At 67.8% G+C, this 55,116-nt stretch carries 59 protein-coding genes, 1 tRNA gene, 1 other RNA gene and 1 pseudogene (1 of these 62 only partly in view); 26 read left to right on the forward strand and 36 right to left on the reverse strand.

The window, feature by feature from the left end; all coding sequences use genetic code 11:
* From AWC14_RS29335 to AWC14_RS00810, 3 genes are all read right to left on the reverse strand, one after another.
* The coding region (locus AWC14_RS29335; protein WP_249026295.1) for a hypothetical protein at positions 1–72 on the reverse strand (72 nt) is incomplete at its 3' end.
* A gap of 78 nt (positions 73–150) precedes the next feature.
* Positions 151–1,962: a molybdopterin-dependent oxidoreductase gene (locus tag AWC14_RS00805; protein WP_081968040.1), complete on the reverse strand. Its 1,812-nt coding sequence runs from the start codon at positions 1,960–1,962 to the stop codon at positions 151–153.
* 50 nt (positions 1,963–2,012) lie between these two features.
* Positions 2,013–2,408 carry an anti-sigma factor antagonist gene (locus AWC14_RS00810; RefSeq protein ID WP_057003348.1) on the reverse strand — a complete coding sequence of 132 codons (396 nt, stop codon included), beginning with the start codon at positions 2,406–2,408 and terminating at the stop codon, positions 2,013–2,015.
* Between the two features lie 292 nt (positions 2,409–2,700).
* Here AWC14_RS00810 and AWC14_RS00815 point away from each other — a divergent pair, with 292 nt between their 5' ends.
* Positions 2,701–3,570, forward strand: coding sequence for a LysR family transcriptional regulator (locus AWC14_RS00815; RefSeq protein WP_085240916.1), 870 nt, complete (start codon positions 2,701–2,703; stop codon positions 3,568–3,570).
* 110 nt (positions 3,571–3,680) lie between these two features.
* Positions 3,681–4,637, forward strand: a complete 957-nt coding sequence (locus AWC14_RS00820; RefSeq protein ID WP_045376177.1) for an iron-containing redox enzyme family protein — start codon at positions 3,681–3,683, stop codon at positions 4,635–4,637.
* On the opposite strand, the gene AWC14_RS00825 is transcribed toward AWC14_RS00820, so the two are convergent.
* The 7 genes from AWC14_RS00825 to AWC14_RS00855 all read right to left on the reverse strand — a co-directional run bounded on the left by AWC14_RS00825 (position 4,620) and on the right by AWC14_RS00855 (position 9,702).
* A complete protein-coding gene (locus tag AWC14_RS00825) occupies positions 4,620–4,811 on the reverse strand; it encodes a CDGSH iron-sulfur domain-containing protein (RefSeq protein ID WP_045375927.1) in 192 nt (63 codons plus the stop codon). The genes AWC14_RS00820 and AWC14_RS00825 overlap by 18 nt on opposite strands.
* Entirely contained in the window at positions 4,808–5,503 is a 696-nt protein-coding gene (locus tag AWC14_RS00830; RefSeq protein ID WP_268811697.1) for a HemK2/MTQ2 family protein methyltransferase, read from the reverse strand. The genes AWC14_RS00825 and AWC14_RS00830 overlap by 4 nt, the downstream gene beginning before the upstream one ends.
* A gap of 85 nt (positions 5,504–5,588) precedes the next feature.
* The gene (locus AWC14_RS00835; protein WP_045375930.1) at positions 5,589–6,149 is read right to left on the reverse strand and encodes a type 1 glutamine amidotransferase domain-containing protein; all 561 of its coding nucleotides are present in this window, start codon (positions 6,147–6,149) and stop codon (positions 5,589–5,591) included.
* A 12-nt stretch (positions 6,150–6,161) separates the two neighbouring features.
* Positions 6,162–7,331 carry a zinc-dependent alcohol dehydrogenase gene (locus AWC14_RS00840; RefSeq protein WP_045375933.1) on the reverse strand — a complete coding sequence of 390 codons (1,170 nt, stop codon included), beginning with the start codon at positions 7,329–7,331 and terminating at the stop codon, positions 6,162–6,164.
* Entirely contained in the window at positions 7,328–8,149 is an 822-nt protein-coding gene (locus AWC14_RS00845) for an SRPBCC family protein (protein ID WP_045375936.1), read from the reverse strand. The genes AWC14_RS00840 and AWC14_RS00845 overlap by 4 nt, the downstream gene beginning before the upstream one ends.
* Positions 8,142–9,146 carry an LLM class F420-dependent oxidoreductase gene (locus tag AWC14_RS00850; RefSeq protein WP_045375938.1) on the reverse strand — a complete coding sequence of 335 codons (1,005 nt, stop codon included), beginning with the start codon at positions 9,144–9,146 and terminating at the stop codon, positions 8,142–8,144. Before AWC14_RS00850 ends, AWC14_RS00845 begins: the two co-directional genes overlap by 8 nt.
* 91 nt (positions 9,147–9,237) lie before the next feature.
* Positions 9,238–9,702, reverse strand: coding sequence for a GatB/YqeY domain-containing protein (locus AWC14_RS00855; protein ID WP_045375941.1), 465 nt, complete (start codon positions 9,700–9,702; stop codon positions 9,238–9,240).
* Positions 9,703–9,790: 88 nt separating this feature from the next.
* Between AWC14_RS00855 and AWC14_RS00860 the strand changes: the two genes are divergently transcribed.
* The 5 genes from AWC14_RS00860 to AWC14_RS00880 are packed head-to-tail and all read left to right on the forward strand — an operon-like array spanning position 9,791 to position 15,026.
* A complete protein-coding gene (locus AWC14_RS00860) occupies positions 9,791–11,035 on the forward strand; it encodes a DUF7847 domain-containing protein (RefSeq protein WP_142281487.1) in 1,245 nt (414 codons plus the stop codon).
* Positions 11,036–11,048: 13 nt separating this feature from the next.
* On the forward strand, positions 11,049–11,654 hold the full coding sequence (locus AWC14_RS00865) for a DUF4129 domain-containing protein (protein ID WP_045375944.1): 606 nt from the start codon (positions 11,049–11,051) through the stop codon (positions 11,652–11,654).
* Positions 11,651–12,760, forward strand: a complete 1,110-nt coding sequence (locus tag AWC14_RS00870) for a DUF4350 domain-containing protein (protein ID WP_045375947.1) — start codon at positions 11,651–11,653, stop codon at positions 12,758–12,760. Before AWC14_RS00865 ends, AWC14_RS00870 begins: the two co-directional genes overlap by 4 nt.
* On the forward strand, positions 12,757–13,704 hold the full coding sequence (locus AWC14_RS00875) for an AAA family ATPase (protein WP_045375949.1): 948 nt from the start codon (positions 12,757–12,759) through the stop codon (positions 13,702–13,704). The genes AWC14_RS00870 and AWC14_RS00875 overlap by 4 nt, the downstream gene beginning before the upstream one ends.
* Complete coding sequence (locus AWC14_RS00880) at positions 13,704–15,026, forward strand: DUF58 domain-containing protein (protein ID WP_045375950.1); 1,323 nt, start codon at positions 13,704–13,706, stop codon at positions 15,024–15,026. Before AWC14_RS00875 ends, AWC14_RS00880 begins: the two co-directional genes overlap by 1 nt.
* Positions 15,027–15,056: 30 nt before the next feature.
* On the opposite strand, the gene AWC14_RS00885 is transcribed toward AWC14_RS00880, so the two are convergent.
* Positions 15,057–16,049 carry a stage II sporulation protein M gene (locus AWC14_RS00885; protein ID WP_045375952.1) on the reverse strand — a complete coding sequence of 331 codons (993 nt, stop codon included), beginning with the start codon at positions 16,047–16,049 and terminating at the stop codon, positions 15,057–15,059.
* Between the two features lie 78 nt (positions 16,050–16,127).
* Between AWC14_RS00885 and AWC14_RS00890 the strand changes: the two genes are divergently transcribed.
* Positions 16,128–16,952: an RDD family protein gene (locus AWC14_RS00890; protein ID WP_045375955.1), complete on the forward strand. Its 825-nt coding sequence runs from the start codon at positions 16,128–16,130 to the stop codon at positions 16,950–16,952.
* Between the two features lies 1 nt (position 16,953).
* Here the strand turns inward: AWC14_RS00890 and AWC14_RS00895 are convergent, their stop codons facing one another.
* On the reverse strand, positions 16,954–17,328 hold the full coding sequence (locus tag AWC14_RS00895) for a hypothetical protein (RefSeq protein WP_045375958.1): 375 nt from the start codon (positions 17,326–17,328) through the stop codon (positions 16,954–16,956).
* A 79-nt stretch (positions 17,329–17,407) separates the two neighbouring features.
* On the opposite strand from AWC14_RS00895, the gene AWC14_RS00900 reads away from it, so the two are divergent.
* Both AWC14_RS00900 and AWC14_RS00905 read left to right on the forward strand, forming a co-directional pair.
* Positions 17,408–18,631: an MFS transporter gene (locus AWC14_RS00900; protein WP_045375960.1), complete on the forward strand. Its 1,224-nt coding sequence runs from the start codon at positions 17,408–17,410 to the stop codon at positions 18,629–18,631.
* A 66-nt stretch (positions 18,632–18,697) separates the two neighbouring features.
* On the forward strand, positions 18,698–19,408 hold the full coding sequence (locus AWC14_RS00905; protein ID WP_045375963.1) for a PadR family transcriptional regulator: 711 nt from the start codon (positions 18,698–18,700) through the stop codon (positions 19,406–19,408).
* Between the two features lie 81 nt (positions 19,409–19,489).
* On the opposite strand, the gene glpK is transcribed toward AWC14_RS00905, so the two are convergent.
* A complete protein-coding gene (glpK, locus tag AWC14_RS00910) occupies positions 19,490–21,019 on the reverse strand; it encodes a glycerol kinase GlpK (protein WP_142281488.1) in 1,530 nt (509 codons plus the stop codon).
* On the opposite strand from glpK, the gene AWC14_RS00915 reads away from it, so the two are divergent.
* Complete coding sequence (locus AWC14_RS00915; RefSeq protein ID WP_045375966.1) at positions 21,009–21,788, forward strand: class I SAM-dependent methyltransferase; 780 nt, start codon at positions 21,009–21,011, stop codon at positions 21,786–21,788. The two genes, glpK and AWC14_RS00915, sit on opposite strands and share 11 nt — an antisense overlap.
* Here the strand turns inward: AWC14_RS00915 and AWC14_RS00920 are convergent.
* Entirely contained in the window at positions 21,785–22,222 is a 438-nt protein-coding gene (locus AWC14_RS00920) for a type II toxin-antitoxin system VapC family toxin (protein WP_045375969.1), read from the reverse strand. The genes AWC14_RS00915 and AWC14_RS00920 overlap by 4 nt on opposite strands.
* Complete coding sequence (locus AWC14_RS00925) at positions 22,219–22,443, reverse strand: hypothetical protein (RefSeq protein ID WP_045375973.1); 225 nt, start codon at positions 22,441–22,443, stop codon at positions 22,219–22,221. The genes AWC14_RS00920 and AWC14_RS00925 overlap by 4 nt, the downstream gene beginning before the upstream one ends.
* A 63-nt stretch (positions 22,444–22,506) precedes the next feature.
* Between AWC14_RS00925 and AWC14_RS27860 the strand changes: the two genes are divergently transcribed.
* The 6 genes and pseudogenes from AWC14_RS27860 (at position 22,507) to AWC14_RS00950 (ending at position 28,510) form a co-directional block, all read left to right on the forward strand.
* Positions 22,507–22,665: an antitoxin MazE-like protein gene (locus tag AWC14_RS27860; RefSeq protein ID WP_142281489.1), complete on the forward strand. Its 159-nt coding sequence runs from the start codon at positions 22,507–22,509 to the stop codon at positions 22,663–22,665.
* Between the two features lie 58 nt (positions 22,666–22,723).
* On the forward strand, positions 22,724–24,193 hold the full coding sequence (locus AWC14_RS00930; RefSeq protein WP_057003346.1) for a glutamate-cysteine ligase family protein: 1,470 nt from the start codon (positions 22,724–22,726) through the stop codon (positions 24,191–24,193).
* Between the two features lie 59 nt (positions 24,194–24,252).
* Positions 24,253–26,850: a helix-turn-helix transcriptional regulator gene (locus tag AWC14_RS00935; protein WP_045375976.1), complete on the forward strand. Its 2,598-nt coding sequence runs from the start codon at positions 24,253–24,255 to the stop codon at positions 26,848–26,850.
* Positions 26,851–27,075: 225 nt separating this feature from the next.
* Positions 27,076–27,756, forward strand: a pseudogene (locus AWC14_RS00940) (class I SAM-dependent methyltransferase).
* Between the two features lie 134 nt (positions 27,757–27,890).
* The gene (locus tag AWC14_RS00945; RefSeq protein ID WP_045375978.1) at positions 27,891–28,118 is read left to right on the forward strand and encodes a type II toxin-antitoxin system VapB family antitoxin; all 228 of its coding nucleotides are present in this window, start codon (positions 27,891–27,893) and stop codon (positions 28,116–28,118) included.
* Positions 28,109–28,510 (forward strand): PIN domain-containing protein, encoded by a 402-nt coding sequence (locus AWC14_RS00950; protein WP_057003344.1) that lies wholly within the window; start codon positions 28,109–28,111, stop codon positions 28,508–28,510. The genes AWC14_RS00945 and AWC14_RS00950 overlap by 10 nt, the downstream gene beginning before the upstream one ends.
* Here the strand turns inward: AWC14_RS00950 and egtE are convergent.
* The 12 genes from egtE to AWC14_RS01005 form a co-directional block, all read right to left on the reverse strand.
* Positions 28,488–29,738 (reverse strand): ergothioneine biosynthesis PLP-dependent enzyme EgtE, encoded by a 1,251-nt coding sequence (gene egtE, locus AWC14_RS00955; protein WP_142281490.1) that lies wholly within the window; start codon positions 29,736–29,738, stop codon positions 28,488–28,490. The genes AWC14_RS00950 and egtE overlap by 23 nt on opposite strands.
* Entirely contained in the window at positions 29,624–30,589 is a 966-nt protein-coding gene (gene egtD / locus AWC14_RS00960) for an L-histidine N(alpha)-methyltransferase (protein ID WP_045375983.1), read from the reverse strand. Before egtD ends, egtE begins: the two co-directional genes overlap by 115 nt.
* Complete coding sequence (gene egtC / locus AWC14_RS00965) at positions 30,586–31,278, reverse strand: ergothioneine biosynthesis protein EgtC (protein WP_045375985.1); 693 nt, start codon at positions 31,276–31,278, stop codon at positions 30,586–30,588. Before egtC ends, egtD begins: the two co-directional genes overlap by 4 nt.
* Positions 31,278–32,555: an ergothioneine biosynthesis protein EgtB gene (gene egtB, locus AWC14_RS00970; protein ID WP_045375987.1), complete on the reverse strand. Its 1,278-nt coding sequence runs from the start codon at positions 32,553–32,555 to the stop codon at positions 31,278–31,280. Before egtB ends, egtC begins: the two co-directional genes overlap by 1 nt.
* Positions 32,552–33,829 (reverse strand): ergothioneine biosynthesis glutamate--cysteine ligase EgtA, encoded by a 1,278-nt coding sequence (egtA, locus tag AWC14_RS00975; RefSeq protein ID WP_045375990.1) that lies wholly within the window; start codon positions 33,827–33,829, stop codon positions 32,552–32,554. The genes egtB and egtA overlap by 4 nt, the downstream gene beginning before the upstream one ends.
* Before the next feature lie 123 nt (positions 33,830–33,952).
* The gene (locus AWC14_RS27865) at positions 33,953–34,594 is read right to left on the reverse strand and encodes a sensor domain-containing protein (RefSeq protein WP_045375993.1); all 642 of its coding nucleotides are present in this window, start codon (positions 34,592–34,594) and stop codon (positions 33,953–33,955) included.
* A gap of 3 nt (positions 34,595–34,597) precedes the next feature.
* Positions 34,598–35,026, reverse strand: coding sequence for an organic hydroperoxide resistance protein (locus AWC14_RS27870; RefSeq protein WP_193393842.1), 429 nt, complete (start codon positions 35,024–35,026; stop codon positions 34,598–34,600).
* Positions 35,027–35,134: 108 nt separating this feature from the next.
* On the reverse strand, positions 35,135–35,509 hold the full coding sequence (locus AWC14_RS28870) for a hypothetical protein (RefSeq protein WP_045375999.1): 375 nt from the start codon (positions 35,507–35,509) through the stop codon (positions 35,135–35,137).
* Positions 35,510–35,611: 102 nt separating this feature from the next.
* On the reverse strand, positions 35,612–35,938 hold the full coding sequence (locus AWC14_RS00990; RefSeq protein ID WP_045376002.1) for a hypothetical protein: 327 nt from the start codon (positions 35,936–35,938) through the stop codon (positions 35,612–35,614).
* Positions 35,939–36,011: 73 nt separating this feature from the next.
* Positions 36,012–37,055, reverse strand: a complete 1,044-nt coding sequence (locus tag AWC14_RS00995; RefSeq protein ID WP_142281491.1) for a DUF4185 domain-containing protein — start codon at positions 37,053–37,055, stop codon at positions 36,012–36,014.
* A gap of 97 nt (positions 37,056–37,152) precedes the next feature.
* Positions 37,153–38,184 carry an aspartate-semialdehyde dehydrogenase gene (locus AWC14_RS01000; protein WP_045376009.1) on the reverse strand — a complete coding sequence of 344 codons (1,032 nt, stop codon included), beginning with the start codon at positions 38,182–38,184 and terminating at the stop codon, positions 37,153–37,155.
* Complete coding sequence (locus AWC14_RS01005; protein ID WP_045376012.1) at positions 38,185–39,450, reverse strand: aspartate kinase; 1,266 nt, start codon at positions 39,448–39,450, stop codon at positions 38,185–38,187. It lies immediately after the preceding gene.
* Positions 39,451–39,665: 215 nt separating this feature from the next.
* Between AWC14_RS01005 and leuA the strand changes: the two genes are divergently transcribed.
* Both leuA and AWC14_RS01015 read left to right on the forward strand, forming a co-directional pair.
* Complete coding sequence (gene leuA, locus AWC14_RS01010; RefSeq protein WP_428838926.1) at positions 39,666–41,474, forward strand: 2-isopropylmalate synthase; 1,809 nt, start codon at positions 39,666–39,668, stop codon at positions 41,472–41,474.
* 9 nt (positions 41,475–41,483) lie between these two features.
* Positions 41,484–41,822, forward strand: a complete 339-nt coding sequence (locus tag AWC14_RS01015) for an SHOCT domain-containing protein (RefSeq protein ID WP_045376017.1) — start codon at positions 41,484–41,486, stop codon at positions 41,820–41,822.
* Here AWC14_RS01015 and AWC14_RS01020 read toward each other — a convergent pair.
* Complete coding sequence (locus AWC14_RS01020) at positions 41,819–42,808, reverse strand: DEDDh family exonuclease (RefSeq protein ID WP_045376020.1); 990 nt, start codon at positions 42,806–42,808, stop codon at positions 41,819–41,821. The genes AWC14_RS01015 and AWC14_RS01020 overlap by 4 nt on opposite strands.
* Positions 42,809–42,938: 130 nt before the next feature.
* Between AWC14_RS01020 and AWC14_RS01025 the strand changes: the two genes are divergently transcribed.
* Positions 42,939–44,162 (forward strand): Mur ligase family protein, encoded by a 1,224-nt coding sequence (locus tag AWC14_RS01025; protein ID WP_045376023.1) that lies wholly within the window; start codon positions 42,939–42,941, stop codon positions 44,160–44,162.
* A complete protein-coding gene (locus AWC14_RS01030; protein WP_045376026.1) occupies positions 44,159–44,854 on the forward strand; it encodes a type 1 glutamine amidotransferase in 696 nt (231 codons plus the stop codon). Before AWC14_RS01025 ends, AWC14_RS01030 begins: the two co-directional genes overlap by 4 nt.
* 1 nt (position 44,855) lies before the next feature.
* On the opposite strand, the gene AWC14_RS01035 is transcribed toward AWC14_RS01030, so the two are convergent.
* The 3 genes from AWC14_RS01035 to AWC14_RS01045 all read right to left on the reverse strand — a co-directional run bounded on the left by AWC14_RS01035 (position 44,856) and on the right by AWC14_RS01045 (position 46,751).
* Positions 44,856–45,704: a PDDEXK family nuclease gene (locus AWC14_RS01035; RefSeq protein WP_045376029.1), complete on the reverse strand. Its 849-nt coding sequence runs from the start codon at positions 45,702–45,704 to the stop codon at positions 44,856–44,858.
* A gap of 98 nt (positions 45,705–45,802) precedes the next feature.
* Complete coding sequence (gene recR, locus AWC14_RS01040) at positions 45,803–46,414, reverse strand: recombination mediator RecR (protein WP_045376032.1); 612 nt, start codon at positions 46,412–46,414, stop codon at positions 45,803–45,805.
* 1 nt (position 46,415) lies between these two features.
* A complete protein-coding gene (locus AWC14_RS01045; RefSeq protein ID WP_057003343.1) occupies positions 46,416–46,751 on the reverse strand; it encodes a YbaB/EbfC family nucleoid-associated protein in 336 nt (111 codons plus the stop codon).
* A gap of 134 nt (positions 46,752–46,885) precedes the next feature.
* On the opposite strand from AWC14_RS01045, the gene AWC14_RS01050 reads away from it, so the two are divergent.
* Positions 46,886–47,599, forward strand: a complete 714-nt coding sequence (locus AWC14_RS01050; RefSeq protein ID WP_045376037.1) for an Rv3717 family N-acetylmuramoyl-L-alanine amidase — start codon at positions 46,886–46,888, stop codon at positions 47,597–47,599.
* On the opposite strand, the gene AWC14_RS01055 is transcribed toward AWC14_RS01050, so the two are convergent.
* Positions 47,596–48,033, reverse strand: a complete 438-nt coding sequence (locus AWC14_RS01055; protein WP_045376040.1) for an SRPBCC family protein — start codon at positions 48,031–48,033, stop codon at positions 47,596–47,598. The two genes, AWC14_RS01050 and AWC14_RS01055, sit on opposite strands and share 4 nt — an antisense overlap.
* Positions 48,034–48,114: 81 nt before the next feature.
* Between AWC14_RS01055 and AWC14_RS01060 the strand changes: the two genes are divergently transcribed.
* Both AWC14_RS01060 and AWC14_RS01065 read left to right on the forward strand, forming a co-directional pair.
* Positions 48,115–49,494 carry an FAD-binding oxidoreductase gene (locus AWC14_RS01060; protein ID WP_045376043.1) on the forward strand — a complete coding sequence of 460 codons (1,380 nt, stop codon included), beginning with the start codon at positions 48,115–48,117 and terminating at the stop codon, positions 49,492–49,494.
* A complete protein-coding gene (locus tag AWC14_RS01065) occupies positions 49,491–50,807 on the forward strand; it encodes a class I SAM-dependent methyltransferase (RefSeq protein ID WP_045376046.1) in 1,317 nt (438 codons plus the stop codon). Before AWC14_RS01060 ends, AWC14_RS01065 begins: the two co-directional genes overlap by 4 nt.
* Before the next feature lie 3 nt (positions 50,808–50,810).
* Here the strand turns inward: AWC14_RS01065 and AWC14_RS01070 are convergent, their stop codons facing one another.
* The 3 genes from AWC14_RS01070 to ffs form a co-directional block, all read right to left on the reverse strand.
* The gene (locus tag AWC14_RS01070; RefSeq protein WP_045376185.1) at positions 50,811–52,490 is read right to left on the reverse strand and encodes a DNA polymerase III subunits gamma/tau; all 1,680 of its coding nucleotides are present in this window, start codon (positions 52,488–52,490) and stop codon (positions 50,811–50,813) included.
* Between the two features lie 10 nt (positions 52,491–52,500).
* Positions 52,501–53,796 (reverse strand): aspartate aminotransferase type Ic, encoded by a 1,296-nt coding sequence (locus tag AWC14_RS01075; RefSeq protein WP_142281497.1) that lies wholly within the window; start codon positions 53,794–53,796, stop codon positions 52,501–52,503.
* Between the two features lie 31 nt (positions 53,797–53,827).
* Positions 53,828–53,922, reverse strand: an RNA gene (gene ffs, locus AWC14_RS01080) — signal recognition particle sRNA small type.
* Between the two features lie 51 nt (positions 53,923–53,973).
* Here ffs and AWC14_RS01085 point away from each other — a divergent pair.
* Together AWC14_RS01085 and lucA are read left to right on the forward strand one after the other, a co-directional pair.
* Positions 53,974–54,059 (forward strand) — tRNA-Ser (locus AWC14_RS01085).
* Between the two features lie 72 nt (positions 54,060–54,131).
* Positions 54,132–54,902, forward strand: coding sequence for a lipid uptake coordinator LucA (gene lucA, locus AWC14_RS01090; RefSeq protein WP_045376050.1), 771 nt, complete (start codon positions 54,132–54,134; stop codon positions 54,900–54,902).
* A 56-nt stretch (positions 54,903–54,958) separates the two neighbouring features.
* Here lucA and AWC14_RS01095 read toward each other — a convergent pair whose 3' ends face one another.
* Positions 54,959–55,116, reverse strand: the 3' portion of a protein-coding gene (locus tag AWC14_RS01095; protein ID WP_045376053.1) for a DUF732 domain-containing protein. Its footprint extends 172 nt past the window's final position; only the last 158 of its 330 coding nucleotides appear in the window; its start codon lies off the right edge, out of view — the gene reads right to left on this strand; the stop codon is at positions 54,959–54,961.

Here is a 55,116-nt window from a genome sequence, read left to right on the forward strand (position 1 = left end):
CTCCAAGCGATACAACGCCCGAAAAGTCATCTTGCGGGCCAAATCACCGGTGATGCCGAAGATCACCAACATGTCTGCGCCAATGCCGTTGTGTCCGGCCAAATTCCATACCTCCGTCGGTTCGACTAGCCGCTTGAATTAACTGGATCCTTAGATCGGCATGCGGTAGCCGTAATATTCGTGATCTTCGTTGTACCCGCCGTGTCCGAGACCGAGGTGCGCGAAACTTTCCACGAATTCGATCGCTTCGATCCATTTGACTTGCTTGAAGCCGAGCTCACGTTCGTTGCGCAACCGCAATGGCGCACCGTGGGTTTCGGTGAGGGGCTCGTCGTTCATCTCGTAAGCCAACAGAGTGGTCGGTTCTCGCATGTGCTCGATCTTGTGGCAGTCGTAGTAACGGCCTTCGGATGGTCCGCCGGCTCCGTAAGCGAACGAATAGAACACCACCCAGCGAGCCGACGGCAGTGGCCGCACCATGTCGAGGATGTCGGCCATGCGGACTCCACCCCACTTGGCCACTCCGGACCAGCCCTGAATGCAATAGTGTTGGGTGATTTGTTCGTGTTTGGGCAGCGCCCGCAGTTCGTCGTAGGAGAGGCTGACGGGTTTCTCGACGAGCCCTTCGATGCGCAGCGAGTAGTCGGACCAGTTGTTCGCCTGCAGCTCGCGATAACGGTCGGAGCTGGGAATGGTGCCGTTGGGCCACAGGTACGGCGAGATGTCTTTTTCGGAATATGTGGCGTTGGGGTGCGGTAATTCCAGCAGCTCCTTGGCCCAGCCCACAAATGCGCGACCGACGCGGCGGACCACGGCCGGGTATCGAATGGTGATCGGTGAGGCGAGTAGCCACAGTGCGACGATGATCACCATAGCCACGGCGTAAACCACTACCGCCCAATACGATTGGGTGTCGGCGCCGAAAATGATGTGGTTGAGGTTGCCGACAAGCCCTGTGGTGTAAACCATCACCGTGTGAACCGCGATGAAAAAGACCATCCACAGCAGGATCGCGAAGTGCACCGTGCGGGCTACTTGCCGATTGAACAGGCCCCGACCGAAACCGAACCGCGCCGCGATCGCCGGGCCCTGCAACAGCCCGGTGACAAATGCCAGCGGAGCGGCGACGAACACGGTGCTGAAGTAGGCGATGAGCTGCAAACCGTTGTAGTTGGTGAAGCCGTGGTTAGCCGGGAAGTCCAGGGATGCGTATTGCACCGCGGTCGATAGCGCATTGGGGAAGACATCCAAGGATCGCGGGACGATGCGGCGCCACTGCCCGGAGGTGAACAACAGGACGTAGAAAACCAATCCGTTGATCAACCACAACAGGTCGAAGCTGAAATGCCACCAGCGAGCCAGCCCAATCGAATGCCGAAAACCCGGTACCCCCAACCACTTCGGAATTGCCACCGAATCGTCTTTGGCCGTCCAGATACCTGCCGCATCGTTCTGGTCCTGCCTGTCGGCGGGAACGGGACCGCGCATCCGCAACCATTCGGTTCCCGGTCGGCACCCGGCATTCAAATACAACCGCGGATGATCGGCGAGGATCTGGATTCCTGCCCGCATCAAAAACATCATGAAAACGATGTTGAACAGATGCTGCCAGCGCAACCAAGCCGGAAATCCTGAATTAACCGCCGGTGCAAAGGTTGTCGACGTTCCTGGGTAGCGCTCGATGAAACTCTGCATCCACTCGTACTGGCGCAACTGCTGCGCCACCGCGATGGCCAGCAGCAGCCCGACCCCGCCGATCGGCAACAACCACAACGAATTCACCCACCGACGGCCAACCCGCACGACCGGCACTTGGGCCTTTTCATGTTGCGGCAGCCCCCCGGCCCAGTCTTCGAGATCGATGTGCTGATCCAGCACTCTCTTGCGAGCACGCTGGTCGAGCAGAGATTCAAGGCGTGCGCGGGCGACCGTATTTGCAGCGCTCGCGGAACCGTCAGCCATCCCGTGTCCTCCTGTCTCGGTCGACACTTCGGTCCCTATCTCACGCACCGTTACGACCGGTTCCGGAGGGCGGTGCGCACATCGAGGCCGGTGGCGGCAGCCACCCGGTGCGCGATCGCCGCGCGGCTCACGACGACGAGGTCGCTGCCCTGCTCCCGGCATGTATTTGCCTGATTCGCCAGGGCCGCCAGGCCGGAGCAAGAAATGCAGTCCAGCCCGGTGATGTCAACAATCACCGGCCCACGTACGCAGGAGGCGTCGGCGGTCTCGCAAAGGACCTGCCGCCAGGTCGCGAGCGTGTAGGCATCGACCTCGCCACGCGCATAGAGAATCGCGCCTGAACCGCGGCGGACTGTGTTGGTCTGTAACCGCTCGGCGACGTCGTCCGACCGAGGGGACACCGCCGGATTCTGCTGGGCAGCATCTAATTCGACGTCCGTTTCCACGTCAGTACTCACTCACTCCCGAAGACAATGTCTCAGGGGCGGCGCTGGCGTTTCAACGAAACCGCTCCCCCAACCGAGCAAAAAACCGACGCGTCGGAACACCTCGGCGACGACGCGCTGATCCTCGGCTCGGCGGATCCGGCTTACGCTGCAAGGCTTCACGGCGAACCCCGAAAACGCATGCCGTGCAACTGTGACCCCGAGAATAGCGCGGCCAAGAGGGCGGTTTCCAGAGAGCGCAGCGTTCTATCTGATAGATAGTTTCGATCTTGTCGATCGATACGATCGATTTATGGAGCTAAGACAATTAGCGCATTTTGTCGCTGTCGCGGAGGAACGCCACTTCACCCGGGCAGCGGCCCGGGCGCACGTCGTGCAGTCCACCCTGTCCGCCTCGATCAACGTGCTCGAACGCGAACTCGGGACTGCACTGCTGATCCGAAACAGCCGGCGCGTCGACCTGACCGCAGCCGGTCGTGCGCTGCTACCAGCGGCGCGGACCGCGCTGGCCGCCGCCGGCAATGCTCGTGCCGCTGTGGCTGCGGTCCGCGGAGTGCTGAGTGGACACTTGACCATCGGCGTGGTCCAAGCCCTCGGGATTATCGACCTGCCGCTACTGCTTACGTGGTATCACGAGCGTTACCCCGGCGTCAGCGTGTCCCTACGACACAACACCGTCGACGGTCTGGTCCGGGCCACTGTGGAAGGGAACCTGGACTTGGCCTTCGTCAACCGTCCCTACGATGACCGCCGAGTCAACGAGATATCACTGGGAACCGAGTTCCTGGTACTTGGTGTGCGGCCGGATGACCCCCTGGCGCGGGCAAAGGCCGTCGCGTTGACGGACCTCGCACAGCGTGAATTCATTGGCGGACAAGCTGATTTCGCGATCCGCGCTCGTGTGGACGCGACTTGCTCCGAAGTCGGCCTGCACCGAAACATCTGCTGTGAATCAGACACCCTCAGCGATCTCGTGGAGCTGGTCGGTAGCGGGTTCGGCATCGCATTCTTGCCACCGGCGATCCTGGAGCACACCGATCGCGTCGTGGGCGTCAAGACCGAACCCGCCATTCCGTGGGAGCTTGTGGTCGTCACCGCCGTCGAGCGTCCGCCATCACCAGCTGCCACAGCCTTTCTTGAGATGCTTCCGGCGGCACCCTGATGGACCGCGACCTTCGTTTGAGCAGTGGCTTATCGCGGGTACACCCGTGCGTGGCCCACGCACAGATCACGCTCGAACCCCCGCTGCCGGCGGCACACGGCCCGCTGTCGATGGCCGTCCGGCGCAGCCTCACCGAACCCGCACCGCGCGACCAGCCGGCGCGCCTCGGTTCTTCCGTGCGGGACTCGGATCCCTACGGCCTGGATCTGCAACTGGCTCTGTACATGTGTTACGAGTTGCACTACCGCGGCTTCGCCGGTGTCGACCCGACCTGGGAATGGAACCCCGGGTTGCTGCAGCTGCGCGCGCAATTGGAGCGGGCCTTTTTGGCCGGGGTCCGTCGCGACGTCGGCGCCATCGACCCCGACCGGACTGCGGCGGACGAAATGGACGCGCTCTCAATCGAGTCCGTCGACGGCACCGGCCCCTCCTACTGGCTGCGCGACAACGGAACCTGGGAGCAGATGCGCGAGTACTTCGTGCACCGGTCGCTGTATCACCTCAAGGAGGGCGACCCGCATGCCTGGGCGATTCCGCGTCTCTCCGGCCAGGCCAAGGCCTCGTTCGTGGCCGTCGAATACGACGAGTACGGCGCCGGTCGCGGCGCGCGGGTGCACCAGCAGTTGTTCGCCGACCTGTTGACCGCTGCCGGACTGGATGCGACGTATCTGGGTTACCTCGACGCGGTCCCGGCCGAATCGCTTGCGGTGGTGAACCTAATGTCGATGTTCGGTCTGCACCGCTGGTTGCGCGGCGCGGCGATCGGACATTTCGCGTCGACGGAGATCACCTCGCCACCGGGTTCGCGCCGGCTGGTCGAAGCCCTTCAGCGGCTGGACGCTCCACCGGAGTGTGTGGCCTTCTACGCCGAGCACGTGGAGGCCGACGCGGTGCACGAGCAGGTGGTCCGCCACGACGTAGTAGGCGATCTGGTCGCGCGCGAGCCGCAATTGGACCGCGATGTGGTATTCGGGATCCGCGCCCACGCGATGATCGAAGACCGCCTCGGCGACGCAATGGTGGCGGCGTGGAAGTCCGGTGAGTCCTCGCTACGACGCCCGCTTTAGGTTGCGGCAGCGCCGATGGCTGGTGTCGCACAGCGGATAGTTCTTGCTGCGCTGGCACGTACACACGGCCACCATGAACCGATCGGATTCGACGACGCTACCGTCGGGCATCTCGATGTGCACCGGGCCCTCAATCAGGATCGGCCCGTTGGGGACCATTTGTACCCGAGTCATGGCTTGTCCGCCCGAATCACGACCAATTCCTCTGTGCGGCAACCACGCTGGATGCGGCCGGTGTCCTCCAACCAGCGGGCCCGCGCGGACATGACCGGGCCGAACGGGATCCATTGGGTAGCAACGACTTCGGCGTCCAGACCGGTCGAGCGCAGGGTGTCAATCGACTGTTCGACACCCGAAAGGCGGGAGTGCACAAGCAGCATCGAGCCGCCGTCGCACAGCAGGCTGGACGCCGACTCGCACATCGGGTCCAGTACCAGCCTCCCGTCGACTCCGGCGTTCCACGCCCACGCGGGCCCCGCAGCCGGCGGGATGACCTCGGTGTCTCCGGCGGGCGGGGTGGGTACGTACGGCGGATTGGACATGATGACTTCGAACGGCCCGCACTCGAGCGCACCGATCCACGACCCCTCCCGCACGTCGACGTCGACGCCGGCGTGCACGGCATTGCCTTGCGAGCACCGTACGGCGCGGGGACAGATGTCGAACGCGGTCACGCTGCCTGCACCCAGTTCGGCGGCGGCGATCGCGATGTAGCCGCTGCCGGTACACAGATCCAGAACCCGCCGTCCGGGCACCAGCCCGGTGCGTTCCATGGTGTCGACGAGCAGTTGTGAGTCCTCTTGCGGCGGGTACACCCCATCAGCGGCCAGGACATCCGTCACGGGCGGCGCCAGGTAAGCGGTCACATGGGCCCTTCCGACACGTCGCCGCGACGGTCGCGGCGTCTGGCGTTTCTATGCCCGCAAACCGCTTGGTTGAAACAAGGCCGTATCAGGCACCGGTTGGCGCGTGCGCGAATTTCTCCACGATTGTCGAGCAAAACGCCGGCAGATCCGACGGCGAGCGGCTGGAGATCAAATTCCCGTCGATGGCCACTTCCTCGTCGACGACGTTGGCGCCGGCGTTGCGCAAATCGGTGCGGATGCTCGGATACGAGGTCACCGTTCGTCCGGAAACCACCCCGGCCTCGACCAGACTCCACGGGCCGTGGCAGATGGCGGCGACCGGCTTGCCCGACTCGACGAAGTCGCGCACGAACGAAATCGCCGAATCGTCCAGGCGCAGCTTGTCCGGGTTCACCGTCCCGCCGGGCAGCACCAGCGCGTCGAAGTCGTCGACCGATACGTCGGACACCGCCCGGTCGACGGGAAACGTCCCGGCCCGCTCCAGATCGTGGTTGCGGGCCTGGATTTCACCGGTTTTCAGGGATACCAGCTCGGTCTGCGCGCCCGCCTCTTCCAGCGCCGCGCGGGGTTGTTCGAGTTCGACTTTCTCCACGCCGTCGGTGGCCAGGAACGCGACTTTCTTGCCGTGCATTTCGTGATGCGACATTGTTTCTCTCCCTTAGGGTTTGAGGACGACCTTGCTGCAGTTGTCCTGCTTGTGCTTGAACATCTCGTAGCCGTGCGGCGCCTCGTCGAGCGGCAGCCGATGGCTGATCAAAAACGTCGGGTCGATTTCGTGATTGCGGATCCGCGCGAGCAGCGGCCGCATGTAGCGCTGCACATGGCATTGGCCGGTTTTGATGGTCAACGACCGGTTCATGATCGCGCCGATCGGGAACTTGTCCATCAAGCCGCCGTAGACGCCGATGATCGAAATCGTGCCGCCGTTGCGGCAACTCATCGCCGCTTCCCGAAGGGCTTGTGGCCGTTCGGTTTCCAGACGCGCCGCCTGCTTGACGCGGTCGTAGGTGTCGACCACTGTCGAGGAGTTGCGGGCCTCCAGGCCGACGGCATCGATGCAGTGATCGGGCCCGCGGCCGGCGGTCATGTCGCGCAGCTCTTCGAGCACCGAGGTGTCGGCGAAGTTGATCGGTGTCGCTCCGACCTCCTCGGCCAGCTCCAGCCGATACGGGACACGGTCTATCGCAATGACTTTCGATGCGCCCAACAGGTAAGCGCTGAGCATCGCGAACAACCCGACGGGCCCGGCACCCCAGACGGCGACGACGTCGCCGGGGCTGATGTCGCACATCTCGGCGCCCATGTAGCCGGTCGGCAGGATGTCCGAGAGGAACAGCACCTGCTCGTCGGTGAGGTCGTCGTCGATCTTGAGCGGCCCCACGTCGGCGAACGGCACCCGGGCGTATTCGGCCTGCCCGCCGGCGAAGCCGCCCAGCATGTGCGAGTAGCCGAAAAGCCCTGCGGGAGAATGGCCCATCAGCTTCTCGGCCATCCCCGCGTTCGGGTTGGAGTTCTCGCACAGCGAATACAATTCGTGTTCGCACGCCCAACACGCACCGCACGCGATAGGAAACGGCACCACCACCCGGTCGCCGACCGCCAGGTTCGTCACCGCCTTGCCGACTTCGACGACCTCGCCCATGAATTCGTGCCCGAGGATGTCGCCGTGCTTGACCGTCGGGATGTAGCCGTCGTAGATGTGCAGGTCCGACCCGCAGATCGCGGTCGAGGTGACCTTCACGATGGCGTCGCGCTCGTTGAGGATCTCCGGGTCGGGAACCGACTGCACTTCCACGCTGTTGCGTCCCGCCCATACCGTGGCCTTCATCCGTTGTGTCCCTTCGGCTGTGCGGCCCGCTGATGCATCTGCCTGATCGCGGAGGTGCCTTCCGGCGACCCGTCCGAGCGCATGACCTGGCCGGTCTCCAGAAACTGCTTGAAGCGGCGCAGGTCGTCGTTGACCTGCTGTTCGGGCGACTCGCCGAACAACGTCGCCGCCGCTTTGCCGAGCGCACCGCCGGGTGAGCGGTAACTGATCGTCACCCGCACCTCGGTGCCCCGTCCGCCCGGAGCGGCGCTGAATTCGACGCTGCCACCGCTCTCGACGGGTGACCCCGGCACCGACTGCCAGGCGATGCGGCGGTTGGACTCGTCGTCGGTGATCTCCGCGTCGCGCATGAACGACGGCATCTTGTCCAGATCGCGCCAGAACCGGTACACCACCTCGGGTGGGCGACCCACGGTGACCGCGGCCCGCATCGTGCGGTGCCGCGATCCGTTCGCGTGCCGACCGCCGTTGCGGGTGGTGCGCAGCGCGGCGTACAGGTCGGCCGCGCCGATCGCGGCGAGCGCGGCGGCCGACGCCGCGGCGCGGCCGCGTCGCCCCCGGCTGGTGGCCGCCCCGACGCCCAGCAACGCCAGGTCCAGGGCGTCGCCGGCGACCCGGGTCCACACCAGGCGTTCCGGGCCGAACAACAAGGCGGCGGCGTGCCCGCATTCGCGCAGCCCCAGCGCCCGGATCACCGGCCGGGACCGCCCGGTGTCGTCGACGCCCGCCAACGCGGCGACCTTGCCCGGCGCCAGCACTTCGGTCAGGCCCAGGCCCAGGCTGGCACCGCCGAGGCCCTTGACCAGTGCGTCAGTCATCGTCGCCCCGCTTGGCGGCCGCCGCCCGCAGCGCGTCGAGCAGCGGTTCGGCGGCTTCCTTGAAGAACAGGTCCTGCTCGTCGCCGCCGATCTGGATCAGCGCGATGTCGGTGAACCCGGCTTCCCAGTAGGGGCGGACCGCGTCGACGATCGCGTCCAGGTCCGGCCCGCACGGGATGCTCTCCGCGACGTCCTCCGGGCGGACGAACTGCGTCGCGGCGGCGAAACCGGCCGTGGTCGGCAGGTTGGCGTTGACGTGCCAGTCGCCGCCGAACCAGCGGAACTGGTCGTGGGCGCGCTGGACGGCGGCGTCGCGGTCGGGGTCCCAGCACACCGGCACCTGTCCGATCACCCGGCCGCCGCCGGCCATGCCGGTGGCCTGACGCGCGGAGTGCCATTCGTGGACCAGGTCGCCGTTGGGCTCCACCGCGGCCAGGTGGTCCGCGAGCGTGGCGAACTTGGCGATCGACTTGGGCCCGGTCATCGACACGGCGATGCCGACCGGGACCTCGGGCAGATCCCACAGCCGCGCCGAGTCGACCTGGTAGTAGTCGCCCCGCCAATCGACCAGGCCGCCGTCGAACAAGGCCCGGATGATCTTGATCGCTTCGACCAGCATGCCCAGCCGCTGGGTGACGGCCGGCCAGCCCCGGCCGACGATGTGCTCGTTGAGGCTCTCGCCGCTGCCCAGCCCCAGCGTGAACCGGCCGTCGGCGAGGATCTGCACGGTTGCCGCCTGCTGCGCGACGACCGCCGGGTGATAGCGCATCGTCGGGCAGGTCACATACGAGTACAGATCCACCCGTTCGGTGGCGTGTGCGACCGCGCCCAGCACGGCCCAGGCATTGGGTGCGTGTCCTTGGGACACCAGCCAGGGTGAGTAGTGGTCACTGCAAACCTCGAAGTCGAAACCCCGTCGTTCAGCCGAAACCGCGTTTCGGACAAGGTCTTTGGGGCCGTTCTGCTCCGTCATCAGGGTGTAGCCAAACCGCGTCATACGACACGGGTACCCCTGGCTGGCGAGGGCAAACGGTGTAGCGGCGACCGCAAGCGCGGCGGAGCCGGGCGCCGCGGGTCGCCGCCAATGCCTATAGTCGGTCCTTCACGGCCGCGGACAGCCGCGCCCCGTCGGCCTTGCCGGCAGCGATGGCGGTGGCGGCCTTAATCACCATGCCCATCTGTTTCATGCCGGGCCGCTCGCCCATCTGCTCGGCCACCTGGGCGATCGCGGTGTCCACGACGTCGGCGAGCTCGCCTTCGGTCAGCGGCGGCGGCAGGTATTCGTCGATCACCCGCGCTTCGGCGTGCTCGTTGGCGGCCAGCTCACCGCGGCCGTTCTGGGTGTAGATCTCGGCCGCTTCGCCCCGCTTGCGCGATTCGCGGGCCAGGACCTTGATCACCTCGTCGTCGGAGAGTTCCCGCGACTCCTTGCCGGAGACCTCCTCGGTCTGGATCGCGGCCAGCAGCATGCGCAGCGTGGCGGTGCGCAACTTGTCCTGCGTCTTCATCGCCTCGGTCAAATCTGACCGCAGCCGGGATTTGAGTTCCGCCATAGCCCAGACGCTACGCGCCGATCGTTGAGAATTGCCCGAACAGGATGGGAGCCGTGATTGACGACGACGGCTCCTGCATGATCACGTTGTGAGCACGCCGCCGTACGACTACCCGGACTATCCGGAGCCGGGGTATACACCGCCTGGTTATGGTCCCCCGGGCTATCCGCCGTTCGGCTATCCACCGCCGGGCTACGGGCCACCGCCGGGCTACTCGCCGCCCCCGGGTTACGGCCCGCCGCCTCCCGGTTACGGTCCACCGCCTCCGGGGTATGGCCCGCCCCCCGGCTACGGACCGCCGCCGGGCTACCCACCGCCGCCCGGTTACCGGCCGCCACCGGCTTACGGGCCGCCACCGTTCGTCCCGGGGGCGCCCAGGCCCGGGATCATCCCGCTGCGACCGTTGAGCCTCAGCGACATCTACAACGGCGCCGCCGGCTACATCCGCGCCAATCCCAAGGCCACGCTGGGATTGACGGCGATCATCGTGGTGATCGTGCAGATCGTGGTGTTAATCGTGTCGGCCGGGCCGCTTGCAGCCGCGACCCGTCTGCGGGGCATGCCGAGCGACGAGCTGACCGCCGGTGACGTGGCCACCTGGGTGACGTCGGTGGGCGCGGGCGCGCTGGTCAGCTGGCTGGCCGGAATCCTGCTCGCCGGCATGCTCACCGTTGTCGTCGGCCGGGCGGTGTTCGGGTCGACGATCACGATCGGCGAGACCTGGGCCAAGGTTCGCGGGCGGCTGCCCGCATTGATCGGTCTGGCGGCGCTGGAAGGCGCGGGTGCGATACTGCTCATCGCCGTCGTGGTGCTGATCATCGCCGCGGTCGGCGCCGTCGGCAACGGTGCGGCGGCATTCCTCATCGGCTTTCCCCTGATACTGGCCGCGATCGCCGCGGTGGGCTACGCCTACACCGTGCTGTCATTTGCGCCGGTGCTGATAGTGCTGGAGCAGCTGACTGTTTTCGACGCCATCGGCAGGTCGTTTACGTTGGTGCGCAACAGCTTCTGGCGAGTGCTGGGCATTCGGCTGCTGACCGCCGTCGTGGTGTTTCTCGTCGCCGGCGCGATCGCAGCACCGTTCAATTTCGTCGGTCAGCTGCTGGCCGACCCAACCGGCGGCCCGGCACTGATCAGCCTGACGGTGAGCGCTATCGGGTCGGCGATCGGGCGGGTCATCACCGCTCCGTTCAACGCGGGCGTCATCGTCCTGCTCTACACCGATCGGCGGATGCGTGCCGAGGCATTCGATCTGATCCTGCAGACCGGCGCGGCGGGCGGGCCGGCAGCGGCGGCGTCCACCGACTATTTGTGGCTGACCCGGCCGGTGTGAGGACACGCTGAGCATGCCCGCTATCGACATCGACCGCGATGCCGCACATCAAGCCGCGCAACGCGAACTCGCCAAACCGATCTACCCGAAACCCTCCCTGACGCAACGCTTTCACGAATGGGTCAACGAACTGCTTTTCCGCGTGGTCGAGAAGGGATCGAGCATTCCGGGTGGCTGGTTCACCATTGCCGTGCTGCTCACCTTGCTGGCGGTCGGAGTGGTAGTCGCGGTCCGCATCGCGCGGCGCACGATGCGTACCCGCCGCGGAGCGGATTACCCGCTGTTCGAGTCCGGTCAGCTCAGCGCCGCGACTCATCGAACAACCGCGGAACGCTTTGCCGCCGAAGGTGATTGGACAATGGCGATTCGGCATCGGTTGCGCGCGGTCGCCCGCGGACTCGAGGAGAGCGGGGTGCTCGACGCGGCGCCCGGTCGGACGGCCAACGAGTTGGCCCGCGATGCGGCCTCCCGGTTACCGCAGCTGTCCACCGAGTTCAGCCAGGCCGCAACGGCTTTCAACGACGTCACCTACGGAGAACGGCCAGGGACTCCCGACGCGTACCGGTTGATCGCCGACCTCGACGACCACCTCCTGCGATCGGGTTCGGCGCTCCGATGACGACACGCTTGCGATCTTGGCGGTGGGTGTTGTTGACGCTGGCCGCGATCTGCGCGGTCGCCGCCGTCACGACTTACCTGACCGCGCCGCGCCCGGGGGGCCGGATGGACCCGGCGTCCACGGGCGCGGAGGGTGCGCATGCACTGGTCACGCTGCTGCGAGACCATGGTGTCGACGTGGTCGTCGCCGACAGCGTCGCCGACGCCGAAAACGCCATGCGCCCGGACACTGTGCTGCTGATCGCGCAGGCCCAGCACCTCACCGACGACACACTGTTGCGCCGGCTCGCTGACACTCACGGGGACCTGCTGCTCGTCGAGCCGACGTCGCGCGCCCGCGCCGTGCTGGCTCCCGACATCCGCAGCGCGGGCGCCAGCGCGCTGGACAGCAAGCCGGATTGCCCTCTGCGCGAAGCGAATCAGGCCGGATCGGTACAGTTCGGACCCACCAACACCTTCCGCGCCGCCGGCGATCGAGTGGTCATCAGCTGCTACGGCGGGGCGCTGGTCCGCTACCGCGACGGCGAACGCACGGTCACGATCGTCGGCAGTACCGACTTCATGACCAACAGTGGCCTGCCCCGGGCCGGCAACGCCGCGCTGGCGATGAACCTTGCCGGTGACCGCGGACGCCTGGTCTGGTATGCGCCGCAGCGGGCCGAGGGCCAAACTTCGGGATCGGCAACACTATTCGATCTGATCCCGGACAACGTCAACTGGATGGTCTGGCAACTGTGGCTGGCGGTCATCCTGATCGCGCTGTGGAAGGCTCGCCGGATCGGCCCGCTGGTCGCCGAGGAGCTGCCGGTGGTGGTGCGCGCCTCGGAAACCGTCGAGGGCCGCGGCCGGCTGTACCGGTCGCGGCGGGCCCGCGACGTTGCCGCGCAGGCCTTGCGCACCGCGGCATTGCAGCGGTTGCTGCCGCGGCTCGGGCTGGCCGCTGCCAGCCCGCCGCAGGACGTGGTGAACGCCATCGCGGCGCGCAGTGGAACCGACCCGGAGACGGTGCGGAATAGGCTGTTCGGACCGCCACCGGCCAGCGACGCCGACCTGGTACACCTGGCCCGGGCGCTCGACGACATCGAAAGGCAGGTCGCGCACTTATGACCGAACACGCGCGTCAGGCGTTGCTGGCGCTGCGCGCCGAGATCGCGAAGGCCGTCGTCGGGCAGGAGGCCGTGGTCAGCGGCCTGGTGATCGCGTTGTTGTGCCGCGGCCACGTGTTGCTCGAAGGCGTTCCGGGCGTGGCGAAAACGCTGCTGGTGCGTGCCCTGGCGGCAGCCCTGCAGCTCGAGTTCAAGCGGGTCCAGTTCACGCCGGACCTGATGCCCGGCGACGTCACCGGCTCACTGGTCTACGACGCGCGCACCGCCGCGTTCGTGTTCCGCGACGGCCCGGTGTTCACCAATCTCATGCTGGCCGACGAAATCAACCGCACGCCACCGAAAACGCAGGCCGCCCTGCTGGAAGCGATGGAAGAGCGTCAGGTCAGCGTCGACGGCGAGCCCCGGCCGCTGCCGGACCCGTTCATCGTCGCCGCGACCCAGAACCCGATCGAATACGAGGGCACCTACCAGTTGCCGGAGGCACAGCTCGACCGGTTCCTGCTCAAGCTGACTGTGCCGCTGCCGCCGCGTGATTCGGAGATCGCCATCCTCGGCCGGCACGCGCACGGCTTCGACCCGCGCGATCTTTCCGCGATCCAGCCGGTGGCGGGGCCGGCCGAACTGGCCGCCGGGCGTGACGCGGTACGGACAGTGTTGGCCGCCGACGAGGTCCTCGGCTACATCGTCGACATCGCCGCCGCGACCCGCAATTCGCCGGCGCTACAGCTCGGTGTGTCGCCGCGTGGCGCGACGGCGCTGCTGGCCACCGCCCGGTCGTGGGCGTGGCTGTCCGGCCGCGACTACGTCACACCGGACGATGTGAAGGCGATGGCTCGGGCCACGTTGCGGCATCGGGTGATGCTGCGCCCCGAGGCGGAACTGGAGGGCGCCACCGCCGACGGCGTTCTCGACGGAATACTGGCTTCCGTTCCGGTGCCCCGCTAGTGGTTCTGACCGGCCGCACCGGGCTGATTGCGCTGATCTGCGTTGCGCCGATCACGCTGTCGCCTTGGCCGGCAAGGTCTTTCGTCGTGCTGCTGGTGCTGCTGGCGGCGGCGGTCGCCGGCGACGTGTGGCTGGCCGCCAGCCCGCGCGCGCTGCGTTTCACGCGGGCGCCGATCAATTCGGTGCGGCTTGGCGACGAAGTGAACGCCGGTCTGCTGGTTCACAACGGCGGTCGCCGCCGGTTCCGGGGCAGGGTTCGCGACGCGTGGCCGCCCAGCGCCTGCGCCGAGCCGCGCGTGCACACCGTCGACATCGTTGCGGGGCGCGGGCAGCGCGTGGATACCCGGCTGCGCCCGGTGCGGCGAGGTGATCAGCGCTCGGCGGCGGTGACCGCGCGGTCGATCGGGCCGTTGGGGCTGGCGGGGCGGCAGAGCACGCAGCGGGTGGCCGGGCGGCTGCGGGTGCTGCCGCCGTTCCTGTCCCGCAAGCATCTGCCGTCGCGGCTGGCCAGACTGCGCGAGATCGACGGGTTGTCGCCGACGCTGACCCGCGGTCAGGGCACCGAATTCGACTCGCTGCGCGAGTATGTGGTGGGCGACGATGTCCGGTCGATCGACTGGCGGGCCACCGCCCGGCGCGCCGACGTCGTCGTGCGGACCTGGCGCCCCGAGAGGGACCGGCGCGTCGTCATCGTGCTCGACACCGGACGCACGGCCGCCGGCCGCGTCGGAGTCGACCCGACGGCCGGCGATCCGAGCGGGTGGCCCCGGCTGGACTGGTCGATGGATGCGGCGCTGCTGCTGGCCGCGCTCGCGGCACGCGCCGGCGACCATGTCGATTTTCTCGCCCACGACCGGGTGACCCGGGCGGCTCTGTTCGGCGCATCGCGGACCGAACTGCTGGCCAGGCTCGTCGATGTGATGGCGCCACTGCAGCCTGCGCTAGTTGAATCCGACTCCGCGGCAATGGTTTCGGCGATCGCACGGCGCGCGCGGCGACGCGCGCTGGTGGTTCTGCTGACCGACCTCAACGCGACCGCCCTCGAGGAGGGTTTGCTGCCAGTGCTGCCGCAGCTGGCTGCCAAGCACACAGTGATCCTTGCGGCCGTCGCCGATCCGCGGGTCGATCAGCTGGCCATCGGCCGTGCCGATGCGCCGGCGGTGTACGACGCGGCGGCGGCCGAGCGGGCCCGCAATGACCGCCGGGCGATCGCGTCGCGGCTACACCTCGGCGGTGTGGACGTGGTCGACGCGGCGCCCGCCGAACTGGCGCCGGCACTGGCGGACCGGTACTTGGCGATGAAGGCCACCGGGCGGCTGTAACCCCAACGCCGAGTGTGACTCGACGCCGGTTCAGCCCGTCGGCACAACGTCGGGAGCGTCGGCGATGTCGCCAGTCTCCCCGGCCCGGGCAGCGCGCCGGCCGAAGTAGACGATGTACGCGAGAAACGTTGCCTCGGCGGCAATTCCGATGCCGACCCGTAGAAAGGTCGGCAACGGCGACGGGGTCACCACCGCTTCGAGCACACCCGAGACTAAGAGCACCGCCACCAGCCCGACGGCTATCGTGACAATCGCACGGCCTTGCTCGGCAAGCACCTGCCCGCGCGGGCGGTCGCCAGGCGAAATCACGAACCACCCGAGCCGCATCCCCGCGGCGGCGGCCAGGAACACCGCCGTCAGCTCCAGCAGGCCGTGCGGGATCAGCAGCCCCAGCAGGATGTTTCCCTTGCCGGCCTGAAACATCAGCCCGGCAGCCACGGCGAGGTTAGCCGCGTTCTGGAACAGCACAAACGGGATGGGCAAGCCCAACACCACCGCGAACGCAATGCATTTCGCGGCCACCCACGCGTTGTTCACCCACACCTGGAGCCCGAACGCCGCGGCCGGATGCTCACTGTAGTAGGAGGCAAAGTCATGGTTCACCAATTCCTCTATGTCACTTGGTGTTCCGATGGTGGCTTGAACCTCCGGGCTGCCCGACACCCAGATCGCGATGACGGCTGTCGCGGCGAAGAACAACACTGCCGTGGCCAGCCACCAGCGCCAGGTTCGGTAGGCCACCACCGGAAAGGCGACCGTCCAGAACCGGGCGAACTCGCCGGACAGGGGTGCATGCGCGCCGGTGACCGCGGCGCGGGCCCGGGCCACCAGCGTCGAAAGCCGCCCGATCAGCACCGAATCCGACGACGCCGAGCGCAACATCGACAGGTGCGTGGACACCCGCTGGTAGAGCTCGACGAGTTCGTCGATCTCGGCGCCCGTCAGCCGGCGTCGTTGCTTCACCAGCTGTTCGAGCCTCGCCCAGGTGTTGCGGTGCGCAAGCACGAACGCGTCGACGTCCACAGCGTCAGGTTAGCGGCGATCGCAAGCTCGGCGAAGCCGAGTGCAGCGGGTCGCCGCCATGAGGCTAACTTCTGAAGTATGTCGGAGGTGGTGACCGGGGACGCGGTGGTACTCGATGTGCAAATCGCGCAGTTGCCGGTGCGTGCCGTCGGCGCGCTGATCGACATCGCGGTGATCTTCGTCGGCTACCTGCTGGGCCTGATGCTGTGGGCGGCCACGTTGACACAGTTCGACGACGCCACCACGGCGGCCATCCTGATCATCTTCACGGTGCTGGTCCTGGTCGGTTACCCGCTCATCATGGAAACGGCCGCGCGCGGCCGCTCGGTGGGCAAGATCGTGATGGGCTTGCGCGTGGTGTCCGATGACGGCGGCCCGGAACGGTTCCGCCAAGCGCTTTTTCGGGCATTGGCATCGGTGGTGGAGATCTGGATGTTGTTCGGCAGCCCGGCGGTGATGTGCAGCCTGCTTTCGCCGAAAGCCAAACGGATCGGCGACATCTTCGCCGGCACCGTCGTCATCAGCGAACGCGGCCCGAAACTCGGCCCGCCACCGGCGATGCCGCCGTCGCTGGCGTGGTGGGCCGCGTCGCTTCAGTTGTCCGGACTCAGCGCCGGGCAAGCCGAATTGGCACGCCAATTTCTTTCCCGCGCACCGCAACTGGAACCAGGCCTGCGGTATCAGATGGCGTGCCGGATTGCCGCAGACGTGCTGGCCCGGGTCGCTCCCCCGCCCCCGCCGGGAACTCCGCCGCACCTGGCGTTGGCCGCCGTGTTAGCCGAGCGGCACCGCCGCGAACTCGCCAGGTTGCGACTCAGCCCGGGGCCTCCGCCGCCGCCCTGGCCGCCACCACCGCCGTCCTGGCCGGCGCCGGGCGGGGGCGGCTTCGCGCCGCCACGGTGACCTACTGCGCCACCGTCACGGCAACAAGGATGATGTCGGCAACCAAAAGCGCCAACGCGCACAACGGAACGACGAAACCCCGCCGGCGCCGCGCCGTGAAGAACGACACGACGATGGTCACGGCCGACAGTACCGGCGCGCCGTAGAACAACACCCCAAAGCCGATCCCGTCGGGGCCGAGGTTGGGGCACTGCTTGTCACTGCAGGCGGCGGTGCTCATGACCGCGCCGAGCGTGAAGACTAGGACCACCGCCGCGGCGGGAATCGTCAACAGCGCCAGCACCCAGTTCACCCACAACCGCAGCCGGTTATCGCCGCCGGCGTCGCGCTGGACCGCTGGCTCGGTGGCGGCGTCGACCTTCACATCGTCGTTCATTCGATCAGTGCTACCCAGCCGGCCATCGCGGATAAACCTTCTTCAGGTTCAGTCCAGCTTCGCTGGCTAATGTGCAGCAGTGCGACTGGCGCGTGCACTGGACTTGTTGAACTTCTCGTTGGCCGATGTGCGCGACGGTTTGGGTCCGTACCTGTCGATCTACCTGTTGCTGACCCACCATTGGGATCAGGCCTCGATCGGGTTCGTGATGGCGGTCGGGGGAATCGCGGCGATCGTCGCTCAGACACCGGTCGGCGCGATCGTCGACCGCACTTCGGCCAAGCGGGCGCTGGTGATCGCCGGAGCGATCACGGTCACCGCAGGGGCCCTGGCGATGCCGCTGTTTCCGGGCTTTTACTCGATCTCGATACTGCAGGCAATCACCGGGATCGCCGGATCGGTGTTCGCGCCGGCGCTCGCGGCGATCACCCTGGGCGTGGTGGGTCCGCGCTTTTTCGCGCGCCGGGTCGGCCGCAACGAGTCGTTCAACCACGCCGGCAATGCCTCCGCGGCGGCGGCCACCGGCGGCCTGGCCTACTTCTTCGGCCCGGTGGTGGTGTTCTGGGTGTTGGCGGCGATGGCCCTGCTTAGCGTGGTGGCCACACTGCGGATCCCGGCCGCCGCGATCGACCACGACGTGGCCCGCGGAATGGATCACGCGCCCGGGCAGCCCCACCCACAGCCGTCGAGGCTGGCGGTATTGCTGCACAACCGGCGGTTGATGATCTTCGCCGCGGCGGTGGTGGCGTTTCATTTCGCCAACGCCGCGATGCTGCCGCTGGTCGGCCAGGTGCTGGCACTGCAGAATAAGGATCGCGGCACCGCGTTGATGGCCTCCTGCATCGTCGCGGCTCAGCTGGTGATGGTCCCGGTGGCCTACCTCGCCGGCGCCAAAGCGGACTCCTGGGGCCGCAAACCGATCTTTTTGGTCGGCTTCGCGGTGCTGACGGCCCGCGGGTTCCTGTACACGCTGTCGGACAACCCGTACTGGCTGGTGGGCGTCCAGCTGCTCGACGGGGTCGGTGCCGGCATCTTCGGGGCGCTGTTTCCCCTTGTGGTGCAAGACGTTACGCACGGCACCGGCCGATTCAACGTCAGCCTGGGAGCCATCACGACCGCCTGGGGCGTGGGCGCCGCGCTGTCGAACTTCGGCGCCGGCTGGATCGTGGTGAGCGCCGGCTACCACGCGGCGTTTCTGTCGTTGGGCGCGCTGGCCGGTGCGGGGTTCGCGCTGTATCTGATCGCGATGCCGGAAACCGGCCCGTCGGCGAAAAATTTCACAGCGGCCGTTGCATCGCGATAGTTTGCGATATATCGTCAATGCATCGGCAGCGCATCGGGCGCTGCCCTTGCAGAAACGAGACAGAACATGAATGCACCATTTCCCCCGTTCGGAGGGCCGTTCGTCGGTGGCCCCGTCGGTTTCGGCTTCGGCCCGCAGGACCGCCGGGCTCTACACGAGCAGCGCAGGCAAGCCCGTCGGCAGTTCCGCGACTTTGTCCGCGGCCACGACGCCGGGCACGACGGGCCGTTCGGCCCCGGATTCGGCCGGGGTTTCGGTCCCGGCTTCGGTCCCGGCGGTTTCGGGTTCGGGTTCGGCCCCGGTGCGCGCGGTGGGCGCCGCGGCGGTCCGGGCCGGCGTGGGCGACGCGGCGACGTCCGCGCCGCCATCCTGGTGCTGCTGGCCGAGCGCCCGATGCACGGCTACGAGATGATCCAGGAGATCGCCGAACGCAGCCAGGACCTGTGGCGGCCCAGCCCGGGCTCGGTGTACCCGACCCTGCAGCTGCTGGTCGACGAGGGGCTGATCGTCGGCTCCGAAACCGAAGGCAGCAAACGGCTTTTCGAGCTGACCGAGGAGGGCCGGGCCGCCGCCGAGAAGATCGAGACCCCGCCGTGGGACGAGATCGCCGACGGCGTCGACCCCTCGCACCTCAACCTGCGGGCCGCGGTGGGCCAGCTGTTCGGGGCGGTGGCGCAATCCGCGCACGCCGCAACGCCTGAGCAGCAGCAGCGCATCGTCGAGATCGTCAACAATGCGCGCCGCGAGATCTACACCATCCTCAGCGAGGACGAGTAGCGGTTCCCCCGCGAGCGTGCGTGAAATACGTTGCGACACCGGCGTGTCGATCGGGGACACGCACGCTCGCGGGAAAAGCGGTTAGGAGACGTCGACCCAGTCCAGCGTGCGCTGGACTGCTTTGCGCCAGCCCGCATAGGCCGCCTCGCGTTCGTCGTCGCTCCACGACGGCGACCACCGCTTGTCCTCGCGCCAGTTGGCCCGCAGCTCGTCCGGTCCGGCCCAAAAGCCGACGGCCAGACCCGCCGCGTAGGCCGCCCCGAGCGCGGTCGTCTCGGCGACCACCGGCCGCACCACGTCGACGCCCAGCACGTCAGCCTGGATCTGCATGCACAGGTCGTTGGCGGTAATACCGCCGTCGACCTTCAAAACCTCAAGGCGCACACCGGAGTCCGCCGCCATCGCGTCGACCACGTCGCGGCTCTGGTAGCAGATCGCCTCCAGGGTGGCGCGGGCCAGATGCGCGTTGGTGTTGTACCGCGACAGGCCCACGATGGCGCCGCGGGCATCGGATCGCCAGTACGGAGCGAACAATCCGGAGAACGCCGGGACGAAATACACCCCGCCGTTGTCGTCGACCTGACGGGCCAGCGCCTCGCTCTGCGCGGCGCCGCTGATGATGCCCAGTTGGTCGCGCAGCCACTGCACCGCCGAGCCGGTGACCGCGATCGAACCCTCAAGAGCGTAAACGGGTTTGGCGTCGCCGAACTGATAGCAGACTGTGGTCAGCAAGCCGTTGTCCGACCGCACGATGTCCTCGCCGGTGTTGAGCAACAAGAAATTGCCTGTGCCATAGGTGTTTTTGGCTTCCCCGGGCGCCAGGCACACTTGGCCCACCATCGCGGCGTGCTGGTCGCCGAGGATTCCGGTGATCGGCACGCCGTCCACGGTGACCCCGTACGGTTCCGGCGCGGACGACGGCGCGATCGACGGCAGCATCGTGCGCGGTATCCCGAAAAACGACAACAGCTCGTCGTCCCAGTCCAGGGTCTCCAGGTTCATCAGCATCGTGCGGCTGGCGTTGGTGACGTCGGTGACGTGCATGCCCCCGCGCGGACCGCCGGTCAGATTCCACAACAGCCAGGTGTCGGGGGTGCCGAAGACGGCGTCGCCACGTTCGGCGGCCTCGCGCACGCCGTCGACGTTCTCCAAAATCCACTGCAGTTTGCCGCCGGAGAAATAGGTCGCCGGCGGCAGGCCCGCCTTGCGCCGGATCACGTCGCCACGGCCGTCGCGGTCCAGCGCCGAGGCGATGCGGTCGGTGCGGGTGTCCTGCCAGACGATCGCGTTGTAGTATGGCCTGCCGGTACGCCGATTCCACACCAGCGTGGTTTCGCGCTGGTTCGTAATGCCCAGGGCAGCAAGATCTTTCGGGCTGAGGTTGGTGCGGTTGAGCACCGACGTCAGCACGGAGGAAGTGCGCTCCCAGATCTCGACCGGGTCGTGCTCCACCCAGCCGGAGCGCGGCAGGATCTGCTCGTGCTCGAGCTGATGGCGGCCCACCTCGGCGCCGTCGCGGTCGAAAATCATGCAGCGGGTGCTGGTGGTGCCCTGGTCGATCGAGGCGACGAATTCAGCCGACTCAGCCACGTCGTCCATGATGGCGTACATGGGCACTCGAACGTTCGACATTGCGACCATGCCGCGCGGCGGCCCGAACGCATCGTGTCTGGACCGGCGGCTGGAAACCCAGCGTCCGGAATACCTGGACCGCGACGACGTCGATGACCGCAGGCGCGCCGTGGTGCGGTCGCTGGACCGCGTCGGACGCCTGTTCGGCCATCACCAGATGTTCGCCCGGATCGCGCTCGACGAGATCGCCGACGTGCCCGATCCGAAGATTCTGGAACTGGGCTCGGGCCATGGCGGGCTGGCGCGTGCGCTGCTCGAGCAGCATCCGACCGCGCAGGTCACGGTGACCGACGTCGAACCGACGTCGGTCGCCGCGATCGCCGCCGGCGACCTGGGCAGCCACCCGCGGGCCACCGTGCGCGAGATGGACGCGACGGCCATCGACGCGCCGGACTGCTACTACGACCTCGCGGTGTTCGTGATGTCGTTTCACCATCTGCCGCCGCCGCTGGCCTCCCTGGTGTTCGCCGAAGGCACCCGGGCGGCCGACAAACTGCTGATCATCGACCTGCCGCGGCCGCCGTCGCCGCTACACCTCGTGCAGCTGGCGTCGATGCTGCCGTTGACTGTTGTGCTGCCGTTGGCGCACGACGGCTTCATCAGCTCGCTGCGCGCCTACAGCCCGTCGGCGCTGCGTGCACTGGCCGCCCATGCCGATCCCGCGATCCACGTCGACCTGCGTGGCGGTGGGCTGTTCAACCTTCCGGTGCGCCCGCGCCCGCAGATCGTGGTGGCGTCGCGCCGTTAGCCGGCGAAGGGGTCGCGCACGGTGATCCCTTCGAACTTGCGGAAGTCGCGGTCGTGGGTCCATATCGTTGAAATGCCGTGCTGACGCATCAGCGCCACCAGATGCGCATCGGGAACCAGGTTGCCCCGTGGGTTGACGGCGTCTGCGACCCGTCGATAAGCCGGCCAAAATCCGTCCATCTCGCCGACCAGTCGCACGTGCGGTTGGGAGACGAACTGTTCGATGTTGTCTGCCGCGGCGGCCGGCGTGAGTGGCGCATCGAGCAACGTCGGATGGGTGACGATGCGCAAGTATCCGAGTGCGACGGGCCATAGCAGGTAGACCAGATCCGGTCCGCCTAGGAACCGCTCGATGAGTGCTTTCGCCTTGTCATGGAAAAGGCTGGCCCGATGCGTCGCATACACCAGCACGTTTACGTCGAACGTCTCACTCACGTTCGGTCCAGAATGGCCCAGACAGCATCCTTATCGTCAAGGTCGACCCGAGGTCGCAAGTCGGCAGTGGTCCAACTGATGTCCACCGCCGGGCGAGGACTGGCTGCAAGCGCTTGCGCCAGTAGTTCCGACACCAGCTGCCCTAACGTTTTGTGCTCCTCGCGCTGACGTCGCTTCAATGCGCGGAGGATGTCGTCATCGAGGTCAATGGTGGTCCGCATACATCAGATGCTATCTATCTACGCATCTGATGTGCAACGCCAAACGCCATGTAGTCTCATTGCATGGCTCAAGGGGACAACCCCAGAGGGCGACCAGGGTTTGCCGCCGATGCTCATCGCCAGTCGGCGCTGGCTGCTACCAGCCCGTACGAACCTGATGACCAGGCATTCGCCGATGCCGTCTCGTCGTTCGGAGACGAAGCAGATCTCGGCCGGGTGTGAATTCCCCCTCATGACGATCTGGTTGCGCGGGCCGCACTGAACCGGTTGCATCGGCGGTGTGGGCGAAGAGGTCAAGCGGACCGAATACAACCACGTGCACCGTCAGGAATACCGGCGCAAGGTGCAGCTGTGTTTGGACGTATTCGAGACCATGCTGGCGCAGTCCAGTTTCGAGTTCGACCGTCCGCTGACCGGGACGGAAATCGAATGCAATCTGGTCGACGGCGACTACCAACCGGCGATGGCCAACCAAAGCGTGCTCGCGGCGATCGCCGACCCCGCCTACCAGACCGAGTTAGCCCGCTACAACATCGAATTCAATGTGCCGCCGCGGCCGTTGGCCGGCCGCACCGGGATCGAGCTGGAAGATGATGTCCGGGCGAGTTTGGACGCCGCTGAAACCAAAGCCGACGCCGAGGGCGCCCATATCGTGATGATCGGGATCCTGCCGACACTGATGCCCGAGCATCTGCGCGGCGGGTGGATGAGCGACTCGACGCGCTATGCGGCCCTGAACGACTCGGTGGTCAGCGCCCGTGGCGAGGACATCCAGATCGAAATCAGCGGCCCCGAACCGCTCAGTCTGCACTATCCGTCCATTGCACCCGAATCCGCTTGCACCAGCATGCAATTGCATCTGCAGGTGTCCCCCGCTGATTTCGCCAACAACTGGAACGCCGCGCAGGTGCTGGCCGGGCCACAGGTCGCGCTCGGCGCCAACTCGCCATACTTCTTCGGCCATCAGCTATGGGCGGAAACCCGCATCGAGTTGTTCGCGCAGGCCACCGACACTCGGCCGGACGAGTTGAAAACCCAGGGGGTACGGCCGCGGGTGTGGTTCGGCGAGCGCTGGATCACCTCGATCTTCGACCTGTTCGAAGAGAACGTCCGGTATTTCCCGTCGTTGTTGCCGCAGGTGTCCGACGAAGATCCGGTGGCCGAGTTGGCTGCCGGGCGCACTCCGCATCTGTCGGAGTTACGCCTGCACAACGGCACGGTGTATCGGTGGAACCGGCCGGTGTACGACGTCGTCGACGGCCGACCGCATTTGCGGGTGGAGAACCGGGTCCTGCCGGCGGGGCCGACGGTAGTCGACATGGTGGCCAATGCGGCGTTCTACTACGGCATGCTGCGCACCCTGTCCGAAGAAGACCGCCCGCTGTGGACCAAAATGAGTTTCGCTGTGGCAGAACACAATTTCCTGGAAGCCGCGCGACACGGCATGAACGCCCAGGTGTATTGGCCGGGCGTTGGCGAGCTGAGCGCCGACGAACTCGTGCTGCGCCAGCTGCTGCCGATGGCCGACGAGGGCCTGCGAGCCTGGGGCGTCGCCGCGGAGGTGCGCGACCGGTTCCTCGCCGTCATCGAGGGCCGCGCGAAAACCGGTCGCAACGGCGCGGCCTGGCAGGTGTCCACGGTGCGGGCCCTGCAGGAGGGCGGGATGACCCGGCCGGCTGCGCTGGCCGAAATGCTGCGGCGCTACTGCGATCACATGCATTCCAACGAGCCGGTGCATACCTGGGACTGAGCAAGGTGAATCGCTGACGAATTCGAACAACAATTCGCCACGCGAGTTATAGTCGCCCCGTGATCAGCGGCGATCCGCTGACCGGGCGCGAGGACGAACTCGCCGTTATTCGCCGCGTGCTCGGCGGCGCTGGCAATCACTCCGGTGTGGTGATTGTCGGGACCGCGGGCGTGGGCAAGACCCGGCTCGCGCGTGAGGTGCTGACCCGAGCGCAGCGCTCCGGTGAACGCACGAAGTGGATCGTCGGAACCGAGTCCGCGCGCCGGCTGCCGCTGGGCGCCTTCACTGCGTCGCTCAGCGACGGGATGTCCGATCCGCTGTCGAGCGTGCGACGCCTGGTCTACTCGTTCGTCACCCAACAGCAAAAGGGACGGGTGCTGCTCGGCGTCGACGACGCGCACCTCCTCGACGGGCTGTCTGCGCATGTGGTGCACCAGCTGGCCCAGTCCAACGGCGTGCGCCTGGTCGTCACCCTGCGTGCGGGCGGAGGCGAGCCCGATGCCGTCACGGCGCTGTGGAAGGACGGCGGGCTGGTCCGCATGGACCTCCAACCGTTGTCGGCGGCGGCCACCCGCCGAATCATCGAGACGACCCTGGGCGGGCCGGTCGATGCCCGCAGCGCTCAGCGCTTCTGGAAGCTGACCGGCGGCAACGCCCTGTTCCTGCGGCAGATGCTGAGCGATCAGGTCGCGGCCGGTCGGATACGCGAGGTGGCGGGGGTGTGGATCTGGGACGAAGACGTCGCGGTCTCGCCCAGTATCGGCGACATGGTGGGCCGGCAGTTGAGCCGGCTGACCCCCGGTTTGGCGCTGGTGGTCGACACCCTGTCGCAGTGCGAACCGCTCGCGGTCGACGTCCTGACCGACCTGGTGCGGCGCCGCGACCTCGAAGTCGCCGAGCGGATGCATCTGGTTAGCGTCGAGCGCGCCGGCAAGACGCTGATGGCCCGCCTGGCCCATCCGCTTTTCGGTGAGCTTCGCCGTGCGACCGCCGGTGAACTACACCTGTCGCGCATCCGCGGCCGGCTGGCGCAACGGCTGGCCAAGGACCCCGATCCCGACATGCATGCCACGGTCCGGCGGGCGCTGCTCACCCTGGAATCCGACGCTGCCCCGGATTCCGACCTTTTCCTGGCGTCGGCGCGACATGCCATGACCCTGCTCGACCTGGACCTCGCCGACCGGTTCGCCACCGCCGCAGCCGAAGCCGGGGCGCCCGAGGCCGCCGGTCTGCGCGCGATGAACCTGGTGCTCGCCGGGCGCGGCGCGGAAGCCGAAGACGTGCTGCGGGAGATGGACGACCATCGCTGGGCAACCGTGCGGGCGGCCAACCTGATCTGGATGCTCGGCCGGCCCCGCGACGCGGCAACCATCCTCGAACGGCTTGCCGCCACGCCCGAGTCGGCCGCGGAAGTGGCCGAGCGCACCGCGGTCGAAGCCTGTCTGGACGCGGTGCTGGCCCACTGCGAAGTTGCCGCCGAAAAGGCCCGGGCCACACTGGATTCCGGAGCAGTATCGGATTTCCATGCGATGATGGCGTCGGTCGCGCTGATCATGGCGATGGGCGCGCTGGGCGACGTAGACGACATCAGCGACGTCGCCGACGCCGCTCTGCAGCGCGCCGTGACGTCGTTCCAGGCGTCGCACATGCGGTTCTGGTTCGGCAGCGTCTATGCCCGGGCCTGCCGGTTGACCGGCCGCATCGACGAATGCGTGCGATCTGCGCAACAGATCGCCGACTCCGCCAAGGACATTCCCGGGCTGGCCTATGCCAACCTCGCATTCCTGATGGGCCAGGCCGAGCTGGTGCGCGGCGCGGTCACCAGCGCGGTGAAGCTCCTGCACGAAGCGTTGGCCGGCGTTCAAAAGCATGGTGTGACAACGGGTTTGGGGCCGGCATGCTGTTTCGCGCTCGCCGAGGCGCACGCCAAACTCGGCCAGTCGGCGGAAGCGAGCGAGGCGGCGCGCGAAGCGCGGGAGTGCGTTCCCCCTGACTACCTGTTCATGCAGACCGCGTTGTCGGTGGCGGCCGGCTGGGCGCTGGCCGCGGGCGGTTCGCTGAGCGACGCCGTGGCGACCGTACGAGCAGCCGCCATCGAAGCCCGCGAGCGTGCGCAACCAACACACGAGGTCGCCTGCCTGCAGGCCGCGGCTCAGTGGGGTGATGCCTCCGACAGCGAACGTGCGCGTCAGCTCGCAGGCACATTGTCGCTGCCGTTGGCGGATGCCGTTGCGCAGCATGCCGAATCGCTGCGGGCCGGTGACGGCGAGGGGCTGCTGGCGGCATCGGCGGCCTACCGGGCGATCGGTGACCGCGCCACCGCGGCCGACGTCGCCGCACAAGCGGCCGTCTGCTTCAACCGGACGCAGCACCGCAAGCGCGCACTCTATGCGTCGGCGCTGGCCAGGGAACTGTCCGACGCGTGCGGCGGGCTGCGCACACCCGCGCTGCGCACCCCGGTGGGGATTCCGCTGACGGGTCGCGAACGCGAAGTCATCGAATTGGTGGCCACCGGCTTGTCCAATCGCGAAATCGCCGATCGGCTGGTCATGTCGGTGCGCACCGTCGAAGGGCATGTGTACCGCGCCTGCCAGCGGGTGGGGGCCAAGTCACGGGAAGACCTCGCGGCGATACTGCAATCCGGCGCGACCCCCTGAACCGCGCGAATTCGAGTACTCCGCTACGCAATACACCCGGCCTGACGCGGGCAACGCTGTAGTCATGGTGCACGTACTACCGCGATCCGTGGCGAAGCGGGGCGCCACGCCACGACTTTCCACACACCTGCCCCGACCGCGCTATCCACGACGCGAATCCGCCTGTTTCGAGACGGCTCGAATGTGCCGCGAGATGGGTCGGCTCTGAGCGGTAGCTTGGGTTCCATGGCAGACGAAGTCATGGACTGGGACAGCGCCTATCGAGGGGAAGGCGTTTTCGAGGGTCCGCCACCGTGGAACATCAGTGAGCCGCAACCGGAGTTGGCCGCACTGATTCGTGACGGCAAGGTCCGCAGCGACGTGCTCGACGCCGGATGCGGTTACGCCGAGCTGTCGCTGGCGTTGGCGGGCGAGGGCTACACCGTGGTAGGCGTCGACCTCACGCCGACGGCCGTCGCGGCCGCCACCCAGGCCGCGGAGGAACGCGGGCTGAGCAATGCCAGTTTCGTGCAGGCCGACATCACCTCGTTGTCCGGCTACGACGGTCGCTTCAACACCGTGATCGACTCCACGTTGTTTCACTCGCTGCCGGTGGAGGGCCGCGACGGCTAACTGCGCTCGGTGCATCGAGCGGCGGCGCCCGGCGCCAACTACTACGTGCTGGTTTTCGCCAAGGGTGCCTTCCCGCCCGAGGCCGAACAGGGGCCGAACACCGTCGACGAGGACGAGCTGCGCGCGGCGGTGAGCAAGTACTGGGAGATCGACGAGATCCGGCCGGCGTTCATTCACGCGAACATCCCGCCCGCTTCCTCGGACGCGCCGTTTCAGATGCCGGACTTCCCAAAGGACGACAAGGGCCGCTCCAAGCTGCCGGCCTACCTGCTGACCGCGCACAAGGCTGACTGAGAGCTCATCTCGCCTCGAGGTATACGACACGGTCGCCAGGCTGTTGGCCGCAATAGCTTTGATCGCCCCGATCAGCGGGTTGATCCCCAGTGTCCACAGGGCTTATGTACATATACTCTTGGTAAGCTGTATGCATGCCTAAGCGGACAACGATCGAAATCGACGGGGACCTTCTAGCGCGGGCGAAACGTGCGTTGGGCCTGCCCACTACCCGCGCGACGGTCGAGGAGGCACTGCGGCAGGCCGCTGCTCAGGCGGAGTCCGCCCATGACGAAAGAGCAGCCAAGCAGCGCCAATACCTGGACAGCCTCTCTCAACGAGTCGACGTCGACGTGTTGGGCTCGGAGGAGATGTGGCGGTAAGCGGATGGATCCTCGACAGAAGCGCAGCCGTCCGTGCCGCGGATCCCGTCATTGGTGCCCAGCTTGCCGAACTCGCCGGACAGCTCGTCGTCTGCTCAGTCGGTGAGCTGGAGCAGCTCTACTCCGCCCGCTCTGCGCGCGACTACGACCAACTCCAAGCGGACCTGCACGCGAGCTTCCCTACCGTCGTCGCTCCCCCCGATCTGCTTGATCGGGCGCTGGTACTTCAGCGCGATCTCGCGCATCACCACGGAATGTGGCACCGCACGCCGATCCCGGCCCTGCTGATCGCTGAAACGGCCATCCACCATGGACTGGGCGTTGTGCATGTTGACCGTGACTATGCCCGCATCGCCGAGGTGCGACCGCTCACCGCCCGTCGCCTCGGCTAGCCGCGGTCGCTTCGGCCAACGCCTGGGCGAACGCCTCCAGTTCCTCGGTGGTGGTGTCGACGTGCGGCGAGACCCGCAGCACCGGCGCGGTCAGTTCCAACGGGGCCCGCTCCACTCCCGCTGCGGTGGTGACAATCCGCCGCTCGCGAATCAGCCAGGCCCGCACCGCATCTGGGTCGGCGCCGTCGAGCGGGGCTAGCGTGGTGATTGGGCTGGGCTCGTCGACCGCCTCGACCACCCGCCAGCCGCGCACGTCGGCCAGAGCAGTACGGGTGGCACGGCCCACTTCGGCCAGTCGTGCCCGTACCTGCGCGGGCCCCAAGGCTAGGTGCTCACCCAATGCCACCGAAAACCCCACCCGCGCAGCAACATTGGCTTCGCCGAGCTCGAGCCGACGCGCCACCGGCAGCGAGGACACCCAATCCGGCGGTGGCAGCCGCGGGCGCAGCCGCTGCATCAACTCGTCTCGTACCGCGATAGCACCGACTCCGCGCGGGCCGGCCAGCCATTTGCGCGACGACGTGTACGTCACGTCGGCGCCCACGGCGCAGTCGATCTGGCCCAGCGCCTGAGCCGCGTCGACCACCAGCGGCAGCCCCAATTCGCCGCACAGTCCCGCCATCTCGGCCAGTGGCTGCACGACACCGCGATGGCTGGCCACCGCGGTGAGGTGGACCAGGTCGGGTGGGTCGGCGGCCAGGCGCACGGCCGCCTCGTCGACCGAGGCTCTGCCGTCACCGTCGACCGGCAGTGGGCGGCGGGCGAATCCGTGTGCGGCCATCACGGCAAGGTTGGGCCCGTACTCACCCGGCAGGCAGGCCAGCGTGCGACCGCCTGGCCAGCTGCCCAGCAGCAGGTCCAGCGCGTGCAGTGAACCGGTGGTGAACACCACCTCCGCGTCGGGCATACCGGCCAGCGCCGCGACGGCGGCACGCCCGGCGTCCAACACCGGCGCGGCGGCTTCGGCCGCGACGTATCCGCCGACCTCCGCCTCGTGGCGGGCATGCCGGGCGGCGGCATCGAGCGCGGCGAAACTCTGCCGCGAGCAAGCCGCGTTGTCCAAGTGCAGCCCGGCCACCGGTGGGCGGGCGGCCCGCCAGGCGTCCGGCAAGCTCACTTGACTGCGAGTGAGAGTCCGAAATCGCCTGCCCCGTCGGTCCACCACCGAGTCCGCCGCAGTCCTGCCTGCGCCAGTTCGGCGGCCACCGCCTCGGGCCGGAACTTGCACGACACCTCGGTGAGCATCTCTTCTCCGGCGGCGAATTCGACGGTCAGGTCGAGTGCGCAGATGCGCACCCGTTGCGGACACTCGGCCCGCAGCCACATTTCCATCCGCTCTTCGTCGGCGTTCCAACGCGCAACGTGCGCAAACGCCTGCACGTCGAAATCGGCGTCCAGTTCCCGATTGATCACCGCGAGCACATTGCGATTGAAGCGGGCGGTGACACCCGCGGCGTCGTCGTAGGCGCGCACCAGTCGGCCGGTGTCCTTGACCAGGTCGGTGCCCAGCAACAGGCTGTCGCCCGGCCGTAACACCGCGGCCAGCGACGCCAGGAACTCCGCACGCGGGCCGGTGGTCAGGTTGCCGATCGTCGACCCCAAAAACACGAAGAGCCGCCGCCCGCCGCCGGGAATCTCGGCCAGATGCTCCTCGAAATCGCCGCACACAGCGGCGATTTCGATACCGGGGTATTCACGCTGGACGGCGGCCGCGGCCGAGGACAGCATGTTTGCGTCGACGTCGAACGGGACGAACCGGCGCAGCGAGCCACCGGCACGCAGCGCATCCAGCAGCATCCGAGTCTTCTCCGACGTCCCGCTGCCCAGCTCGACCAGGGTGTCGGCGCCGGCGACCGACGCTATCTCCCCGGATCGGGCCCGCAGAATCTCGGCCTCGGCGCGCGTCGGGTAGTACTCCGGCAACCGGGTGATCTGGTCGAACAGGTCGCTGCCCACCGAGTCGTAGAACCACTTGGGAGGCAAGGACTTCGGGGAACTGCGCAGACCGTCGAGCACATCGCGCCGCAACGCGTGGTAGGCGGAGTCTGCGGCCAGGTGGTTGGACAGCGTCAGCGTCATCGAAGTCCCTTCAGTGGAGTCACAGTGATTCCGTCGGGGGCGACCTCGACCAGATGGCGGTCCGGCATGTCCTCCCAGCCGGGATCGTCGTCGTACGGTTCGCTGGCCAGCACCACGCCGTCGTCGCGACGCAGCAACGACAACGTGTCACCCCACGTGGTGGCGAGAAGGCGAGACCCGTTGCCCGCCAAGAGGTTCAGTCGAGCATGCGGGTCCGTGGCACCGAGCTCCGCGACCACATCACCCAGCGCATCCACCCCGCGAGCGAAGACCAGTGCAGCCAAAACAGCGCTGTCACAGACTGATTCGGCCGCAGGAGCGGCGGGCAGCACGCGCCGGTCGACGATACCGTTGTGGGACAACAGCCACCGGCCATCAGTGAACGGCGCGGTTGCGCTGACCTCGATCGGCATGCTGACAGTCGCGGAGCGCACCGCCGCCACCACGCAATGGCTGCGCAATGCCGGCGCAACGGATTCGAACGACACATCTCCCCACAGCGGCGCGGCGCTGCGCCACCGCCGCGGCGTCGCACCGTCGAAAAACCCCACCCCCCAACCGTCGGCGTTGAGCAACCCGTGCTTTTGCCGGCGCGGCGCGTAGGACTGCGTCCGCAGGCCGTGCGGCGGGTCGAGCACCAGCGAGGACAGCGACACGTCCCGCCCCAACCAGCCCAGGTGCCTGCACATCAGACGTCCCAGACCAGGCGGACACCGGAGAAGATCTGCCGGCGAATCGGGTGATCCCAGTTACGGAAGCTGGGCCGCAGGATCCCCGGCTCCACCGCCCACGACCCGCCGCGCAGGACCCGGTAATCCCCGCCGAAGAACGGCTGCGAGTAGCGCTGGTAGATCATCGGCGTGAATCCCGGCCACGGCTGCAGCGTCGAGGTGGTCCATTCCCAGACGTCGCCGAGCATCTGCTCGACGCCGTAGGCCGACGCCCCGGCCGGATATGCACCGACCGGCGCCGGCCGCAGGGCGTCACCGCCGAGGTTGGCGTGAGCGGCCGACGGTTCCTCGGATCCCCAGGGGTAGCGGCGCCGCGCACCGGCGGCCGGATCCCACGCGCAGGCCTTCTCCCACTCGATTTCGGTGGGCAGCCGGGCACCGGCCCACGAGGCATAGGCCTCGGCCTCGAAGTAGGTGACGTGCTGGACCGGTTCGCCGGGCGGAATGTGCTCGACGTGCCCGAAACGGGTGCGTGTGCCGTCGGGGTTCCAGAACTGCGGCGCTGTCAGGCCGGCGCGCTGTCGGTGCTCCCAGCCGCGTTCCGACCACCACCGTTTGTCGGTGTAGCCGCACTCGTCGATGAACTGTCGCCATTCGCCGTTGGTGACCGGGACCCGGCCGATCCGGAACGCCGGGACATCCACGACGTGCGCGGGGCGCTCGTTGTCCAGTGAATACGGTTCGCTCGCGGCGTCGACGCCCAGCACGAACGGTCCGCCTGGCACCAGCACCGACGTCCCGGCTACATCGGGCCGGCCCGGCGGCAACTCCGCGCCCGAGCCCAACAGCGGCGCACCGGTGCGCAGGTTCAGCGCCTGCAGCATGGTCTCGTCGTGCTGGTTTTCGTGGCTGATGACCATCGCGAAGACGAAGTCCGCGTCCGGCTCGTCGGGCAGCGCGTCGAGGGCGTCGAGAGCAGCCGATCGCACTGTGCGGCAATACTTTCGGGCCTCAGTCGGCGAGAGCAGCGGCAGGTCGGCGCGGCTGGCGCGGGAGTGCAGGAAGGCGTCGTAGAGGCCGTCGACGCCGGGCGGCAGGAGCCCGGGCCGGGTCGGGTCGCCGCCGCGCAGCAGCCACAGCTCCTCCTGCTGGCCGATGTGGGCGAGGTCCCACACCAGCGGGCTCATCAGTGGGTCGTACTGGCGGTGCAACTCGGCGTCGTCGAAGTCGACCAGCCGCAGGGTGCGCTCGCGCGCACGGGCCAGACCACGGGCCAGCGTCTCGCGTGACGTCACGGGTCTCCCTGCGCCAGCCTGGTGACCGTGGGTGCGATGCCGTCGTCGATCACCCGGTCGGAAAAGTCGTCGGCGGGACAGCGGCCTTGCTCGACCGCTTGGACCAGGCGGCCCATCTCCTGGTCGAGCTGGCCGGGTGCCCGTTCGGCGGCGGCGGCCACGCAACGGTTGGCCGCGGCGTACAGCCGCCGGTCGGCTAGCCCCACCCGGGCCGCGGTGTCCCAGGCGCCGGCCACCGGTTCGACGGCTTCGGCTGCGATGTCGGCGGTATCCGGGTCGTCGAGCAACGCCACCAAGGTGAACACCACTGCGGGCCACATCGAGTCCGGAATGCTGTCGAGGTAACGGATTTCGAGCCACTGCCGTGGCCGCACCGGCGGGAACAGCGTGGTGAGGTGGTATTCCAGATCGGCCGTGGTCGGGCGGCGCCCGCCGAGCAGCGCCCGCCCGTCGGCCCAGTCGGCGAACGGCACATACTGCGTCACCGGCACCGCGTCCGGGGTGTGCACCAGCATCACCGGGGCCTTCAGCGCGTAGCGTGCCCAATCGGTTCCGGGATCGTCGCCGCTGGCGGTCAGAATGGGTCCGCAGCGCGCCGAATCCAGCTGACCCCACACCCGCTGGCGGGTGGACAGCCAACCGGAGAATTTCCCGCCCAGCAGCGGGGAATTGGCGGCGATCGCGATCATCGTAGGGCCCAGTGCGTGCGCCAGCCGCACTCGCGCACCCCATCCCGGTTGCGGCCCGGCGTCCAGGTTGACCTGAATTGATGCCGTCGACGTCATCATCGCCGCGCCCGCCACCCCGGTGTCGGTGGCGGCGAAGAACTGTTCCATGGCGGCATAGCGTGCGCCGGGGTTGATCCGGTTGGCCGGCCGCAGCGGGTCGGTGCCCAGCTGCACCAAGCCCAGGCCCGCCCCGGCGAATGCCTTGCGCAGCACCGCCTGGTCGCTGGTCATCGCCTCGATGGCCGGCGCCACGCCGTCGCTGGGCGGACCCGAAAGTTCCACGGCGCCACCGGGTTCCACGGTAACGGCACTGCCGCCGGGCATCGGCGGAAGCGACTCGAGCACGTCGGTGATTTCGTCCCAGCCGGGTCTGCGGTGCGGCTCGAGCGGGTCGTAGCAGTGCGCCTCGACCTCCAGGCCGACCCGGCCAAGCGGCGCGTCAGCCAGGCAGGTGTCGGTGATGTATTGCGCGGCGGCCGCCGAACTGGTCAGTTCACCGTCGGCGAGGCGTGTGTGATCCAGCTGCGACGCGACGGCGAAAGCCATATCCCGATCCCTCCGGGCCCCGACCGTGGTCGCGGGCCGTTGGCGTGCGCGCGGCTATCGCCACGATAACCGTTACGTTCTATCTTCCAGAGGGCACCGACATATTCCCCTTGCTCGGGCGTGTTACTGACCGAGCGCGTTTTCCATGGCTCCGGCCAGCACGTTCACCGCCGGGCCGCCGTTGCCCGACTGGCAGACCTTTGCCTGCAACAACACGTTTTCCCGCAGCCGGGTCTGGTTGAAGCAGCGCCGGTCGGTGCCACCCTCCTGCTTGGTCCACGCCGCGTCGGTGGCGCCGGGTGGGCCGCCGTCGAACGACCACACCTCGGTGGCGCCGGTGTCCAGGTGCATCGCGGTGGTCTGCCCCGAGCAGCCGGCGGTGCGGTCCACCACGCGGTGAAAGGCGCGGCCCGCAGCGTCACCCGTGGCAAAGACGCCCACCGCCTGCTTGACGAAGTGCGCCTTGTCGGTGGCCGACGTCTGGGTGATGGCGCTGTTGAACGACGCCAGGTCGGGATCGTTGTAGACCTCGGGCAACCCGATGTCGGCCCAGTTGTTGCACACCGGGTCGTCGACCCAATATCCCTGGTACGGCTCGGTGGACACCGACTCCCAACGCATCGGACCACCGACGATGTTGCCCACCGAACCCTTGCCCATCACCGCGTAGTTGACCACGCCGGGATCCGAGGGGCGGGCGGCCGCGGTCGGGGCCGCTGCAAGGGCAAGGCCGATGCCCACCGCCGCGGCAGCGGTTCGCCCCACGGGTTAGACCTTGGCCGACACGTCGATGTCGACGTTGCCCCGGGTGGCCTTGGAGTAGGGGCACACCTGGTGCGCCTGGTGCATCAGGTCGTCGGCGGCCTTCTGCTCCAGGCCGGGCAGGTAGCCGATGATCTTGCCGGTCAACCCGAAACCACCCGCGGGATCCTTGCCGAACCCGACCTCGACGGTGACGTTGGTGGCGTCGTCGAGCTTGACGTTGGACTTGCCGGCGACCAGCCGGAGCGCACCGAGGAAACAGGCCGCATACCCGGCCGAGAACAGCTGCTCGGGGTTGGTGCCGTCGCCACTGCCGCCCATCTCCTTCGGCGGCCGGGTGTCGAGGTCGATGCGACCGTCCGATGACTTCACATGACCGTCGCGGCCGCCGCCGGTTGCCGTGGACTCCGTGGTGAAAACGAGTTCGATGCTCATGGGCTCGATCATGCCAACCCTGCCCGTGAAACAGAACCTAGGGCAGCGATTCCAGCTCGAGCGCAGCCCTGGCTTCTGTTTGGCGGCATTAATTTCCGCGGCGGGCCGCTATGGGCGCGGCGGCGGAGGAGGCGCCGGCGCGGTGGTCGACGGCGACGGGCCGGGGCTCATGCCCGGTCCCATGCCCGGGCCGCCGGGCATCATCGGCATCATCGGCGGCCCGCCGGGGCCACCGGGGACGACGAACACCCACTGCCCGCTTCCGGGTGGCGGCGGACCGCCGGGGCCGAACATGCCGTGGTGGTGATGGCGGTAGTGCTGATGCCCGGCGACCGCGGCGCCGGTGAAGAAGATCGTCGCGACGATGAACACGATGCCGGCGACGATCACCACCCACGCGGCGACTTGGTAGAGCCTGCTCGGCGGTGCCGCATAAGGCGGGGGTGGTGGCGGAGGAGTGGGGGGTTCGGGTGTTTCGGTCATAGCTCGATCATGCGCCCTCGCGGCGATCGCAACCATGCACGCGATCAGAGAGTCGGGAGCCCGGCGTCCCATCGTCGGGACGCCGGGCTCGTGGTCGCGGTGCTATGGGCGGGCAGGAGCGGTGGACGGAGCAATCGACGCCGGCGGCTGCCCGGGTCCGGGGACGCCGGCGCCCGGGCCGCCCTGCGGACCGCCGGGCCCGCGTTGATGGAACATCGCGGGGTGGTGATGCCCGTGGTGGTGGCCGTGGTGACCGTGATGGCCGGCGATCCGGTAGCCGGCGAAGAAAATGGTCGTGACGATGTACAGGATGCCGGCGACAATCACGACCCAGGCCGCGAGCCGGTAGAGCCAGTACGGCTTTGCAGGTGACGCCGGCGCCGTAGCGGCGGGCGTCCGCGTGGTAGGTGTTTCAGGTGTTTCACTCATGCCTGAATGATGCGCGGGCAACGGCCAGCGCGCGCTAGGTGCCGGCTATGAAACAGCTATGAGTGCAACCCGCTCAGTCGGGCTTGAACGGGTTGACCGCAAACTGGATTACCCGATAGGGCGCCCGGGCGCGGGGATCGGCGTTATTCCACTGGCTGATGAAAACCCGCAACTCGTCCAGCGTCGAACCCGGCGAGATGTAGCCGCCGTACGGCTGGGCCAACCGGTTGTCATACGGCGGCGGCAGGCTCTCGGCCGGATCGGGCCACTCGTCGTGCTGGACCACCGTGGTCACCGGCGCGGTACCCAGCGATGTCGGGTCGTTGGCCACCCGTACTTCCATGTTTCCGTTGGTGGCGTTGAAATACGACAGCACCGCCTTGCCGTCGATCTGCGCAAAGCTCATCTCGCCCACCTGGTCGTCCCACAACGGTGTCGGCGGCTTGCCCCAACCTCCGCCCGGACCGGATGCCCAGCCCTGCCACCGGGACCGGTCACCGAAGTTCTCCGGTGTCACCCGGTACAACGTCACCGGGTGGTTGCGCTGGAAACTGTCGGCGACGATGTAAACCCAGCCGCTGGGCGACTCGGCTGACGGGATCGGATCGTAGTAGCCGCTGATCTGCGACTGGCCGCCGTCCTGGTAGGACGCGTCCCGTACCGAACCGGCTACTGTCTGCCAAAGTCCATGTGCTGGTTGGGCTTTCACCAATCGGGAGTTCTGCGGCGCCAGTTCTTTGGTGGTGGTGACCAGCAGGTAGTTCTGCCGGTTGATCTGCACGACGCCGGCCGGCAGCTGCGACGAACCCGGCGGGGTCGGATCGGCCAGCAGCGGCTGCCATACGCCCGTCACTCCGGTGTAGCGCACTCCTGCCGGGTCGTCGACGGATGCCGTGTCGACCCGCAATGCGATCGGCGAATACCAGCCACCGAACCCGACACCCTCGCCGGCGAAGCTGTCGCCGCAGACTTGGAGCACTTCGCTGGGGAATTCCATGAACTCGCACAGATCGGTGGCGCCGATTCCGTAATCGCGGGTGGGCGTACCGGTTCCGGCGGTCGGACCGATCCGGATCACCTGGCCCTCTGCCAGCGGCTGCAGGATGGGCTCGGGCATCGGCGCGGGCGGATCGGCGTAGGCACGCGAAACACTAAGCGGCGCAAGCAAACACAGAACGAGGAGCGCTAGGCGGGCGGGCGAGCTCACGCCCGGGTCACAATTCGGCGACCAGCAGCTCAGCGATCTGGATGGTGTTCAGCGCCGCGCCCTTGCGCAGATTGTCGCCGGCGACGAACAGGGCCAGACCGCGTCCGTCGGGAACCCCCGGATCGTGCCGGATCCGGCCGACCAGCGATTCGTCGACGCCGGCGGCGGCCAGCGGGGTGGGCACGTCGACCAGCTTGACGCCCGGGGCGCCGTCGAGCAGCTGGCGGGCCCGCTCGGGTGAAAGTGGTTGGGCGAACTCGGCATTGATCGACAAGCAGTGGCCGGTGAACACCGGCACCCGCACGCAGGTGCCGCTGACCAGCAGGTCGGGGATGCCCAGGATCTTGCGGCTTTCGTTGCGCAGCTTCTGGTCCTCGTCGGTCTCGCCGGAGCCGTCGTCGGCAAGCGATCCGGCCAGCGGCACCACGTTGAACGCGATCGGTGCGACGTAGGTTTTCGGCGGCGGGAACGCCAGCGCGCTGCCGTTGTGCACCAGCAGCTCGGCGCCGTCGACCACCGAGCGCACCTGCCCGGCCAGCTCCGCCACCCCCGCGACGCCGCTGCCGGAAACAGCCTGATACGTCGAGGCCACCAGGCGCACCAGCCGCGCCTCGTCGTGCAGCACCTTGAGCACCGGCATCGCGGCCATCGTCGTGCAATTCGGGTTGGCGATAATGCCTTTCGGCCGGTTACGCGCGTCGGCGAAGTTGACCTCGGAGACCACCAGCGGCACGTCGGGGTCCTTGCGCCATGCCGACGAGTTGTCGATCACCGTGACTCCGGCGGCCGCGAACCGCGGCGCGTGAACTCGCGACATCGCCCCGCCCGCGGAGAACAACGCGATGTCCAGCCCGGTCGGGTCCGCGGTTTCGGCGTCCTCGACCTCGATCTCCTGGCCGCGGAACGCCAGCTTGCGACCCTGCGAGCGGGCCGAGGCGAAAAACCGCACGCTGGTTGCCGGGAAGTCCCGGTCCTCCAGCAGCGTGCGCATAACCTGGCCCACTTGCCCGGTGGCGCCCACTACTCCGATGGCAACCATCTAGCGTCCTGTCCCGGCGTAGACGGTGGCTTCCTCGGCTCCGCCGAATCCGAACGCCTCGTGCAGCGCGAGCACGGCCTTGTCCAGCTCGGTGTCCCTGACCAGCACAGAAATCCGGATCTCCGAGGTGGAGATCAGGTCGATGTTGACGCCGACGCCGGCCAGCGCCTCGCAGAAGGTGGCGGTGACGCCGGGGTGGCTGCGCATGCCCGCGCCGACCAGCGACACCTTGCCGATGTGGTCGTCGTAGAGCACCTGGGAAAAGCCGATCTCCTCCTTGAGCGAGTCCAGCTTCTCCACCGCCGACGGCCCGCTGTCGCGCGGGCAGGTGAACGTGATGTCGGTCTTGCCGTTTTCGACCTTGGAGACGTTCTGCAACACCATGTCGATGTTGACGTCGGCGTCGGCGACGGCGCGGAACACCTTGGCCGCGTACCCCGGGATGTCCGGGATGCCGACGACGGTCACCTTGGCCTCGCTGCGGTCGTGCGCGACGCCGGTCAGGATGGGGTCTTCCATGGGCTTGTCCTTGATCGATCCGGTGACGACGGTGCCGGGCTTGTCCGAGTACGACGAGCGGACGTGCACCGGAATGTTGTAGCGGCGGGCGTATTCCACGCAGCGCAGCATCAGCACCTTCGCGCCGCAGGCCGCCAACTCGAGCATCTCCTCGAAGGTGACCGTCTCCAGCCGGCGGGCAGTGGGCACGATTCGCGGGTCCGCGGAAAAGATGCCGTCGACGTCGGTGTAGATCTCGCAGACGTCGGCGCCCAGCGCCGCGGCCAAGGCGACCGCCGTGGTGTCCGAGCCGCCGCGGCCCAGCGTGGTGACGTCCTTGGTGTCCTGGCTGACGCCCTGGAACCCGGCGACCAGAACGATCAGCCCTTCGTCGAGCGCGGTCTGCAGCCGCGCCGGGGTGACGTCGATGATCTTGGCCTTGCCGTGCGCGCCGGTCGTGATCACACCGGCCTGCGAGCCGGTGAACGAGCGGGCCTTGGCGCCCAGCGATTCGATTGCCATGGCCACGAGCGCATTGGAGATGCGCTCGCCGGCGGTCAGTAGCATGTCCAGTTCGCGTGCCGGCGGCACCGGGCACACCTGCTGGGCCAGCTCGAGCAGATCGTCGGTGGTGTCGCCCATCGCGGAGACGACCACGACGACGTCGTTGCCCTGCTTCTTGGTTTCGACGATGCGCTCGGCGACGCGGCGGATCCGTTCGGCGTCGGCCACCGACGATCCGCCGTACTTCTGCACGACGAGCGCCACTGTCGTCCTTTCCCGGGGTTTTGGTCGACAACAGAATACGTGGATGCGCTGAGCACCGTTTTGGGTGAGCGCTGCGGGCGCGGTAAAGTGTTCGACGTGCAGCGGGTGCTCCTTCTCGGACGCCGCGACGGGGTCTGATCGCAGACCGGCTTCCCGTCGCGGGTGTTCGCGATGCGCCGGTCTGAGATCCCTCTAGACACCCCGGAGCAATCACCGTGACCAGCTTTCCTCCCGACTCGCCTGACGCGTTTTCGGCCAGTCGCACCATCACCAAACCGGCCGGCGCGCCCAACCCCGGCCAGCCGGCCTGGAACACCCAGCGCGGATCGGCGATGCCGATCCACCGGTACCGCCCGTTCGCCGACGAAGTCGAACCCGTCCGGCTGACCGACCGCACCTGGCCGGACCGCGTCATCAGCACAGCGCCGATGTGGTGCGCGGTCGACCTGCGCGACGGCAACCAGGCGCTGATCGACCCGATGAGCCCGGCCCGCAAGCGCCGGATGTTCGACCTGCTGGTCCGGATGGGCTACAAGGAGATCGAGGTCGGTTTCCCGTCGGCCAGCCAGACCGATTTCGACTTCATCCGCGAGATCATCGAGCAGGACGCCATTCCCGACGACGTCACGATCCAGGTGCTGACCCAGTGCCGGCCCGAGCTGATCGAGCGCACCTTCGTGGCGTGCGAGGGCGCGCCTCGGGCGATCGTGCACTTCTACAACTCGACGTCGATCCTGCAGCGGCGCGTGGTTTTTCGCGCCGACCGGCCCGCCGTGCAGGAGATCGCGGTACAAGGCGCCCGCAAGTGCGTCGAGGAGGCGGCGAAATACCCTGGCACACAATGGCGGCTCGAGTACTCGCCTGAGTCCTACACCGGAACTGAGCTGGAGTACGCCAAGCAGGTTTGCGACGCGGTCGGCGACGTCATCGAACCCACGCCGGACAACCCGATCATCTTCAACCTGCCGGCCACAGTCGAGATGGCCACGCCCAACGTGTACGCCGACTCGATCGAGTGGATGAGCCGCAATCTGAAACGCCGCGACTCAGTGATCTTGAGCCTGCATCCGCACAACGACCGCGGAACTGCCGTCGCCGCAGCCGAATTGGGTTATCAGGCCGGCGCCGACCGGATCGAGGGCTGCCTGTTCGGCAACGGCGAACGCACCGGCAACGTCTGCCTGGTCACGCTGGGGCTGAACCTGTTTTCCCGCGGCGTCGACCCGCAGATCGACTTCTCCAACATCGACGAGATCCGTCGCACCGTGGAGTACTGCAACCAGCTGCCGGTGCACGAGCGTCACCCCTACGGCGGCGACCTGGTGTACACGGCGTTCTCCGGCAGCCACCAGGACGCCATCAACAAGGGCCTGGACCAGATGAAGGTCGACGCCGACGCCGCGGACACCGATGTCGAGGACATGCTGTGGCAGGTGCCGTATCTGCCGATCGACCCGCGCGACGTCGGCCGCACCTACGAGGCGGTGATCCGGGTCAACTCGCAGTCCGGCAAGGGCGGGGTGGCCTACATCATGAAGGCCGACCACGGGCTGGCGCTGCCGCGGCGGCTGCAGATCGAATTTTCCCAGGTCATCCAGAAGATCGCCGACGGCGAGGGCGGCGAGGTCAGCCCCAAGGAGATGTGGGATGCGTTCGCCGAGGAGTACCTGGCCCCGGTGCGGCCGCTGGAGCGGATGCGGCAGCGGGTGATCGCCTCCGAGGTGGACGGCGGCACCGACCGCATCGAGGCCGTCGTCAAGATCGACGGGACCGAGACCGAGATCAGCGGCACCGGCAACGGCCCGCTGGCGGCGTTCGTCGACGCGTTGAGCCATGTCGGCATCCATGTCCACGTTTTGGACTACTCCGAGCACGCGATGTCGGCCGGCGAGGAGGCGCAGGCCGCCGCGTATGTGGAGGCATCGATAGCCGGCCGGACGGTGTGGGGCGTGGGCATCGCCCCGTCGATCACCACCGCGTCGCTGCGTGCCGTGGTCTCGGCGGTCAACCGCGCATCCCGTTAGGAGCCGAAGATGCTGCACACGTTCTGGGACTTCTTGTGGTCGGCGATCGTGGCGTTCGCTTTCATTGCCTACCTGCTGATCCTGTTCAATATCATCGGCGACCTGTTCTGGCGTGACCACCAAACCTCGGGCCGGGTCAAGGCGCTGTGGGTGGCCTGCCTGATCCTGTTTCCGTACCTGACCGCGCTGATCTACCTGATCACCCGCGGTCAGAGCATGACCGTGCGGGCGCGGGAAGCCGCTGGGCCGTCACCGGCCCAGGAGATCGCGCATGCCAAGGAACTGCTGGACGCCGGAACCATCACCCCGGCCGAGTTCGACGCCCTGAAGGCCAAGGCGATCCGTTAGAACAGCGCGAACTGCTCGCCGACGTCGTCGGGTTCGGTAAAGTCCTCGACGCCGGTGCCGCCGACGACGGCGCCGACGCTCTCCATGAACTGCGCGTCGGAAACCATCGGGACACCGAGCTCGCGCGCCAGGTAGCCCTTGCCGTGTTCCGGCCGCGGCTCGTTGCAGACCACCAGCGAGGTGTCGAGGTCGACGGCGTCGGTGTAGGCCAGCCCGGCGTGCAGGATCCGCTCGACCAATTCCTCGTGCGTGCGGCTGCATTCGGCGGCCAGCGCCACCCGCATGCCCTGCACCAGCGGCCGGCCTCGCACGTACGGGCCCGGGTTGAGATACGGGCACGGCATCCGGGACGCCAGCATCTTCAGCGGCCGCAGCTCCTCGTGGGTGACACGGCCGTTGGGCCAGCGGCGGCGGGTGACCGGCCGCACCGGCAGCCACACGTCGCGCTCGCGTGCCCGCTCGAGCGCGGCGCCCAGCACCCGGGTGAGCACCAGCGCGTCGTCGAATGCGTCGTGTGGCCGGCGCTGCGCCACGCCCCAATGCGCGGCCAGCGTCTCCAGCCGCAGGTTGTCGACGCCAAGCACGAGCCGTCGGGCCAGCTCGACCGTGCACATGACCGAGTCGATGGGCAGTTCGGCGTCGGCGATCTCGGCCTCGGCGGCCAGGAACGAGTAGTCGAACGCGACGTTGTGCGCGACCAGCGTGCGGCCGTCGAGCACTTTGACCACGTCGTCGACGATGTCGGCGAACTGCGGCTGGTCTTCGAGCATGGCGGCGGTCAGGCCGTGGACGTGGGTGGGGCCGGGGTCGACTCCGGGGTTCAGCAGGCTGACCACGGATTGCTCGACGCGCCCGTGGGTGTCGAGGGCAAGCGCCGCAAGGCTGATGATCCGGGCGTGGCCCGGCCGGAAGCCCGAGGTTTCGACATCGATGACGGCCCAGCCGGTGCAGGGTTCATCGGCCGGCCGACCCCAGATCGTCCCCATAAAGGGAGGATGGCACGGCGGACCGACATCGCCGGTTCGCTGCGGCTCGTGTCGTGAACTTAAGTCACCGAGGCCGACCCGCAGCGCCCGGCGCAAGCGCCGCGCTCGCGATCGCCCTAAACTCCTGCGGGTGATCACCGCCCGTGGACGCTTGGCGCTGGCCGCCGGAGCCGGCGCGCGGTGGGCATCGCGGGCGACCGGCCGCGGGGCCGGCGCCATGGTCGGCGGGCTGGTCGCGATGACGCTGGACCGCTCGATCCTGCGTCAGCTGGGGTCGGGCCGGCGCACGGTGATCGTGACCGGAACCAACGGCAAGTCGACGACCACCCGGATGACCGCGGCGGCGCTCGGCACACTCGGCGTGGTGGCCACCAACGCCGAAGGCGCCAACATGGACGCCGGCCTGGTGGCCGCACTGGCGGCCCGGCGTGACGCGGGGCTGGCCGCGTTGGAGGTCGACGAGATGCACGTCCCGCACGTCGCCGATGCGGTCGAGCCCAGCGTCGTCGTCTTGCTCAACCTGTCCCGCGACCAGCTCGACCGGGTCGGCGAGATCAACGTGATCGAACGGACGCTGCGGACCGGGCTGGCCCGCCACCCCAAGACGGTGGTCGTCGCCAACTGCGACGACGTGCTGATGACGTCGGCGGCCTACGACTGCCCCGAGGTGGTGTGGGTGGCGGCCGGCGGCGGCTGGGCAGCCGACTCGGTGAGTTGCCCGCGCAGCGGCGAGGTGATCGTCCGCGACAAGGCGCACTGGTATTCCACCGGCGCGGACTTCAAGCGGCCCAGCGCGCAGTGGTGGTTCGACGACGAGATGCTCTACGGCCCGGACGGCCTGGCGCTGCCGATGCGGCTGGCGCTGCCCGGCGCGGTCAACCGGGGCAACGCCGCCCAGGCGGTGGCGGCCGCCGTCGCACTAGGCGCCGACCCGGCTTCGGCCGTCGAGGCTGTCTCGGGGGTCGCAGAGGTGGCGGGGCGGTACCGCACGGTCCAGGTGGGCGACCACGATGTCCGGGTCCTGCTGGCTAAAAACCCCGCCGGCTGGCAGGAGGCGCTGTCGATGGTCGACAAACACGCGGCGGGCGTCGTCATCGCGGTCAACGGGCAGGTGCCCGACGGCGAAGACCTGTCCTGGCTGTGGGACGTGCACTTCGAGCACTTCGAGGACACCACCGTCGTCGCGGCCGGCGAGCGGGGCACGGATCTGGCGGTACGGCTTGGGTATGCGGGGGTGCAGCACAGCCTCGTGCACGACACCGTCAGGGCCATCGCGTCGTGTCCGCCGGGGCGCGTGGAGGTCGTCGCCAACTACACGGCGTTTCTGCAGCTGCAGCGAAGGCTTGAGCGATGACCGTGCGGATCGGGCTGGTGCTGCCCGACGTGATGGGCACCTACGGCGACGGCGGCAACGCCGTGGTGCTGCGGCAGCGGCTGCGGTTGCGGGGCATCGCCGCGGAGATCGTCGAGATCACGCTGGCCGACCCGGTGCCGGAAAGTCTCGATGTGTACACGCTCGGCGGCGCGGAGGACTACGCGCAGCGGCTGGCGACCAGGCACTTGATCAAGCATCCGGGCCTGCAACGCGCGGTGGCACGCGGTGCGCCGGTGCTGGCGATCTGCGCGGCCATCCAGGTGCTGGGGCAGTGGTACGAGACGTCGGCGGGCGAGCGGGTCGACGGTGTCGGCCTGCTCGACGCGACGACCTCGCCGCAGGCCAAGCGCACGATCGGCGAGGTGGTCAGCAAGCCGCTGCTGGACGCGTTGACGCAGCCGCTGACCGGTTTCGAGAACCACCGGGGCGGGACGGTATTGGGCCCGGCCGCGAGGCCGCTCGGCGCTGTGGTTAAGGGCGCCGGCAACCGGGCCGGCGACGGGTTCGACGGCGTGGTGCAGGGCAGCGTCGTCGCGACCTACATGCACGGGCCGTGTCTGGCCCGCAATCCAGAGCTCGCCGATTACCTGCTGAGCCGGGTTGTCGGGGACTTGCCGCCGCTGGAGCTGCCCGAGGTGGAGTTGCTGCGCCGCGAACGCCTGCGCGGCTGACTTAAGTCTCGCGGTAACCCCGACGGACCAGGGCGGCGCGAACGCGCCCGATGACATCGTTTGGCGTGTCCCCGGCGATCACCCGGATAACGATCCAGCCCATCGCGTCCAGCTTGCGCAGCCGCCGTTGATCCTTCCGCCACTGCTTGGGGTCGCTGCGGTGGTGATCGCCGTCGTACTCGGCCGCGACTTTGTACTGCTCCCAACCCATGTCGAGCAGGGCAACCAGATGCCAGTTCTCGTGCACCGGTATCTGCGTGGTCGGATTGGGCAATCCGGCGTCGATCAGGAGCAGCCGTAGCCACGTCTCTTTGGGTGACGCCGCCCCGCCGTCGACCAAGGGGAGGGCTGTACGCAACCTCCGTAGACCGCGAGCACCCGGATAGCGCTTGGCCAGCAGCAACACGTCCTCCGCTGAAAACGGTGTGGCCCGCATGAGAGCGTCGAGGCGGGCGACCGCCTGACCGCGCGGTAGTTGCCGACTCAGGTCATAGGCGGTGCGCGCGACAGTGGTAACCGGCAGCCGTGCGACGTGGGTGACCTCGTCCTCCGCCAAACGTTGATTACGGGTTATCAGGCCTGCCGGCGGATTTGGGTTGCGCCAGATCAACTCGACGGGCTCGTCATCGTCGATCCACTTGGCGCCATGCAGCGCTGCGGCGGCTAGTCCGGCCAGCACTGCGCGCCTACCCGACCACAGCCACGCTGCCGTCGAACGCGTTCGAAGCGATGGGACTGCGTAATCGGCCACATAGACGTTGGGATAGATCGAGCGGCACTCGGTCCGCAATTGATATGGGCTCAGCCTCCCCTGCTGTACAGCCTCGCTGCCCACAAACACGTCGTCCATGGCCGAACGTTGTCACGCCCTACTGACACGTCCGCCGAGACTTAAACCATTGCGAGGCGCCCCGGCGTGTCGTCGCAGACGTTTAAGTGTCGGCGCAGCTAGGCCATCGCGCGGCGGCCCGTCAACGCGCGGCCCAGCGTCAGCTCGTCGGCGAATTCCAGATCCCCGCCCATCGGCAGCCCGGACGCAATCCGCGTGACGGTCAGGCCGGGGATGTCGCGCAGCATCCGCACCAGGTAGGTGGCCGTCGCCTCGCCCTCGGTGTTCGGGTCGGTGGCGATGATGACCTCCGTGATGTCGACGCCGTCGACCTGCTCACCGATTCGGTTCAGCAGCTCGCGGATCCGCAGCTGCTCGGGACCGACCCCGGACAGCGGATCCAACGCCCCGCCCAGCACGTGGTAGCGGCCGCGGAATTCGCGGGTGCGCTCGATGGCCTGGACGTCTTTGGGCTCCTCGACGACGCACACCAACGAGCCGTCGCGGCGCGGGTCGGCGCAGATCCGGCAGCGTTCGTCGTCGGAGACATTGCCGCACACCGCGCAGAACCGCACGCCGTCGCGAACCCTGCCCAGCACCGCGGTCAGCCGGTCGATGTCGGCCGGTTCGACGGACAACAGGTGGAAGGCAATGCGCTGGGCGCTCTTCGGCCCGATCCCCGGCAGCTTGCCGAGCTCGTCGATCAGATCCTGGACCGGCCCTTCAAACAAGTCAGGACCCCGGCATCCCCAACGCGCTGCCCATCCCGCCGGCCAGCGGGCCGAGCTGTTCCTGCGCCATCGTGGTGACCTGTTGGGAAGCGTCGGCCAACGCGCCGACGATCAAGTCCTGCAGGGTTTCGACATCGTCGGGGTCGACGACCTTGGGGTCGATCTTGACCGCGACCACCTCGCCGTTGCCCTTGACGGTGACCTCGACCAAACCCCCGCCGGCTTTGCCGTGGACCTCGGAGTTGGCGAGTCGCTGCTGAGCGGCCATCAGCTGTTGCTGCATCTGCTGCGCCTGCGCGAGCAACGCCGACATGTCGGGCTGGCCTCCGGGTTGCATGACAGTCCCCTTGCGTCTTGGTCTCGAGTTGGTTTCGCCTCAAGCTTTCGGGCGGTTCGAAACTTCCAGCGTAGACGGCGCCGCGCTACCGTGGCGCCGTGCGCGTACCTGTTTGCCTGCGTGTCGGGATCGCCATGACCCTTGCCGTGCTCGCTGCCGCTCCGGCACCCGCCACCGCCGCCCCCACCAGCATCGCCGGCATGATCGTGTTCCTCGACCCCGGCCACAACGGCGCCAACGACGCGTCCATCAGCCGACAGGTGCCCACCGGCCGCGGCGGCACCAAGGACTGTCAGGCCAGCGGGACCTCGACGAACAGCGGCTATCCGGAGCACACGTTCACCTGGGACACCACGCTGCGGATCCGCGCCGCGCTCAACGCGCTGGGCGCCCGCACGGCCCTGTCCCGCGGCAACGACGACGCACTCGGCCCCTGCGTCGACCAGCGCGCCGAGATGGCCAACTCGTTGCGCCCCAACGCCATCGTGTCCATCCACGCCGACGGCGGTCCTCCGACCGGTCGGGGATTCCACGTCAACTACTCGGCGCCGCCGCTCAACCAGGTTCAGGCCGGGCCGTCGGTGCAGTTCGCCCGGATCATGCGCGACCAATTACAGGCGTCGGGCATCCCGCCGGCCACCTACATCGGCCAGAACGGCCTTTATGGGCGCTCCGACCTGGCCGGGCTGAACCTCGCGCAGTATCCGGCGGTCCTCGTCGAATGCGGCAACATGAAGAACCCCGCCGACTCGGCGCTGATGGAAACCGAGGCAGGCCGGCAGAAGTACGCCGACGCCGTCGTCAAAGGAATCGCCGGGTTCCTGGGCAGCCAGGGCCGGGCGAGCTAAGCCTCGAGTTCCTTCTTCAGGTTGGCCAGCAGCTCGGACTGAATCTTCTTCAGCCCCAGCGGCGCGAACGTCTTCTCGAAGAAGCCCTTCACCCCGCCCGCGCCGGTCCACGTGGTCTTGACGGTGACGCTGGACCCCGGCCCGGCCGGAGCCACCGTCCAGTTGGTGACCATCGACGAGTTGGCGTCCTTCTCGATCACGGCGTGGCCGGCGACGTCGACGCTGGCCTGCACGTCCCGGACACGGGACTTGGTGGCCTGTAGCTTCCACTTGGCGACCGTGCCCTGCCCCTGACCGCCCTGCAGCACTTGGTAATCGCTGTAGTGCGAGGACAGGATTTTCGGGCGCACATTCCGGTAATCGGCCACCGCATTCAGCACGGCGTCGGGCGCCGCGTTGATCAAGATCGTACTGGCCGCGCTGACCTGTCCCATCAGGCAAGACTCCTTTGCTGTGGATGTACTGACACCGCGCGCCGCACGCTGCGACCGCCGCTTTCGGGGACTAGGGTATATGTGGTGCCTGTCCCCGAAGCCGCACTGGAGGTTCACCGGGCGGGCGTCGAGCGGTTGTTGGGGAGCTATCGCTCCATTCCCGCGACGGCGTCCGTCCGACTTGCCAAGCCCACCTCGAATCTGTTCCGCGCGCGGGCCAAACGCAGTGCGCCCGGGTTGGATACGTCCGGCCTGACGAACGTCATTTCGGTTGACCCCGACGCGCGCACCGCCGACGTGGCCGGCATGTGCACCTACGAAGACCTGGTCGCCGCGACGCTGCCATACGGTCTGTCGCCGCTGGTGGTCCCGCAGCTGAAGACCATCACGCTGGGCGGGGCGGTCACCGGCCTGGGTATCGAGTCGGCGTCGTTCCGCAACGGCTTGCCCCACGAGTCGGTGCTGGAGATGGACATCCTCACCGGTGCAGGCGAATTGCTCACCGTCTCGCCGCAAAAGCACCCCGATCTGTATCGGGCGTTTCCGAATTCCTATGGCACCCTTGGCTATTCGACACGGCTGCGGATCGAGCTGGAGCCGGTCAAGCCGTTCGTGGCGTTGCGGCACATCCGCTTCCGCACGCTCGCCGACATGGTGGCGGCGATGGACCGCATCATCGACACCGGCGGATACGACGGCGTGCCGGTCGACTACCTCGACGGTGTGGTGTTCGGCGCCGACGAGAGCTACCTGTGCGTCGGAGTACGGACCAGCACGCCCGGGCCGGTCAGCGACTACACCGGCCAGCACATCTACTACCGCTCGATCCAGCACGACAGCGGTGTCAAAGAAGACCGGTTGACCATCCACGACTACTTCTGGCGCTGGGACACCGACTGGTTCTGGTGCTCGCGGTCATTCGGCGCCCAGAATCCCCGCATCCGGCGCTTGTGGCCGCGGCGCTACCGGCGCAGCAGCGTCTACTGGAAGCTGGTCGCGCTGGACCAGCGGTTCAACATCGCCGACCGGATCGAAAAGCGCAACGGCCGACCGCCGCGGGAACGGGTGGTCCAAGACATCGAGGTGCCGATCGAACGGACCGAAGAGTTCTTGGCGTGGTTCCTCGACAACGTGCCGATCTCACCGGTCTGGCTGTGCCCCTTGCGGTTACGCGACCAGGACGGCTGGCCGCTGTACCCGATCCGGCCGGGCCGCACCTACGTCAACGTCGGCTTCTGGTCGTCGGTGCCGGTCGGTGCCACCGAGGGCGCGACGAACCGGTTGATCGAGGCCAAGGTGAGCAAACTCGACGGCCACAAGTCGCTGTACTCGGATTCGTATTACACCCGCGAGGAGTTCGACGAACTCTACGGCGGCGAGGCCTACAAAACGGTAAAGAAAACCTATGACCCGGATTCGCGTCTTCTCGACCTCTACGCAAAGGCGGTGCAACGGCGATGACGACGATCAAAGAGACTAGGGCACACGCTTCGGCCAGCGGCAAGCTGAGCCTGGCCGAGATCTTGGCGATTTTCACCGAAGGCGGTCAGCAGCCGCTGAAGTTCACTGCCTACGACGGCAGCAGCGCCGGTCCCGACGACGCCGTGCTGGGCCTGGATCTGCTGACGCCGCGCGGCACGACGTATCTGGCCACCGCGCCCGGTGAGCTCGGGTTGGCCCGCGCCTACATCTCGGGCGATCTGGAGGCGCGCGGCGTCCATCCGGGCGACCCGTATCCGCTGCTGAAGGCGCTGGCCGACAAGCTCGACTTCAAACGGCCGTCGCCGCTGGTTCTGGCCAACATCGTCCGTTCGATCGGGTTGGAGCGGCTGGTGCCGATCCCGCCGCCGCCGCAGGAGGCGCTACCGCGCTGGCGTCGGCTCGCGGAAGGATTGCGGCACAGCAAGACTCGCGACGCGGAGGCCATCCATCACCACTACGACGTCTCCAACACCTTTTACGAATGGGTGCTCGGCCCGTCGATGACCTACACCTGCGCGGTCTACCCCGACGCCGACGCCACGCTGGAGGAAGCGCAGGACAACAAGTATCGGCTGGTCTTCGAGAAGCTGCGCCTGCAGCCGGGCGATCGGTTGCTCGACGTCGGCTGCGGCTGGGGCGGCATGGTTCGCTACGCCGCCCGCCGCGGGGTCCGCGCCATCGGCGCCACGCTGTCTGCCGAGCAGGCGAAGTGGGCGCAAAACAAGATCCAGGAAGAGGGCCTTTCCGACCTGGCCGAGGTGCGCCACTCCGACTACCGCGACGTCCGCGAAACCGGCTTCGACGCGGTGTCGTCGATCGGGCTGACCGAGCACATCGGCGTCAAGAACTACCCGGCGTATTTCGGCTTCCTCAAGTCGAAGCTGCGCACCCGCGGCCTGCTGCTCAACCACTGCATCACCCGACACGACAACCGGTCGATGTTCCGGGCCGGCGGCTTCACCGACCGCTACGTGTTCCCGGACGGCGAGCTGACCGGTTCGGGCCGCATCATCACCGAAATCCAAGACATCGGTTTCGAGGTGCTGCACGAGGAGAACTTCCGGCACCACTACGCGATGACGCTGCGCGACTGGTGTGCAAACCTGGTGGCGCACTGGGACGAAGCCGTCGACGAGGTGGGACTGGCGACCGCCAAGATCTGGGGCCTGTACATGGCTGCCTCGCGAGTTGGCTTCGAGTACAACAAGATTCAGCTGCACCATGTGCTGGCCAGCAAAGTCGATGCCCGCGGCAACGACGACCTGCCGCTGCGCCCCTGGTGGAAGCCGTAGCGGCTAGCCGTTTTCGATTCGGCGGGCGCCTAATTCGTTCTGCAGTAATTCCAGCGCTGCCTCTTCGGGGTCGCGCCGCGGTGCCGACACGTCGTCTTGGCCCGCCTCAGCCAGCATGCTGTCTTCTTCGCTGGCCGCCGCGGCGGGCGGATCGCTGAGCGTCGGCGTACCGGGCTCGCAGCGCACCCGCCAGTCGACGCCCAGCGCGTCTTTGAGCGCCTCGGCGATGACGTCGGCGTTGCGTTGTTCGCACAGTCGCCTGGCCAGCGGCGCCGACTCGTGCGTCAGCACCAACGTGTTGCCCTCGACCGCGCGTACCGTCGCCCCGGCCAGCATCACCTCGGTGGTGCGGCTGCGCTGACGGACCTTGTCGCGCACCGTCGGCCACAGGGTTCGCACCGCGGCCGCGTTCGGTTCGCCCGCGCCGGGGGCCGGCGCCGGCGGCGGCGCCGGTTCAGGTGTCGGATCACGCTGCGGCTCGGCGGGTTTCGGCTGCGCTTGCGGGCGTTTGGGCTGCGCCGGGATCGACATGTCCAGCCGGGTCTCGATCCGCTCGACCCGCTGCAGCAGCGCCGATTCAGTGTCGCTGGCCGACGGCAGCAGCAGCCGCGCGCAGATGACTTCCAGCAGCAGCCGGGGCGCCGTCGCACCGCGCATCTCGCCCAGGCCGGCCTGGACCACCTCGGCGTAGCGGGTCAGCGTCGCGGCGCCAAGCCGGGCCGACTGGTCGCGCATCCGATCGAGCACGTCTTCCGGCGCGTCGACCACACCGCGTGCCGCGGCATCCGGAACCGCTTGCAGCACAAGCAGATCGCGGAACCGCTCCAGTAGGTCGGTGGCGAATCGGCGGGGATCGTGCCCGGCATCGATCACCGATTCGACCGCCCCGAACAACGCCGCGGCGTCCCCGGCAGCGAGGGCGTCGACGGCGTCGTCGATCAGCGCGACATCGGTGGCGCCGAGCAGCCCCAGCGCCCGCTGGTAGCCGACATGATTCCCATCGGCGCCGGCCAGCAGCTGGTCGAGCACCGAGAGCGTGTCGCGCGGGGAACCGCCGCCGGCGCGAATCACCAACGGGTACACCGCCTCGTCGACGGCGACACCTTCTTGCTCGCAGATGCGCTCGAGCAGCGACCGCATGGTGCGCGGCGGCAGCAGCCGGAACGGATAGTGATGGGTGCGCGAGCGGATGGTCGGCAACACCTTCTCCGGCTCGGTGGTGGCGAACACGAAGATCAGATGCTCCGGCGGCTCCTCGACGATCTTGAGCAGCGCGTTGAATCCCGCGGTGGTCACCATGTGCGCCTCGTCGACGATGAACACCCGGTAGCGCGACTGGGCCGGCGCGTAGAACGCCCGGTCCCGCAACTCGCGGGTGTCGTCCACACCGCCGTGGCTGGCGGCGTCGAGTTCGACGACGTCGATGCTGCCCGGCCCGTTGGGTGCCAGTGCCACGCAGGACTCGCACACGCCGCAGGGCGTGGCCGTCGGACCTTCCGCGCAGTTCAGCGACCGGGCCAGGATGCGCGCCGACGACGTCTTGCCGCAGCCGCGCGGACCGGAGAACAGATACGCGTGGTTGATCCGGCCCGCCGCCAGCGCGGTGGACAGCGGCTCGGTGACGTGCTCCTGCCCCACCACCTCGGCAAAGGTCGCCGGTCGGTACTTGCGGTAGAGGGCCACGGTCAGCAGGTTACCGACGCGGTCCGACGCCGGCGCGGTCCAGCAGCGACTCGGTGGCCGCCAGCAGCGCACAGGTCGCCAGCCCGTCGATCGCGTTCCGCAGGTCCGGCAGCGACGGGAATGTCGGCGCGATCCGGATGTTCTTGTCGTCCGGGTCTTTTCGGTACGGGAACGACGCCCCCGCTTCCGTCACCGCGATACCGGCGTCCTTGGCCAGCGCGACAGTGCGCCGCGCCGTGCCGGGCAACACGTCGAGGCTGACGAAGTAGCCGCCCTTGGGCTCGGTCCACGACGCGATCTTGGAATCGCCCAGCCGCTTCTCCAGGATCTCTTGCACCAGCGCGAATTTCGGCGCCAGGATCTGCTGGTGGCGCAGCATCTGCAGGCGCACTCCGTCGGCGTCGCCGAAGAAGCGCAGGTGCCGCAGCTGGTTGACCTTGTCCGGGCCGATCGACTTCTTGCCGGCGTACTGCAGATACCAGGCGATGTTGCCCAGCGATCCGCCGAAGAAGCTGACCCCCGCGCCGGCGAAGGTGATCTTCGACGTCGACGCGAAGACGTACGGCCGGTTCGGGTTGCCAGCGGCGGCGGCCAGCCCGAGCACGTCGACCTGGCGGACGAAGTCCAGCGTCAGGGTGTGCACGGCGTAGGCGTTGTCCCAGAACAGGCGGAAATCGTTTGCCGCCGTGCGCATTTGGACCAGCCGACGAACCGTTTCCCAGGAGTAGGTCACGCCCGTGGGGTTGGCGAACACCGGCACCGCCCACAGCCCTTTGATCGCCGGGTCGACGGCGACAAGTTCCTCGATCAGGTCAACGTCGGGCCCGTCGTCGCGCATCGGGATCGGGATCATCTCGATGCCCATCGTCTCGGTGATCGCGAAATGCCGGTCGTAGCCGGGCACGGGACAGAGGAACTTGACGGCGGGCTCCTGAATCCACGGCCGCGGGGAGTCCACACCGCCGTGCAGCATCGAGAACACGATCACGTCGTGCATGAACTCGAGGCTGGCGTTGTTGCCGGCGATCAGGTTGGGCACCGGGATGCCGAGCAGCTCGCCGAAGATGGCCCGCAGTTCGGGCAGACCGTGCAGGCCGCCGTAGTTGCGGGTGTCGGTGCCTTCCTCGTCGCGGTAGTTGTCGCCGGGCAGGGAAAGCAACGCGTTGGACAGGTCGAGCTGCTCGGGCGCCGGCTTGCCGCGGGTGAGGTCGAGGCTCAGCTTCATCGCCTGCAGTTCGGCGTAGTCCTGCTGGTGGCGCGCGTGCTGGGCCGCGAGTTCCTCACGGCCGAGTGAATGAAACGACACCATGCGCCTTTCACCGTCAACGCCGTGGAATGTGGGGGGACCCCGCGCACCCGCTAGAGCCCGTTGACCCTTGCTGCCTTCCGGCCCTGGGGGAGTTCACAGGATAAACGCCGCGCGGGGTCCACGGCGAGTCTAGTACCTGGGTTGGGCGAACCTGCCTCGGCTACCATGGCCGACGGAGGATTCGCCTAGTGGCCTATGGCGCTCGCCTGGAACGCGGGTTGGGTTAATAGCCCTCGCGGGTTCAAATCCCGCATCCTCCGCACTCGGTCCGCGGCGCGGCCAGGCACGATAGTCGCAGTCTGGTCGCCCCGGACCTCAGCTTGAGGAGGGGTATGGGCCGCACGGCCGCCACGCTCTGGCACGCGTTGTTCTCGCTTGCTGCCTTTGTCCTCTATTTCTTCTTCGTGTTGCCGCGCTGGCCTGAGCTGATGGGCGACACCTCGCACGCGTTGGGCACGACGCTGCGCATCGTCGCCGGCGTGGTGGTCGCGCTGGCCGCATTGCCGGTGGTGTTCACCCTGTTGCGAACCCGCAAGCCCGAATTCGGGACCCCGCAACTGGCGTTGAACCTGCGCACCTGGTCGATCGTGGCGCACGTGCTGGCGGGTGCGCTGATTGTCGGCACCGCAATCAGCGAAATCTGGCTGAGCCTCGACAACGTCGGGCAATGGTTGTTCGGGATCTACGGCGCCGCCGCAGCGATCGCGGTGTTGGGAATTGCCGCGTTCTACCTGTCGTTCGTCGCCGAATTGCCGCCGCCACCGCCGAAACCGATCAAGCCCAAGAAGCCGCGGCGACGCCTGCGTCGCAAGCGCAAGGAAGAAAAAGAAGAAGCGGAGACGGCCGAGACCGACAAGGCCGAGGAGACCGAGACCGTCGAGGAGACCGAAGGAGAAGAATCGGCCGAGGCCGCCACGGCCGAAGCCGGCGAACGCGAGTCGACGGCGCAGGAACCAGAGCCCGCCGCCGAGGAGTTGCCCGCCGCCGAGGACACCGTGGCAGCCGAGGAACCCCGGGGTGGACTGCGTAACCGCCGCCCGAGCGGTAAGTCGTCGCGTCGGCGCAGACGCTCACGCGGCGGAGTAGCCGTCGAAGATAAGTAGGGCTATCGAACTCGCCTGCACTTTCATATGCTGAGCGAGTGCCCAACACGCCGGGCCTAGGTACCGGGGATGTTCTGCAGCTTAGGTGCGAGGTCGGGGCAGTAGAAGCTGATGGCGGAGCCCAGGAATTGGTATGTCTGCACCTGGGTGGTGCCCCGCGGCAGGTTGTGCGAAAGGAATCGGGCAGACGCGGCAGCGTCGGGGTCGACACCGT

The organism is Mycobacterium kyorinense (assembly GCF_002101735.1).
GTDB lineage: Bacteria > Actinomycetota > Actinomycetes > Mycobacteriales > Mycobacteriaceae > Mycobacterium > Mycobacterium kyorinense.

Bases quoted from the DNA above. Each gene is read 5' to 3' on its own strand.
- AWC14_RS00805 (WP_081968040.1), bottom strand. From the start codon at position 1,962: ATGGCTGACGGTTCCGCGAGCGCTGCAAATACGGTCGCCCGCGCACGC.
- AWC14_RS00815 (WP_085240916.1), top strand. From the start codon at position 2,701: ATGGAGCTAAGACAATTAGCGCATTTTGTCGCTGTCGCGGAGGAACGC.
- AWC14_RS00820 (WP_045376177.1), top strand. From the start codon at position 3,681: ATGGCCGTCCGGCGCAGCCTCACCGAACCCGCACCGCGCGACCAGCCG.
- AWC14_RS00825 (WP_045375927.1), bottom strand. From the start codon at position 4,811: ATGACTCGGGTACAAATGGTCCCCAACGGGCCGATCCTGATTGAGGGC.
- AWC14_RS00835 (WP_045375930.1), bottom strand. From the start codon at position 6,149: ATGTCGCATCACGAAATGCACGGCAAGAAAGTCGCGTTCCTGGCCACC.
- AWC14_RS00840 (WP_045375933.1), bottom strand. From the start codon at position 7,331: ATGAAGGCCACGGTATGGGCGGGACGCAACAGCGTGGAAGTGCAGTCG.
- AWC14_RS00845 (WP_045375936.1), bottom strand. From the start codon at position 8,149: ATGACTGACGCACTGGTCAAGGGCCTCGGCGGTGCCAGCCTGGGCCTG.
- AWC14_RS00850 (WP_045375938.1), bottom strand. From the start codon at position 9,146: ATGACGCGGTTTGGCTACACCCTGATGACGGAGCAGAACGGCCCCAAA.
- AWC14_RS00855 (WP_045375941.1), bottom strand. From the start codon at position 9,702: ATGGCGGAACTCAAATCCCGGCTGCGGTCAGATTTGACCGAGGCGATG.
- AWC14_RS00865 (WP_045375944.1), top strand. From the start codon at position 11,049: ATGCCCGCTATCGACATCGACCGCGATGCCGCACATCAAGCCGCGCAA.
- AWC14_RS00870 (WP_045375947.1), top strand. From the start codon at position 11,651: ATGACGACACGCTTGCGATCTTGGCGGTGGGTGTTGTTGACGCTGGCC.
- AWC14_RS00875 (WP_045375949.1), top strand. From the start codon at position 12,757: ATGACCGAACACGCGCGTCAGGCGTTGCTGGCGCTGCGCGCCGAGATC.
- AWC14_RS00890 (WP_045375955.1), top strand. From the start codon at position 16,128: ATGTCGGAGGTGGTGACCGGGGACGCGGTGGTACTCGATGTGCAAATC.
- AWC14_RS00895 (WP_045375958.1), bottom strand. From the start codon at position 17,328: ATGAACGACGATGTGAAGGTCGACGCCGCCACCGAGCCAGCGGTCCAG.
- AWC14_RS00905 (WP_045375963.1), top strand. From the start codon at position 18,698: ATGAATGCACCATTTCCCCCGTTCGGAGGGCCGTTCGTCGGTGGCCCC.
- AWC14_RS00915 (WP_045375966.1), top strand. From the start codon at position 21,009: ATGGCGTACATGGGCACTCGAACGTTCGACATTGCGACCATGCCGCGC.
- glpK (WP_142281488.1), bottom strand. From the start codon at position 21,019: ATGTACGCCATCATGGACGACGTGGCTGAGTCGGCTGAATTCGTCGCC.
- AWC14_RS00925 (WP_045375973.1), bottom strand. From the start codon at position 22,443: ATGCGGACCACCATTGACCTCGATGACGACATCCTCCGCGCATTGAAG.
- AWC14_RS27860 (WP_142281489.1), top strand. From the start codon at position 22,507: ATGGCTCAAGGGGACAACCCCAGAGGGCGACCAGGGTTTGCCGCCGAT.
- AWC14_RS00945 (WP_045375978.1), top strand. From the start codon at position 27,891: ATGCCTAAGCGGACAACGATCGAAATCGACGGGGACCTTCTAGCGCGG.
- egtD (WP_045375983.1), bottom strand. From the start codon at position 30,589: ATGACGCTGACGCTGTCCAACCACCTGGCCGCAGACTCCGCCTACCAC.
- egtC (WP_045375985.1), bottom strand. From the start codon at position 31,278: ATGTGCAGGCACCTGGGCTGGTTGGGGCGGGACGTGTCGCTGTCCTCG.
- egtA (WP_045375990.1), bottom strand. From the start codon at position 33,829: ATGGCTTTCGCCGTCGCGTCGCAGCTGGATCACACACGCCTCGCCGAC.
- AWC14_RS27870 (WP_193393842.1), bottom strand. From the start codon at position 35,026: ATGAGCATCGAACTCGTTTTCACCACGGAGTCCACGGCAACCGGCGGC.
- AWC14_RS28870 (WP_045375999.1), bottom strand. From the start codon at position 35,509: ATGACCGAAACACCCGAACCCCCCACTCCTCCGCCACCACCCCCGCCT.
- AWC14_RS00990 (WP_045376002.1), bottom strand. From the start codon at position 35,938: ATGAGTGAAACACCTGAAACACCTACCACGCGGACGCCCGCCGCTACG.
- AWC14_RS00995 (WP_142281491.1), bottom strand. From the start codon at position 37,055: ATGCCCGAGCCCATCCTGCAGCCGCTGGCAGAGGGCCAGGTGATCCGG.
- AWC14_RS01000 (WP_045376009.1), bottom strand. From the start codon at position 38,184: ATGGTTGCCATCGGAGTAGTGGGCGCCACCGGGCAAGTGGGCCAGGTT.
- AWC14_RS01015 (WP_045376017.1), top strand. From the start codon at position 41,484: ATGCTGCACACGTTCTGGGACTTCTTGTGGTCGGCGATCGTGGCGTTC.
- AWC14_RS01020 (WP_045376020.1), bottom strand. From the start codon at position 42,808: ATGGGGACGATCTGGGGTCGGCCGGCCGATGAACCCTGCACCGGCTGG.
- AWC14_RS01030 (WP_045376026.1), top strand. From the start codon at position 44,159: ATGACCGTGCGGATCGGGCTGGTGCTGCCCGACGTGATGGGCACCTAC.
- AWC14_RS01035 (WP_045376029.1), bottom strand. From the start codon at position 45,704: ATGGACGACGTGTTTGTGGGCAGCGAGGCTGTACAGCAGGGGAGGCTG.
- AWC14_RS01045 (WP_057003343.1), bottom strand. From the start codon at position 46,751: ATGCAACCCGGAGGCCAGCCCGACATGTCGGCGTTGCTCGCGCAGGCG.
- AWC14_RS01050 (WP_045376037.1), top strand. From the start codon at position 46,886: ATGACCCTTGCCGTGCTCGCTGCCGCTCCGGCACCCGCCACCGCCGCC.
- AWC14_RS01055 (WP_045376040.1), bottom strand. From the start codon at position 48,033: ATGGGACAGGTCAGCGCGGCCAGTACGATCTTGATCAACGCGGCGCCC.
- AWC14_RS01065 (WP_045376046.1), top strand. From the start codon at position 49,491: ATGACGACGATCAAAGAGACTAGGGCACACGCTTCGGCCAGCGGCAAG.
- lucA (WP_045376050.1), top strand. From the start codon at position 54,132: ATGGGCCGCACGGCCGCCACGCTCTGGCACGCGTTGTTCTCGCTTGCT.